Origin of the sequence: Rhodopseudomonas telluris (assembly GCF_042432815.1) — a bacterium.
Lineage (GTDB): Bacteria > Pseudomonadota > Alphaproteobacteria > Rhizobiales > Xanthobacteraceae > Rhodopseudomonas > Rhodopseudomonas telluris.
In genome coordinates this window covers 1-56,302 of the sequence record NZ_JBHLWM010000007.1, presented here as the reverse complement: position 1 = coordinate 56,302, position 56,302 = coordinate 1, and the positions used below count along the sequence as shown (strand labels likewise).

At 66.2% G+C, this 56,302-nt stretch carries 54 protein-coding genes (1 of these 54 cut by a window edge); 8 read left to right on the top strand and 46 right to left on the bottom strand.

Annotated features, from left to right (window positions below; translation table 11 throughout):
• A protein-coding gene (locus ACFFJ6_RS17540) for a hypothetical protein (RefSeq protein ID WP_378390131.1) crosses the window boundary here: on the bottom strand, positions 1–141 show its beginning. The gene continues 378 nt to the left of window position 1, outside the view; the window shows 141 of its 519 coding nt (coding positions 1–141); its start codon is at positions 139–141; the stop codon falls past the left edge of the window.
• A 308-nt stretch (positions 142–449) separates the two neighbouring features.
• On the opposite strand from ACFFJ6_RS17540, the gene groES reads away from it, so the two are divergent.
• The 4 genes from groES (at position 450) to ACFFJ6_RS17520 (ending at position 5,616) form a co-directional block, all read left to right on the top strand.
• A complete protein-coding gene (gene groES / locus ACFFJ6_RS17535) occupies positions 450–746 on the top strand; it encodes a co-chaperone GroES (protein ID WP_011440733.1) in 297 nt (98 codons plus the stop codon).
• A gap of 32 nt (positions 747–778) precedes the next feature.
• Positions 779–2,425, top strand: coding sequence for a chaperonin GroEL (gene groL, locus ACFFJ6_RS17530; protein ID WP_378390128.1), 1,647 nt, complete (start codon positions 779–781; stop codon positions 2,423–2,425).
• Between the two features lie 390 nt (positions 2,426–2,815).
• Positions 2,816–4,012 (top strand): hypothetical protein, encoded by a 1,197-nt coding sequence (locus ACFFJ6_RS17525; RefSeq protein ID WP_378390126.1) that lies wholly within the window; start codon positions 2,816–2,818, stop codon positions 4,010–4,012.
• A gap of 89 nt (positions 4,013–4,101) precedes the next feature.
• On the top strand, positions 4,102–5,616 hold the full coding sequence (locus ACFFJ6_RS17520) for a phytoene desaturase family protein (RefSeq protein ID WP_378390124.1): 1,515 nt from the start codon (positions 4,102–4,104) through the stop codon (positions 5,614–5,616).
• Between the two features lie 210 nt (positions 5,617–5,826).
• Here the strand turns inward: ACFFJ6_RS17520 and ACFFJ6_RS17515 are convergent, their stop codons facing one another.
• On the bottom strand, positions 5,827–6,240 hold the full coding sequence (locus ACFFJ6_RS17515) for an META domain-containing protein (protein WP_378390122.1): 414 nt from the start codon (positions 6,238–6,240) through the stop codon (positions 5,827–5,829).
• Between the two features lie 136 nt (positions 6,241–6,376).
• Positions 6,377–8,041: an L-lactate permease gene (locus ACFFJ6_RS17510; RefSeq protein ID WP_378390120.1), complete on the bottom strand. Its 1,665-nt coding sequence runs from the start codon at positions 8,039–8,041 to the stop codon at positions 6,377–6,379.
• A 259-nt stretch (positions 8,042–8,300) separates the two neighbouring features.
• Here ACFFJ6_RS17510 and ACFFJ6_RS17505 point away from each other — a divergent pair, with 259 nt between their 5' ends.
• The gene (locus tag ACFFJ6_RS17505) at positions 8,301–10,049 is read left to right on the top strand and encodes an ABC transporter ATP-binding protein/permease (RefSeq protein WP_378390118.1); all 1,749 of its coding nucleotides are present in this window, start codon (positions 8,301–8,303) and stop codon (positions 10,047–10,049) included.
• Positions 10,050–10,485: 436 nt separating this feature from the next.
• Here ACFFJ6_RS17505 and ACFFJ6_RS17500 read toward each other — a convergent pair whose 3' ends face one another.
• From ACFFJ6_RS17500 to ACFFJ6_RS17375, 26 genes are all read right to left on the bottom strand, one after another.
• Positions 10,486–11,511: a TorF family putative porin gene (locus ACFFJ6_RS17500; RefSeq protein ID WP_378390116.1), complete on the bottom strand. Its 1,026-nt coding sequence runs from the start codon at positions 11,509–11,511 to the stop codon at positions 10,486–10,488.
• A 429-nt stretch (positions 11,512–11,940) separates the two neighbouring features.
• Complete coding sequence (locus ACFFJ6_RS17495) at positions 11,941–12,939, bottom strand: hypothetical protein (RefSeq protein ID WP_378390114.1); 999 nt, start codon at positions 12,937–12,939, stop codon at positions 11,941–11,943.
• Between the two features lie 71 nt (positions 12,940–13,010).
• On the bottom strand, positions 13,011–14,324 hold the full coding sequence (gene glcF / locus ACFFJ6_RS17490) for a glycolate oxidase subunit GlcF (RefSeq protein WP_378390112.1): 1,314 nt from the start codon (positions 14,322–14,324) through the stop codon (positions 13,011–13,013).
• Positions 14,321–15,562: an FAD-binding protein gene (locus ACFFJ6_RS17485; protein WP_378390110.1), complete on the bottom strand. Its 1,242-nt coding sequence runs from the start codon at positions 15,560–15,562 to the stop codon at positions 14,321–14,323. Before ACFFJ6_RS17485 ends, glcF begins: the two co-directional genes overlap by 4 nt.
• A 166-nt stretch (positions 15,563–15,728) precedes the next feature.
• Positions 15,729–17,222 (bottom strand): FAD-linked oxidase C-terminal domain-containing protein, encoded by a 1,494-nt coding sequence (locus tag ACFFJ6_RS17480; protein WP_378390108.1) that lies wholly within the window; start codon positions 17,220–17,222, stop codon positions 15,729–15,731.
• A 142-nt stretch (positions 17,223–17,364) separates the two neighbouring features.
• The gene (locus ACFFJ6_RS17475; protein ID WP_378390106.1) at positions 17,365–18,039 is read right to left on the bottom strand and encodes a TetR/AcrR family transcriptional regulator; all 675 of its coding nucleotides are present in this window, start codon (positions 18,037–18,039) and stop codon (positions 17,365–17,367) included.
• A 193-nt stretch (positions 18,040–18,232) separates the two neighbouring features.
• A complete protein-coding gene (locus ACFFJ6_RS17470) occupies positions 18,233–18,550 on the bottom strand; it encodes a branched-chain amino acid transport AzlD family protein (protein ID WP_378390104.1) in 318 nt (105 codons plus the stop codon).
• Positions 18,547–19,284 carry an AzlC family ABC transporter permease gene (locus ACFFJ6_RS17465; protein WP_378390102.1) on the bottom strand — a complete coding sequence of 246 codons (738 nt, stop codon included), beginning with the start codon at positions 19,282–19,284 and terminating at the stop codon, positions 18,547–18,549. Before ACFFJ6_RS17465 ends, ACFFJ6_RS17470 begins: the two co-directional genes overlap by 4 nt.
• A 174-nt stretch (positions 19,285–19,458) precedes the next feature.
• Positions 19,459–20,910 (bottom strand): amidase, encoded by a 1,452-nt coding sequence (locus tag ACFFJ6_RS17460; protein WP_378390100.1) that lies wholly within the window; start codon positions 20,908–20,910, stop codon positions 19,459–19,461.
• 69 nt (positions 20,911–20,979) lie between these two features.
• On the bottom strand, positions 20,980–21,993 hold the full coding sequence (locus ACFFJ6_RS17455) for a helix-turn-helix transcriptional regulator (protein WP_378390098.1): 1,014 nt from the start codon (positions 21,991–21,993) through the stop codon (positions 20,980–20,982).
• A 153-nt stretch (positions 21,994–22,146) separates the two neighbouring features.
• The gene (ftsH, locus tag ACFFJ6_RS17450; RefSeq protein WP_378390096.1) at positions 22,147–24,063 is read right to left on the bottom strand and encodes an ATP-dependent zinc metalloprotease FtsH; all 1,917 of its coding nucleotides are present in this window, start codon (positions 24,061–24,063) and stop codon (positions 22,147–22,149) included.
• Between the two features lie 127 nt (positions 24,064–24,190).
• Positions 24,191–25,315, bottom strand: coding sequence for a tRNA lysidine(34) synthetase TilS (gene tilS / locus ACFFJ6_RS17445; RefSeq protein ID WP_378390094.1), 1,125 nt, complete (start codon positions 25,313–25,315; stop codon positions 24,191–24,193).
• 50 nt (positions 25,316–25,365) lie between these two features.
• The gene (ybgF, locus tag ACFFJ6_RS17440) at positions 25,366–26,397 is read right to left on the bottom strand and encodes a tol-pal system protein YbgF (RefSeq protein WP_378390092.1); all 1,032 of its coding nucleotides are present in this window, start codon (positions 26,395–26,397) and stop codon (positions 25,366–25,368) included.
• A gap of 181 nt (positions 26,398–26,578) precedes the next feature.
• Entirely contained in the window at positions 26,579–27,076 is a 498-nt protein-coding gene (gene pal / locus ACFFJ6_RS17435) for a peptidoglycan-associated lipoprotein Pal (RefSeq protein WP_378390090.1), read from the bottom strand.
• Positions 27,077–27,365: 289 nt separating this feature from the next.
• A complete protein-coding gene (locus ACFFJ6_RS17430) occupies positions 27,366–28,097 on the bottom strand; it encodes an N-acyl amino acid synthase FeeM domain-containing protein (RefSeq protein ID WP_378390088.1) in 732 nt (243 codons plus the stop codon).
• Between the two features lie 144 nt (positions 28,098–28,241).
• Entirely contained in the window at positions 28,242–30,575 is a 2,334-nt protein-coding gene (locus tag ACFFJ6_RS17425; protein ID WP_378390086.1) for a putative bifunctional diguanylate cyclase/phosphodiesterase, read from the bottom strand.
• Between the two features lie 163 nt (positions 30,576–30,738).
• Positions 30,739–32,094: a Tol-Pal system beta propeller repeat protein TolB gene (tolB, locus tag ACFFJ6_RS17420; RefSeq protein WP_378390084.1), complete on the bottom strand. Its 1,356-nt coding sequence runs from the start codon at positions 32,092–32,094 to the stop codon at positions 30,739–30,741.
• A gap of 23 nt (positions 32,095–32,117) precedes the next feature.
• The gene (gene tolA, locus ACFFJ6_RS17415) at positions 32,118–33,095 is read right to left on the bottom strand and encodes a cell envelope integrity protein TolA (protein WP_378390082.1); all 978 of its coding nucleotides are present in this window, start codon (positions 33,093–33,095) and stop codon (positions 32,118–32,120) included.
• Positions 33,096–33,143: 48 nt separating this feature from the next.
• The gene (locus tag ACFFJ6_RS17410) at positions 33,144–33,611 is read right to left on the bottom strand and encodes an ExbD/TolR family protein (RefSeq protein WP_054165418.1); all 468 of its coding nucleotides are present in this window, start codon (positions 33,609–33,611) and stop codon (positions 33,144–33,146) included.
• A gap of 34 nt (positions 33,612–33,645) precedes the next feature.
• Positions 33,646–34,359: a protein TolQ gene (tolQ, locus tag ACFFJ6_RS17405; RefSeq protein ID WP_378390079.1), complete on the bottom strand. Its 714-nt coding sequence runs from the start codon at positions 34,357–34,359 to the stop codon at positions 33,646–33,648.
• 289 nt (positions 34,360–34,648) lie between these two features.
• Complete coding sequence (locus ACFFJ6_RS17400; protein ID WP_378390077.1) at positions 34,649–35,548, bottom strand: sigma-70 family RNA polymerase sigma factor; 900 nt, start codon at positions 35,546–35,548, stop codon at positions 34,649–34,651.
• Positions 35,532–35,999, bottom strand: coding sequence for a carboxymuconolactone decarboxylase family protein (locus tag ACFFJ6_RS17395; protein WP_378390074.1), 468 nt, complete (start codon positions 35,997–35,999; stop codon positions 35,532–35,534). Before ACFFJ6_RS17395 ends, ACFFJ6_RS17400 begins: the two co-directional genes overlap by 17 nt.
• A gap of 145 nt (positions 36,000–36,144) precedes the next feature.
• The gene (locus ACFFJ6_RS17390; RefSeq protein ID WP_378390072.1) at positions 36,145–36,615 is read right to left on the bottom strand and encodes a DUF2852 domain-containing protein; all 471 of its coding nucleotides are present in this window, start codon (positions 36,613–36,615) and stop codon (positions 36,145–36,147) included.
• A gap of 144 nt (positions 36,616–36,759) precedes the next feature.
• Entirely contained in the window at positions 36,760–37,464 is a 705-nt protein-coding gene (locus tag ACFFJ6_RS17385; protein WP_378390070.1) for a TetR/AcrR family transcriptional regulator, read from the bottom strand.
• Between the two features lie 210 nt (positions 37,465–37,674).
• Positions 37,675–38,091: a YciI family protein gene (locus tag ACFFJ6_RS17380; RefSeq protein WP_378390068.1), complete on the bottom strand. Its 417-nt coding sequence runs from the start codon at positions 38,089–38,091 to the stop codon at positions 37,675–37,677.
• Between the two features lie 995 nt (positions 38,092–39,086).
• Entirely contained in the window at positions 39,087–39,263 is a 177-nt protein-coding gene (locus ACFFJ6_RS17375) for a DUF2934 domain-containing protein (RefSeq protein WP_378390066.1), read from the bottom strand.
• 265 nt (positions 39,264–39,528) lie between these two features.
• Here ACFFJ6_RS17375 and ACFFJ6_RS17370 point away from each other — a divergent pair, with 265 nt between their 5' ends.
• Positions 39,529–40,317: an SDR family NAD(P)-dependent oxidoreductase gene (locus tag ACFFJ6_RS17370; RefSeq protein WP_378390064.1), complete on the top strand. Its 789-nt coding sequence runs from the start codon at positions 39,529–39,531 to the stop codon at positions 40,315–40,317.
• Positions 40,318–40,568: 251 nt separating this feature from the next.
• On the opposite strand, the gene ACFFJ6_RS17365 is transcribed toward ACFFJ6_RS17370, so the two are convergent.
• The 5 genes from ACFFJ6_RS17365 to ACFFJ6_RS17345 all read right to left on the bottom strand — a co-directional run bounded on the left by ACFFJ6_RS17365 (position 40,569) and on the right by ACFFJ6_RS17345 (position 43,936).
• A complete protein-coding gene (locus ACFFJ6_RS17365; RefSeq protein ID WP_378390062.1) occupies positions 40,569–40,979 on the bottom strand; it encodes a VOC family protein in 411 nt (136 codons plus the stop codon).
• A 10-nt stretch (positions 40,980–40,989) separates the two neighbouring features.
• Positions 40,990–42,270, bottom strand: coding sequence for an RNA polymerase sigma factor (locus ACFFJ6_RS17360; protein WP_378390060.1), 1,281 nt, complete (start codon positions 42,268–42,270; stop codon positions 40,990–40,992).
• Positions 42,267–42,638: a YciI family protein gene (locus ACFFJ6_RS17355; protein ID WP_378390058.1), complete on the bottom strand. Its 372-nt coding sequence runs from the start codon at positions 42,636–42,638 to the stop codon at positions 42,267–42,269. Before ACFFJ6_RS17355 ends, ACFFJ6_RS17360 begins: the two co-directional genes overlap by 4 nt.
• Before the next feature lie 87 nt (positions 42,639–42,725).
• On the bottom strand, positions 42,726–43,151 hold the full coding sequence (locus ACFFJ6_RS17350) for a VOC family protein (RefSeq protein WP_378390056.1): 426 nt from the start codon (positions 43,149–43,151) through the stop codon (positions 42,726–42,728).
• Between the two features lie 83 nt (positions 43,152–43,234).
• The gene (locus ACFFJ6_RS17345) at positions 43,235–43,936 is read right to left on the bottom strand and encodes a TetR/AcrR family transcriptional regulator (protein WP_378390054.1); all 702 of its coding nucleotides are present in this window, start codon (positions 43,934–43,936) and stop codon (positions 43,235–43,237) included.
• 89 nt (positions 43,937–44,025) lie between these two features.
• Between ACFFJ6_RS17345 and ACFFJ6_RS17340 the strand changes: the two genes are divergently transcribed.
• On the top strand, positions 44,026–44,664 hold the full coding sequence (locus ACFFJ6_RS17340) for a glutathione S-transferase N-terminal domain-containing protein (RefSeq protein ID WP_378390052.1): 639 nt from the start codon (positions 44,026–44,028) through the stop codon (positions 44,662–44,664).
• Between the two features lie 250 nt (positions 44,665–44,914).
• On the opposite strand, the gene ACFFJ6_RS17335 is transcribed toward ACFFJ6_RS17340, so the two are convergent.
• The 12 genes from ACFFJ6_RS17335 to ACFFJ6_RS17280 all read right to left on the bottom strand — a co-directional run bounded on the left by ACFFJ6_RS17335 (position 44,915) and on the right by ACFFJ6_RS17280 (position 54,242).
• The gene (locus ACFFJ6_RS17335; protein WP_378390050.1) at positions 44,915–45,484 is read right to left on the bottom strand and encodes a TetR/AcrR family transcriptional regulator; all 570 of its coding nucleotides are present in this window, start codon (positions 45,482–45,484) and stop codon (positions 44,915–44,917) included.
• 194 nt (positions 45,485–45,678) lie between these two features.
• Positions 45,679–46,146, bottom strand: coding sequence for a nuclear transport factor 2 family protein (locus ACFFJ6_RS17330; RefSeq protein ID WP_378390048.1), 468 nt, complete (start codon positions 46,144–46,146; stop codon positions 45,679–45,681).
• A gap of 67 nt (positions 46,147–46,213) precedes the next feature.
• The gene (locus tag ACFFJ6_RS17325) at positions 46,214–47,461 is read right to left on the bottom strand and encodes an OpgC domain-containing protein (RefSeq protein ID WP_378390046.1); all 1,248 of its coding nucleotides are present in this window, start codon (positions 47,459–47,461) and stop codon (positions 46,214–46,216) included.
• A gap of 158 nt (positions 47,462–47,619) precedes the next feature.
• Entirely contained in the window at positions 47,620–48,930 is a 1,311-nt protein-coding gene (locus tag ACFFJ6_RS17320) for an NAD(P)/FAD-dependent oxidoreductase (RefSeq protein WP_378390044.1), read from the bottom strand.
• A 94-nt stretch (positions 48,931–49,024) separates the two neighbouring features.
• Positions 49,025–49,426, bottom strand: coding sequence for a tol-pal system-associated acyl-CoA thioesterase (gene ybgC / locus ACFFJ6_RS17315; RefSeq protein WP_378390206.1), 402 nt, complete (start codon positions 49,424–49,426; stop codon positions 49,025–49,027).
• 196 nt (positions 49,427–49,622) lie between these two features.
• Complete coding sequence (locus ACFFJ6_RS17310; protein ID WP_378390042.1) at positions 49,623–49,844, bottom strand: type II toxin-antitoxin system HicB family antitoxin; 222 nt, start codon at positions 49,842–49,844, stop codon at positions 49,623–49,625.
• Positions 49,841–50,083, bottom strand: a complete 243-nt coding sequence (locus tag ACFFJ6_RS17305) for a type II toxin-antitoxin system HicA family toxin (protein WP_378390040.1) — start codon at positions 50,081–50,083, stop codon at positions 49,841–49,843. The genes ACFFJ6_RS17310 and ACFFJ6_RS17305 overlap by 4 nt, the downstream gene beginning before the upstream one ends.
• On the bottom strand, positions 50,080–51,126 hold the full coding sequence (gene ruvB / locus ACFFJ6_RS17300) for a Holliday junction branch migration DNA helicase RuvB (RefSeq protein WP_378390038.1): 1,047 nt from the start codon (positions 51,124–51,126) through the stop codon (positions 50,080–50,082). The genes ACFFJ6_RS17305 and ruvB overlap by 4 nt, the downstream gene beginning before the upstream one ends.
• Before the next feature lie 348 nt (positions 51,127–51,474).
• The gene (locus tag ACFFJ6_RS17295; RefSeq protein WP_378390036.1) at positions 51,475–51,900 is read right to left on the bottom strand and encodes a cytidine deaminase; all 426 of its coding nucleotides are present in this window, start codon (positions 51,898–51,900) and stop codon (positions 51,475–51,477) included.
• The gene (gene ruvA / locus ACFFJ6_RS17290; protein WP_378390034.1) at positions 51,897–52,514 is read right to left on the bottom strand and encodes a Holliday junction branch migration protein RuvA; all 618 of its coding nucleotides are present in this window, start codon (positions 52,512–52,514) and stop codon (positions 51,897–51,899) included. The genes ACFFJ6_RS17295 and ruvA overlap by 4 nt, the downstream gene beginning before the upstream one ends.
• Positions 52,515–52,737: 223 nt before the next feature.
• Positions 52,738–53,259 (bottom strand): crossover junction endodeoxyribonuclease RuvC, encoded by a 522-nt coding sequence (ruvC, locus tag ACFFJ6_RS17285; RefSeq protein WP_378390032.1) that lies wholly within the window; start codon positions 53,257–53,259, stop codon positions 52,738–52,740.
• A 236-nt stretch (positions 53,260–53,495) separates the two neighbouring features.
• Complete coding sequence (locus ACFFJ6_RS17280) at positions 53,496–54,242, bottom strand: YebC/PmpR family DNA-binding transcriptional regulator (protein ID WP_254985118.1); 747 nt, start codon at positions 54,240–54,242, stop codon at positions 53,496–53,498.
• 191 nt (positions 54,243–54,433) lie between these two features.
• Between ACFFJ6_RS17280 and ACFFJ6_RS17275 the strand changes: the two genes are divergently transcribed.
• Entirely contained in the window at positions 54,434–56,188 is a 1,755-nt protein-coding gene (locus ACFFJ6_RS17275) for a methyl-accepting chemotaxis protein (RefSeq protein ID WP_378390029.1), read from the top strand.
• Positions 56,189–56,302 lie beyond the last annotated feature (114 nt).

The following is a 56,302-nucleotide window of genomic DNA, read 5'->3' as shown; positions in this document are numbered from 1 at the left end:
CGCCGGCTCCGCGATTTCGGCCGGCTGCGAGCCACCGAATCCACCGAACCCGCCGAAGCTGCCGCACGCGCCCAGGCCGAGAGCCATCAGGGACGCCATCGCCAGATTCAGAGGCGCGCGTGCGTTGCTGGAACTGATCATAACTTCTCCCCGAGAGAACATCCCCATGCGCCCCTTCGCCACACAACCGCAAAATGCCGCGTCAGGCAATGCGTTCGGCGAAGATCCCGCGCAACGATTCAGCCGCCAGAATCTACCATCCACCTCACCAAGCTCTTAAGCACTGAAGACAGAGCCCTTAGCTTGACAGGAACTGCAGCAAGCCATATTCGGGACGGACAATTAGCACTCTCGCAGCACGATTGCCAACAACGCGGACTACTCTTGCCCCGCGTACCCACCCGGCATTCGAAGCCGAGCACCTCCAGCCCGCAGTACAGGATCTCCCCATGGCTAAGCTCAATTTTCGTCCACTCCATGACCGCGTCGTGGTGAAGCGCATCGACGCCGAAACCAAGACCAAGGGCGGCATCATCATTCCGGACTCCGCCAAGGAGAAGCCGCAGGAAGGCGAAGTGGTCGCCGTCGGCCCGGGCGGCCGCGACGAGGCCGGCAAGCTGATCCCGATCGACGTCAAGGCCGGCGACCGCGTGCTGTTCGGCAAGTGGTCGGGCACCGAGATCAAGCTGGACGGCCAGGAACTCCTGATCATGAAGGAGTCGGACATCATGGGCGTGGTCGGCTGATCACCCTTCACCAGACATCAGGAGAGACTTGAATGGCAGCCAAGGACGTCAAATTCGGTGGAGACGCGCGCGATCGGATGCTGCGCGGCGTCGACATCCTCGCCAACGCCGTGAAGGTCACGCTCGGCCCCAAGGGCCGCAATGTGCTGATCGAGAAGAGCTTCGGCGCCCCGCGCATCACCAAGGACGGCGTTACCGTCGCCAAGGAGATCGAGCTCGACGACAAGTTCGAGAACATGGGCGCGCAGATGCTGCGCGAGGTCGCCTCGAAGACCAACGACCTCGCCGGTGACGGCACCACCACCGCGACCGTGCTGGCCCAGGCGATCGTGCGCGAAGGCGCCAAGGCCGTCGCCGCCGGCATGAACCCGATGGATCTGCGCCGCGGCATCGAGATCGCGGTTCAGGCCGTGATCAAGGACATCCAGAAGCGCGCCAAGCCGGTCGCCTCCTCGGCCGAAGTCGCCCAGGTCGGCACCATCTCGGCCAACGGCGACGCGCCGATCGGCAAGATGATCGCCCAGGCGATGCAGAAGGTCGGCAACGAGGGCGTCATCACCGTCGAAGAGAACAAGTCGCTCGATACCGAAGTCGACATCGTCGAGGGCATGAAGTTCGACCGCGGCTACCTGTCGCCCTACTTCGTGACCAACGCCGAGAAGATGACCGTCGAGCTCGACGACGTCTACATCCTGCTGCACGAGAAGAAGGTCTCGGGCCTGCAGTCGATGCTGCCGGTGCTCGAAGCCGTGGTGCAGTCGGGCAAGCCGCTGCTGATCATCGCCGAGGACGTCGAGGGCGAAGCGCTCGCGACCCTGGTGGTGAACCGCCTGCGCGGCGGCCTCAAGGTCTCGGCCGTCAAGGCGCCGGGCTTCGGCGATCGTCGCAAGGCGATGCTCGAAGACATCGCGATCCTGACCGCCGGCCAGCTGATCACCGAAGAGCTCGGCATCAAGCTCGAGAGCGTCACGCTCAAGATGCTCGGCCGCGCCAAGAAGGTGGTGATCGACAAGGAGAACACCACCATCGTCGGCGGCGCCGGCAAGAAGCCGGACATCGAGGCCCGCGTCTCGCAGATCAAGGCGCAGATCGAGGAAACCACCTCGGACTACGACCGTGAGAAGCTGCAGGAGCGTCTGGCCAAGCTCGCGGGCGGCGTCGCGGTGATCCGCGTCGGCGGCGCGACCGAGGTCGAGGTCAAGGAAAAGAAGGACCGCGTCGAGGACGCGCTCAACGCGACCCGCGCCGCGGTGCAGGAAGGCATCGTCCCGGGCGGCGGCGTCGCCCTGCTGCGCGCCAAGAAGGCCGTCGGCCGCATCAGCAACGACAATGCCGACGTTCAGGCCGGCATCAACATCGTGCTGAAGGCGCTCGAAGCCCCGATCCGCCAGATCGCCGAGAACGCCGGCGTCGAAGGCTCGATCGTGGTCGGCAAGATCCTCGAGAACAAGTCGGAGACGTTCGGCTTCGATGCGCAGACCGAGGACTATGTCGACATGCTCGCCAAGGGCATCGTCGATCCCGCCAAGGTCGTGCGCACCGCGCTGCAGGACGCCTCGTCGGTCGCCTCGCTGCTGGTGACCACCGAAGCAATGGTCGCCGAGCTGCCGAAGGCCGACGCCCCGGCGATGCCGGCCGGCGGCGGTGGCATGGGCGGTATGGGCGGCATGGGTTTCTAAGCCCGCGCTTCTCTGACCGATAACGATCACGCAAGGCCGCCTCCGGGCGGCCTTGTTGTTTTTGGGGCCGATTGATGCCGCCGGATCGACACCCGGGCCGCCCCGCAAATTCCCCGTCATCGCCCGCGAAGGCGGGCGACCCAGTATCCCAGAGCAGCGGAAGTGAACACGAGCGCTCTGGGATACTGGATCACCGCATGCGCGGGGATGACGACTTTGATGTCGAACGGCCGCTACGGAACACCTCCAATGAGCCGCGGCCACTTCGTCCCTCGCCACGCCGCCATGTTCTTTGGCGAATGCCCGGCGATTTGCTACGCAGGCCTTGGTTCGGTCCACTTCGAATCAAACAAGGCTTCCAGCCCGACGAATCCTGCGAGGAATCACCCGATGCGCGCGCTCCTGTTCAGCCTGCTGATGCTGCTGCCTGCGACCGATTTGGCCCGTGCCCAGAGCAAGGCAGCGCCAAAAGCGGGGGCGCCGACGACCGAGACGCGCTATTTCACCGCGCTCGACGGCTTCATGGACGGCGCCGACGTCATCCTGAAGGAAACCCGCCAGGGCAGGGTGGTGACCTCGGCGGTGCTCGACGTTTGCTACGCGCCCGCCAAGGGTTCCGACCACAAGGATCGCTTCGTCGCCAATTTGCAGGCCAACGGCCCTGCCCTCACCGGGACCACCCAGACCACCAGCGACAAGGCCCCGGTGACGGTGAAACTCGCCCGGAAGCAGAACGGCGAAACCGTCGACTTCAAGGGCCAGATCAGCATCGGCACCACGGTTCACGAGATCGCCTCGAACGACAATTCGGATCTCTCGGAGAAGGAATATCTGGAGAACCAGTCGAGCGACGAAAGCATCGCGTCGGCGCCGAAGGATTTCACCGAGGTGTCCCCGGAGGCCGTCGGCATCCGGGTCAGCCTGGAATCCGCGGCGGACTTCCTGAAGACGCTGAAGGGCCAGAATCTCGAAGTGACCTTGTCGAGCCTCAGCGTCGGCTGCGACGCATTGCGCGCGGGCACGCTGGTGATCAACCTGACCACCGACCCGGCGCACGCCCCGGCACTGATCGCCAAGGCCAAGACCTTCCCCGGCGTGACCGCCGCGGGCTGGACCAACGGCATCATCCAGATGGACCGCACCATCCTGTTCCCGGCCGCCGGCTGGCGCGACGGCGACAAGCTGAACCGCGACAAAATCGCCACCACGGTTGCCGGCGTGCTGTCGCAGACACTCGGCGCCACGCTCGCCACCTCGGCTTGGAACGACAATACCGGCAAGCTGAAGCTGACCTTCAAGAAGCCCAGCACGCTGGTCCCCTCGCTGCAGCTCACCGAGACCATCGAGGTCGAGGCCATGGTCAGCGCCGACAAGCCGGGCACGACCGACAAGCTGCTGCTGTGGGTCGGTAACCCGACCGACACCACGGCGGACGAAAGCACCGGCCCGAAGCTGAACATTAATGACGATTCAACCGGCGACGAGGAAGCTGAGCCCCGCAGCGATGGCGGCGCGGTCGCGGCGCTGGCCAAGGAGCTGAAGGGCCAGCGCTGGGATTCCGAAAGCTCGACCTGGCAGTCGCCATAGCGGGCTCGGCCGCCCGCCCGGGCGGCCATTTGACATGCCGCCGCGTTGCAGCAATGAAGCGCCCTTCTCGGCGGCAGGAACTCGACTGAATGACGCGCACGGACGTAGTGGTGATTGGCGCCGGCCTCGGCGGGCTGACGGCAGGCGCGATCCTTGCCCATGACGGGCGCCGCGTGGTGGTGATCGAGCGCAGCAATTCGGTGGGCGGCGCCGCCTCGAGCTACAAGGTCGGCGACCTGTTCGTCGAAGGCTCGCTGCATCTCACCGGCGACCCGCATCACCCGCAGGATCCCAAACACGCCGCACTGACGCGTGCCGGCGCGCTCGACGGCGTCCAGTGGATTCCGGCCGGCGCGCTGTACGAGATTCGCGGCGGTCCGCTCGGCACCCCGTTTGTGCTGCCCGACAGTTTGGATGGCGCGCGCGCCGCGCTGACCTCGCGTTTCCCGGATGCGGCCGCCGCGATCGACCGCTTCCTCAGCGAGATGCAGCGGCTGGCGAGCGCCGCTGGCGACGGTGGACTCGATGCGGTGTTCGCGCTGTCGCCGGAGTTTTCCGACTGGTCGGTATCGCTAGCCGACAAGCTGCAGGCGCTGTTCGGCGATAATGAAGCGCTGAAATGCGCGATCGCCGGCAATCTCTCTTACGTCCACGACGACACGTCCCAGCAATGGTGGGTCCCGTTCGCGATCATGCAGGGCGGCTTCCTGCTCGCCGGCGCGCGCTTCGTGCAGGGCGGATCGCAGCGGCTGTCGAGCGCGATCGCGCGCTCGATCCGCAAGGCCGGCGGCGATGTGCTGCTTCGCCGTTTCGTCAGCGGCATCGAGATCGGCGAGGACGGCGCGGCGAGCCGCATTACCCACACGGCGCGCGACGGCGGCGATCCGCAGACCATCGAGGCGACCACCGTCATCGGCAACGCCGCGCCGGCGACGCTGGCGGCGATGATGCCGGAGGCGCAGGCCGCGCGACTGACCGACAGCTACGCGGATCGTCCGCTCGGGCTCTCGCTGTTCGCGTTGACGCTCGGGCTCTCGGCCCCGCCGCGCGAATTTGGCGTCAGCAGCTTCGTTACGCAGTTGCTGCCGGACTGGATGCGCACACTCGCGTCCTACGCGGAGGGCAAAGCCCTGATGGCGAACGAGCCCGGCGACCGGATGCCGCCGCTGGCGCTCGCCGACTACGCGGCGATCGACTCCGGCGTGCCGGCGCCGCCCTACGTCCTATCGGTGGTCGGCCCCGACCGGCTCGCGAACTGGAGCGGCCTGTCGCAGGATGACTACCGCGCCAAGCGTGCACGCTGGCAGCAGGCGATCATCCACAATCTCGATCGTCTCTATCCGGGCCTCGCCGGCGCCGTCACGGCGAGTTCGTTCAACGTCGCGATGTCGGTGCAGCAATATCTCGGCGCGCCGGAAGGCTCGGTCTATGGCTTCGCGCCACTGCCACCGGACGGCAGCGGCAAGCCCTATCGCACGCCGCGCACCGTGCTGCCCGGCCTCTACCTCGCCTCATCCTACTCAGGCATCGGCGGCCATAGCGGCGCGATTCAGTCGGCTGCGCTGTGCGCCGATTTGATCTTAGGTGACCACGCGGCTGATTAGCAGCCGCGACTGGCACCAACCTCAAACCCGTCATCCCGGGGCGCGCGCAGCGCGAGCCCGGAATGACAACGATGACTAGTTGTTCTGGAAAAAGACTCTCCACTCTCGTCATTGCGAGGAGCGAAGCGACCAGCAATCCAGCCTGGTGCACGGCGCCGCTGGATTGCTTCGCTTCACTCGCAATGACGGGGAGAGGTTCTGCTGGTCTGACTAGTTGGTATTCAGCCGAAACCGCAGCGTCTCGCCGCCCGAGAGCGTGAGGTAATCGCCCTGCCGCGTCCATGTCGTCGCGGCCGACAGTGCCGCGACCAGTGCGTCATCGGCCTGGGCGCGGTCGGGCGGGCAGGCCCGGTTGTCGATCGAGCCCGGCACGAAGATCACGGTATTTCCGGCCACCGAGAACTGCCCGGTACCGCCCTTGCACCACAGTTCGACCCGCGCCTCACCCTTGTCGTCGATCTCGATGTTCGGAATGCGCTTCGAGCCCGGCTTCGGCGCTGCTTCGAGCGTCATCTCCAGACCGAACGGAAACTCGCCGGCGGGCTGCGCCCGCAGCATCCCGGTCGATCCGGCGACGAATGCCGCGGCTAGTGCAATGGATGTCAGCAGTGAAGTCGAACGCATTTTGCCTCGCGTGCTGTGGTGATGTCTCGTCTGTATCCCGCGCGCGGCCGGCTTGACCAGACCGACGACGACCGTCCTGAAACGCCAAACCCCGCGGCTCGCGCCGCGGGGTTTGCAATTTCACCGTCCCGGATGGCTATTTCAGGACCATCGCGGTGAACGGATAGACGTAGGCCTGCAGCATCACCAGCACGCCGACCAGGCAGGCCAGCGTGATCGAATGCAGGAACACGTAGCGCAGGATCGAGCCTTCGTGGCCGTACCAATTGGTCGCGGTCGAGGCCACCACGATCGATTGCGCATCGATCATCTTGCCCATCACGCCGCCCGACGAATTGGCGGCGCTCATCAGGATCGGCGACAGGCCGAGCTGTTCGGAGGTGATCTTCTGCAGATTGCCGAACAGCACGTTCGAGGCCGTGTCCGATCCGGTCAGCGCCACGCCGAGCCAGCCGAGCAGCGTGCCGAAGAACGGATACAGCACGCCGGTCGCCGCGAAGGCGAGACCGAGCGTCGCGTCGACGCCGGACAGCCGGGTCAGCGTGCCGATCGCCAGCATCGCCGAGATGGTGATCAGCGAGATCGCGCACAGCCGGATGGTGCGGCCGTATTCGACGACCATCTTGGCCGGCGAGATCCCCATCAGCACGCCCGAGATCAGCGCCGCCAGCAACATGCCGGTGCCGGTGAACGACAGATAGGTGAAGCTGAACACCGCGCCCTCCGGCGTCGGCTTGGCAGCGACCGGCGGAACTTTGTAGATCATCTTGTCGAGCTCAGGCACCGGGTAGTTCCAGATGAAGATCGAGTTCGCCCAGCTCTTGAACAGGCCGGTGCCCCAGATCAGCATCACCAGACAAACGATGATCCAAGGCAGCAGCGCGCCCCACAGTTGCGCCTGACTCAGCTTGGCGGTGTCCATCGGCTTCGGCGGCTTCATGGTCGCGGCCGACTCGTCGTTGCCGCGCAGCTTCGGCGACAACCACAGCTCCTTCGGCTGCCACACCTTCAGGAACAGGATCAGACAGCCCATCGAGATCAGCGAGGCGCCGATGTCGACGATCCACGGATTGATGTAGTTCGAGATCACGAATTGCGGGACCGCGAAGCCAACGCCGGTCACCAGAATGGCCGGCCAGATCTGGATCATGCCGCGGAAACCCGCGAACGCCCAGATCAGCCAGAACGGCACCAGCAGCGAGAAGAACGGCAATTGCCGGCCGACCATCGCACCGAGCGTGTAGGGATCGAGGCCGGTCACCGAGGCGAGGCCCTGGATCGGGGTGCCGAGCGCGCCGTAAGCCACCGGCGCGGTGTTGGCGATCAGCGACAGGCCTGAGGCGGCGAGCGGCGAGAAGCCAAGCCCGATCAGGATCGCGGCGGTGATCGCCACCGGCGTGCCGAAGCCCGAGGCGCCCTCGAAGAACGCGCCGAACGCGAAGGCGATCAGCAGCAGCTGCAGCCGGCGATCGGTGGTGACACCGCCGATCGCCCGTTGCAGTAATTCGAACCGGCCGGTCTCGACCGTGATGCGATAGAGGAAGATGACGTTGAGGACGATCCAGCCGATCGGGAAGAAGCCGGTGACCACGCCAAGCAGCGACGCGCGAACCGACATGTTGGCCGGCATGGTGAACACGAAGATCGCGATCAGATTGGCCAGGATCAGCGCGATGATGGCGGCGAGGTGTGCCTTCACTTTGCCACTGGCGATCAGCACCAGCAGCGTAACCACCGGGATCGCCGCCGCCAAGGTCGACAGCGTCGCGCTTCCCAGCGGATCATAGATTTGATTCCACATCCGAATTCCTCCCTTCGAGATTGAGCGGCCGGCTTTTGGCTGCCGGTATTCGAGAAGGGAGTGCGTCGCGCGCGGGACAGTGAGCGGCAGCTAACGGACGCTCACAACCTCGCGAAATCGGCCAGCCACCATCCCCCACCTTTGGCTTCATGCTAGGGTGCGACAAGAGGGCGCGACAAGCCGTTGTAGTTCGTTTTACCTACAACTTTCGTCTAGCGCGTCTCCGCTCGGAGGCGCCGCATCCGGAGAACCCCATCCTGTGACCAATATCCGATCCACCCTCGCCACCGTCTGGCGGATCGCTGCTCCCTACTTCAAATCCGAAGACAAACGCATGGGATGGACGCTGCTGACGGCGGTGGTGGTCATCGAACTCGCGGTCGTCGGTCTTTCGGTGCTGTTCAATCGCTGGAACAACGTCTTCTACAACGCGCTGCAGGAGCGGAACTTCGACGTCTTCGTCTATCAGCTCAGCTACTTCTGCGTGCTGGCGGCGATCTGGATCGCGCTGAAAGTGTATCAGCTGTATCTCAACCAGTGGCTGCAGATCCGCTGGCGGCGCTGGATGACCGAACGCTATCTCGGCGATTGGCTGCACGATGCCAACCACTACAAGATGCAACTGCTCGGCGACGCCGCCGACAACCCCGACCAGCGTATCGCCGAAGATACCCAGCTGTTTGTCGAGCGCACGCTGGCGCTGGGCGTGGGCCTGCTGAACGCCGTCGTCACCCTCGCCTCCTTCGTGGTGATCCTGTGGGGTCTGTCCGACGAAGCGCCGCTGCACGTGTTCGGCCGCGACATTCCGATCCCCGGCTATCTGGTGTGGGGCGCGCTGATCTATGCGATCCTCGGCACCGCCTTGACGCACTGGATCGGCTCGCCGCTGGCTGACCTGAACTTCCGCCAGCAGCGGTTCGAAGCGGATTTCCGGTTCAATCTGGTGCGTGCGCGCGAGAATGCCGAGCAGATCGCGCTGCTGCGCGGCGAGCCGGCCGAGCGTGGCAAGCTGGCGTCGCGCTTCGGGCTAGTTGCCGAGAACTTCATGCGGATCATGAGTCGGACCAAGAAGCTGACGGCGTTCACCGCCAGCTACTCGCAGGCCTCGATCATCTTCCCCTACATCCTGGTCGCGCCGGCCTATTTCGCCGGCAAGGTCCAACTCGGGGGCCTGATGCAGACCGCATCGGCCTTCAGCAGCGTGCAGGACTCGCTGTCGTTCTTCATCACTGCGTATCGCACGCTGGCCGAATGGCAGTCGGTGGTTGCCCGTCTCGATGGCTTTGAGGTCGCGATCCACAACGCCAACACGCTGCGCAGCAATCCCGGCGTGGCGCGCAAGACGACCACCGGCAACGCCATCGATCTCGACGACCTGAAGCTGAGCCTGCCGGCCGGGCAGCCCTTGATCGCCGCCGACGACTTCAGCATCAGCGGCAAGGAACGCACCCTGATCGCCGGCCCCTCAGGCTCCGGCAAATCGACGCTGTTCCGCGCTATCGCAGGGATCTGGCCGTTCGGCTCCGGCTCGATCGCGATCCCGGCCGATGCCACGCTGATGATGCTGCCGCAGCGGCCATACTTCCCGGTCGGCGAACTGCAGGCCGCGATCGTCTACCCCTCGGAGGCGGACGCGTTCAGTCCCGCGCAGGTCAGCGAAGTGCTGAAGGAAGTGGGCCTGCCGGCGCTCGCCGATCGACTCGCCGAACACGGCCATTGGAATAGAACGCTTTCGCTCGGCGAACAGCAGCGCCTCGGTATCGCGCGGGCGCTGCTACACGCGCCGCAATACCTGTTCCTCGACGAAGCGACCGCCTCGCTCGATGAGCCCTCCGAAGCCGCGCTGTATCGCCTGCTCGACCGCAAGCTGCCCGACACCACGATCGTGTCGATCGGCCATCGTTCGACGCTGGACGCCTTCCATCAACGTGATGCCGTGCTGACCCGCGCGGGCGAGATCTTTACGCTGCAGGACAAGGTGCAAAGCGCGGCGCCGGCAGGCGGCTGAGCGGGAAGGCAGGCGGACAGCGCGCAGCCACAGTATCCAAAGCTGGCCGTGCCAAATTGGCGCCCGGCCAGCGATTGCGATATTTGCGGCCAGCTAGCGCGCGGCCAGACCATCGAAAACGTGCCGAGCGATTCCACGATGGGGATCGCGCGGCCGCGCCGTTACGTTATTGGTCATCACCCGCGAAAGCGGGTGGCCCAGGAGCGCAGAGCGCGTGTTGCGGCGCCCGGGCCGGTCAACGGAGGCCCTGGACTGTAGCGCCGTTCGAGCCCGGCGATGACCCGTTGAGGCGCGCAGGCTCATCTCTCAACTCGACCACGACGTGATCGTCCGTGGTGCAGGCCTGTCCGGCAACCTTCGGCCACCGCAGGCGCGGCACAAACGAAAAGGGCGGCAGATCGCTCTGCCGCCCTTGCGCCCCAGATTTGGGAAAGGCTTACTTCAGATTGCTCTGCAGCGTCACGTCAGCCGAGAGCTTGGCGATGAAGGTCGCACCGCACCACTTGGAGCCGACGCCAGTCGGATTGATCGGCGAGAAGCTGTTGCTTGCAGTCGCGGTGAAGTCGCTGGTGAAAGCGTTGCAATCAGCCTTCGACAGATCTGTGTCGGAGTAGCGCAGGTCGAGAGTAAACACCTTGTAGGTGAAGCCGACGCCGATGTTCCAGGTGTTGTAGTCCTTGTACTTAATGCCGTTCGGGAACGGTCCGCCGCCGGTCGGGCTGGCGGCAGCGGTGCCGTAGAACGAGTCGGAGGTGCCGAGCCACTGACGGCCGAACTCACCCGACACATACATGCCGACGCCGCTCGGACCAAAGCCGGTGCTCGGCGCGGTGAACTTGCCGGTGACCGACGCGTAGTTGCCCCAGGCGCCGCTGTTCAGGTAGCTCGGGGTGTAATATTCATTAGCTCCGATCGTGAACATGTCGTTCACGGTGTAGGCCACCTTGGCGTAACCTTCGTAGAAGCTGACGTCCTTCTTGAGCACGTTACCGTTGAGCAGCCCGTTGGCCTGACACTCGGCGCTCAGCAAATTGCCGGCGGAATCGGTCACGGCGCCGTTGCCATACTGGCAGGTGCCGCCCGGATACAGGTAGCCCCAGACGCCGAAGTCGAACGCGAAGGCGCCGAAGGTCGGGCGGATACCGCCGTAGATGTCAACTTCGGCGGCGGCGCGGTTCGGGAAAGAGATGCTCTCGAAGGAGCTACCGACGTAGAGCTGCAGGTCCTTGGTGACGTTGTAGCGCGGCTCGAAATAAGCGGTCACCGACGGCTTGTGGTTCGACTGGGTGATGCCGCGGAACACATAGTCGCTCATGATGGCGGCGCCGAAGGCGACATCCCAGGGGTCGAACGCGACGACCGGCGGAGCCTTGGTGTAAACCTTCGCAGCCAGATCGGCGGCCGACGCCGACGAGACACCCACAGCAAGGATGGCCGCGGCCGACAGAATTGCTTTCTTCATGATGATCCCCATCGCTTTAAAGCCAGCCCGACCAGAGTCCAAGAAAAGACACGATATCGACCTGCTCAGTAACTCCCGCACAATCTGCGGCGGCCGCACGGAACCGTGAAGCAAAAAACACATGCAGCTGCCGATTTTTTGAGCAATTTCGTCCACCTCAGCGCGAGTAGTTGGACGGTGTGGCAATTTAACAACTAATTTGAGAGCCGTTCCGATCTGAAACTTAGACGTTTACTCGCCGGGGCAACACTTTCGACGAATAGTCTCTGCGTTGCTCGCTGGCACCTGCAGCTGCAGGCCGAATCGCCGGAGGGAAATGTTCTCCGATTGAGCGCCCCTTCCGTCGCGCCACGGGACTGGACAGCAAAAGACCGCGGGGATTGCCCGCGGTCTTTTTCGAATGCATTTGGCTATGAGGGCGCGCCGGACTCAGTCGGGGGTTCGCGGGTGCTCTTCGTGGGGGTGCTCGGCCTCGGTCTCGATATCCTCACCCTCCGCAGCGGCTGGGGAAGATTCGACCGGTACGTTGTCCTCGTGTTCGGCTTCCGCGGCCGACGAGAACGGTTCAGCAGGTTCGTCGTCAGCTCCCTCTTCGGCCTCGACGGTCGGCTCCTCGGCATCGGCTGGTTCGGCCGGCAAGGCCGCGTCCTCGACGGGCTTCGACTCAGCTTCAGCGGGCGCGGGCTCAGCGTCTTGAGACTCAGGCTCGGGGATCGAGGAAGCCGGCTTTTTCGCCCGCGGCTTGCGCGGTTTGGCAACCTTCGTCACCGCCGGCGCCTCGGCCGGGGCAGCGGCGTCGATCGCCTCGAGGAGTTCGCTCGGCGGTTCCTGCGGCGCCGCGGCGGGCGGTGTGGAGGGCTTCGCTTTTGGGGGAGCCTTTTTCCGGACAGGTGCCTTGGGTGCCACGGCCGGAGCCTTGGACGCAGCCGGCCCCTTGGGCGCGGACGCCTTGGGAGCTTTCTTGGCCGGAGCTTTGGCGATCGGCGAGGCAGCTTTCGCCGCCTTGGGCGGAGCCTTGCTCGGTGACGGCCTGACCGGCGCCTTGGCCTTCGGAGCCTTGCCGGCCGAGGCCTTCTTGGTCACGGCCTTCTTGGCGGGCGCCTTTGCGCCGACTGACTTCCTGGCGCCGGCCTTGGCGGCAGAGCCGGCCGACTTCTTGCCTGCGAGTTTTTTCGCGGGGAGCTGTTTCGAGGCGGCCTTCTTGGTGGCGCCCTTCTTGGCGGAGGATGTTGCGGACGACTTGCCAGCAGACTTCTTGGCCGGCTTGGCGGCTTTCTTGTCTGCTTTCTTGTCTGCTTTCTTGCCGGACTTCTTCGCGTCCTTCTTGGCCTTCTTGGCGCCTAGCAGGAGCTTGGCCTTGTCGGACTTTCGGGCTTTCTTGTCCTTCTTATCCGCCTTGTCCTTTTTGGACTTCTTGCCTTTCGCCATCGTCGTCCTCCTGTTGTGCGGATCGCCCCAGTTCGGCAATCACGCCATCCGCCAGCAGGCCTGCAGCACGGTCAGCTTTTCTCAGGTCGGGGACCGCCTGTCGCCCAATCGAGCAGTTCAATTGTGTGCATGACGGGAACATCCGTTCCGCTGGCGATCTGCACCATGCAGCCGATATTGCCCGCGGCGATCACATCCGGCTTGACGGAAGCGATGTTGGCGACCTTGCGGTCACGCAATCTGGTCGCGATGTCAGGCTGGAGAATGTTGTATGTGCCCGCCGAACCACAACACAAATGACTCTCGGGGATATCTTTCACCACGAATCCAGTCTTGGAAAGCAATTCTTTGGGCAGCCGCGTGATTTTCTGCCCGTGCTGCAACGAACATGCGGAGTGATACGCGACGACCAGATTGTCATGCGCCTGTTGCGGAATCAGTTCGAGCCCGCTGATGTATTCGCTGATGTCCTTGGCGAGGCCGGACACGCGTGCGGCGGATGCGGCGAACTCGGGATCTTCCCGTAGCATGAAGCCATAATCCTTGATGACGGTCCCGCAGCCGGACGTCGTCACCAGAATCGCATCGAGACCACCACGATCAATCTCGCGCAACCACGCCTTGATGTTGGTGCGTGCGTATTCGAGCGTTCGGGTGTCGCGGCCGAGATGATGGATCAGCGCCCCACAGCATGCTTCGTCCGCTGCAAGCACCACCTCGATGCCGTGTCGGGTCAACAGATTGATGGCGGCCCGATTGATCCGCGGCGCCAGCACCTGCTGCGCGCAGCCGTGCAGCAATGCCACCCTGCCGCGCTTCGGGCCGATCGCAGGGAACGTCGTGCCGGACTCGGGCCCCCGCTCCGGCAACTGCTTCGGGGCCAGCGCCAGCATAGCCTTGATCCGGCCGAGCAGCGTCGGCCGGGCGAGGTCATGCGAGCTCGGCAGCAGCGCGGCGAACGGCTGCACGAGTCGCGCCGCCCACATGCCGAGCCGGAACATCCCAGGGTGCGGCATCATCCAGGACAACGCCTCGCGGACAACCCGATCCCAGAACGGACGCTGGTAGTCACGCTCGATCCGCACCCGCGCCTGATCGACCAGATGCATGTAGTTCACGCCGGACGGACACGTCGTCATGCAGGACAGGCAGGACAGGCAGCGATCGATATGCTTGACGACGTCCGCGGTCGGCGGCTTGTCGCTCTCCAGCATCTCCTTGATCAGATAGATGCGACCGCGGGGACTATCGAGTTCGTCGCCGAGCAGCACATAGGTCGGGCAGGTCGCGGTACAAAACCCGCAATGCACGCAGGCACGCAGGATCTTGTCAGCCTCGGCGATATCCGGATCGGCGAGCTGGGTGAGAGAGAAATCGGTTTTCATGCTGCGGGTCCACGCGACAACCGGCCGCGATTGAGAACGTTCCTTGGATCGAAGCTGTGCTTGACCCGCTGCCCGAGCGCCGCGAGGCCGCCGGGCTGCGGCGGGAACACGTCGACGCTGGCGCGCACCTCCTCGCTGGCGCGGATCAGCGTGGCGTGACCGCCGATCTTGTCGACGCGCTGGCGCAGCGCCTTGGCGTGCGCATCCGTGGCCGGCGGCAGCGCCGCCCAGATCAGCCCGCCACCCCAATCGTAGATCACCTCGCCGCCACTCTCCCGCTGCAGCGCCTGGCCGAACGCACCGCCGGACGCCGGCGGGCAGACGATGCGCCACACCGGCCACAGCGCCCGCGGCCCGGCCGCCGCGAACGGCTCGACGTCCCGCACCGCGCACCACAACGCGGCCGAGGTCTCGTCGGTGATCAGTTCGGCGGGACCGTAACCCGCCAGCATCTGCCGCAGCGACTCCGCGCGGTGGCTGGCCGACGACGTGATGCCTTCGAGCCGCAGCAGCGTCAGCGCCTGGTCAGGTTGCGCGATGTCGCCGAGCGTGCCCCCGGTGGTGCGCAGCGCCGAGCCCGGCAGATGCGCTGCGCCGCTGACGTCGTAAGGCGACCCCATGGCTGCGGTCATCGCCTTGTTGGCCGCGATGTCGTCGAGGCCGCGCAGCAGCAGCGTGCGCTCGCATTCCGGCCGCGGCGTCACCTTCAGCGTCACCTCGGTGGTCACGGCCAGCGTGCCCCAGGAGCCGGCGAGCAGCTTGCAGAGGTCGTAGCCGGTGACGTTCTTCACCACCTTGCCGCCGGCCTTGAAACTCTCGCCGAAGCCCGACACCGCATTGGCGCCGAGCAGATGATCGCGCGCACCGCCGGATTTGATCCGGCGCGGCCCGGCGAGTCCGGCCGCGATCATGCCGCCGACGGTGCCCTCGGTCTCGACGGTGCCGAGCAGCAACGCGGTGTTCATCGGCTCGAAGGCGAATTGCTGGGCCTTGGAGTCGATCAGCGACAGCACGTCGGCCACCGGCGCGCCGGCCTGCACGGTGATGATCAGCTCGTTCGGCTCGTAGGCGACGACGGCGTTGAGCGCCGACAGATCCAGCACCGCATTGGTCGCCATCGGCTGACCGACGCGCCGCTTGGTGCCGTGGCCGACGATCTCGAGCGGCTGCTCATTGGCGATAGCGGCGCGCACCACGTCTTCGACGTCCTGCGCATCGCGTGCTTTCAGCGTGTCCACGGGCGGCTTTCGTCCTTCAAAATCGGAGGCAAATCCTCGACCGTCATTGCGAGGAGCGATAGCGACGAAGCAATCCACGCCGCGCGCGTGGCGCTGGATTGCTTCGCTTCGCTCGCAATGACGATGAGAGGCTGTACTTCGTACATCGCCGATCAAACTATCAATTTCAGAACCGCGGAAGGTCCGGGAACGGCAGCTTGCCGCCGTGCACGTGCATGCGGCCGAGTTCGGCGCAGCGGTGCAGCGTCGGGAACACCTTGCCGGGATTGAGCAGGCCGTCGGCGTCGAACGCGCATTTCAGGCGCTGCTGCTGATTGAGATCGATATCGGAAAACATCTCCGGCATCAGGTCGCGCTTCTCGATGCCGACGCCGTGCTCGCCGGTGAGCACGCCGCCGACTTCGACGCACAGCCGCAGGATATCCGCACCGAAGGCTTCGGCGCGATCCTGCTCGCCGGGCTGATTGGCATCGTACAAAATAAGAGGGTGGAGGTTGCCGTCGCCGGCATGGAAGACGTTGGCGACGCGCAGGCCATATTTCTCCGACATCTCGGTCATCCGCCGCAGCACCAAGGGCAGCTGTTTGCGCGGGATAGTGCCGTCCATGCACAGATAGTCCGGCGAAATCCGCCCCACCGCCGGGAACGCCGCCTTGCGGCCGCTCCAGAACAGCAGGCGCTCCTGCTCGCTGGTCGAGATCTGGCAGGTGGTCGAACCACACCCCAGCGCAATGGTCTCGACGCGCGTGATCAGTTCGTCGACCTCGACCTGCGGCCCGTCGAGCTCGATGATCAGCAGCGCTTCGACGTCGAGCGGATAGCCGGCGTGGACGAAGGCTTCGGCGGCGTGGATCGCGGGCCGATCCATCATCTCCATGCCACCCGGGATGATGCCGGCGCTGATCACGTCGGCGACACATTGACCGGCGGCCTCGACATTGGTGAAGCCTATCATCAGCGCCCGCGCGGTCTCCGGCTTGCGTAGGATCCGCACGGTGACTTCGGTGACGACGCCGAGCAGGCCTTCCGAACCGGTGATCACACCCATCAGATCGTAGCCGGCATTCTCGGCGCATTTGCCGCCGATCCGCAGGATCTCGCCGTTCATCAGCACGATCTCGCAGCCGAGCACATTGTTGGTGGTCATGCCGTATTTCAGGCAGTGCACGCCGCCCGAATTCTCCGCGATGTTGCCGCCGATCGAGCAGGCGATCTGCGACGACGGATCGGGCGCGTAGTAGAAGCCGGCATGGTCGACCGCCTGGCTGATCGCCAGATTGGTGACGCCCGGCTCGACCACCACGGCGCGGTTATCGAAATCGATCTCGCGGATACGCTTGAACTTGCCGAGCCCGAGCAGCACGCCATCGGCGAGCGGCAGCGCGCCACCGGACAAGGACGTGCCGGAGCCGCGCGGCACCACCTTGATGCCGTTCTTGTGACAATAACGCAGAACCTCGGACACCTGCTGCGTCGTGCTTGGAAGCACGACCACCATCGGCGGCTGGCGATATGCCATCAGCCCGTCGGACTCGTAGGGCCGCATCTCGGCGTCACTGGAAATCGTGCCCTCGCCCGGCACGATCTTGCGCAGCGCTGCGATGATTTCGTCGCGGCGCGCCAGCACCGCCTGGTCCGGCTCCGGCATCAGAATGGTCATGTGGAACTCCTGCGGCCTGCCGACATCGACCGGAGCGGACGTAGCACCGCGCCAGCTAACCGCCGGTGCGAGGATCGGCGGACCCACACATCCCTACTTAGAGCACTTCCATTCGGCAAACGGATTCGGTTTCCGGAACCGACTAAGCGCCGACCAGCGTCCGGGACGGCACGACGGCCTGCACCACCAGCCCGCGGGCGCGGGCGTCCATCACGCCGACGGCGCGCAGCGCCAGCAAGGTCACGGTTTGCACTGCATCACGTAGTTTGGCCGGATCGTCGAGATTGTCCGGTGCCAGCGGACCGACCAGCGACTCGTGCACGGCACCGAGCAGCGCGGTCGCGGCCAAGGCCGTATCCTGCGCCGGCAGATGCCCGGCACGAACGGCGGCGGCGATCCGCAGCTCGATTTCGCCGGCGATCTCGCGGCGGCTGGCAAGTCGCGACGCGGTGACGTCGACGTCGACCGGCTCGGCCAGAATGCCCCATGCGAGTTTGCGATGCGACAGCACATGGACCGCGACAGTCGTGACCGCGGCGGCGAGTGCCGATGACGGGCCGGGCGCCGCATCCGCGGCGCGTCGGATCGCAGCGAGTTCGTCGCGCGAAACCTCGGCGATCAGTTCGGATATCAGATCGGCCTTCGACGGGAAGTAGCGGTACACTGTTCCGGCCGCGACCTTGGCGCGGTTGGCCACCGGCGCGATCTGCACCGCCGCCATGCCGCCTTCTGCTGCGGTCTCCCTCGCTGCCGCGATGATCGCGCTACGTCGTGCAGCCAACCGCTTCACGACCTGGTGGGTTCGCCGGTAAACCATGCGCTCTCGTTCCGGAATCGAGCATTCCGATCCCGAGGGGTGGGACCAGAAAATCTCAGCTCATCAAGACTTTGGAGCATGGGCGAGCTCGCCGATCAGCGCGCTTCGTCCAAATCACTAGAAAAAAGTGAACACCTATTCAGAGACGATGGCAAGCCCTTACAGCAATGAAGTGAATAGCTCTCCAGCGGGGCTAGCCGGCGATGCCAAGCGCCCGCGCTAACGCAGCTACCAACATACCGGTCGCGACCGCGAGGAAGTCGTTTCGACGAATAATGCTGACGGTCATCGCCGCGACCAGCGCGAAGATCACGATCGGGCCGCCGTTGACGGCGACCGGGAGCGCGGCGGCGACGATGATCGATCCCGGCAAGGCGTCGAGCATCCGCCGCACCCGCGGCGTGACGTTGACGTAGCCCATCAACCAGAAGCCGCCGAGCCGAGACGCCACCGTGACCGCGGTCATCACCGCGAAAGCGATCATCACGTCGCTGCGCAGAAATTCGCTCATGCCGGCAGCGTCCGCGGCGGAGGCTCGTCCATCAATCCGGCACTGAGCGCACCCGCTAGCGCGCCGGCAATGATGAACCAGTAACCCGGCGTCAGCCAATGGACGGTCAGCGCCACGGCGCCCGAGACCGCCCAGGGAATCGCACGTCGCGCCCCTTTCCAGGCCGGCACCAGCATGGCCGCAAAGAAGGCCGGCATCGCGAGATCGACGCCGTATTTCTTCGGGTCGGACAGCTGTTCAGCCAGCAGGAAACCCGGAACGGAGGAGATCAGCCAGACGAAGTACAGCACCAGCCCGCCGGCGACGTAGAACGCCGCGTTGGCGCCGCCATGCTCGCGATAGCGCATCGCGGCGAGCCAGCCGCCATCGGTCACCAGCAGCATCGCCGGATAGGACTGCCACGCCGGCAACGTGCCGAACCACGGGCGCATCGAGGCCGTCATCAGAAAGAAGCGGATGTTCACCGTCGTGGTGAGCAGCGCCAATGCGGCGATCGTCGACGGCGTCAGCGTCTCCGGCCACGACTGCACGGCCACGAATTGCGACAGCCCGCCATAGACGGTCGCCATCATCACTTCGACTTCGGCCAGCGTGAAGTTTTTCTGCGCGCACATCGCGCCGAACGCCATGCCGAACGCAAGCGTCCCCGGCAGCATCGGCCCGATCGCGACGATCCCCGGCCAGATCGCTTCGCGCGACCAATAGGCCGGCGCTTTCGAGATGTGAGTGGTCATAGGAGGGTCCGCATGGCGCAATCTGCCTGCGCGTTGCGCACGGCAAGGTCAAGTCTCGGCGCCGGCATGCGGACTATGCGGCGGAGCACGAACGTTTCGCGGCGAAGCATGCACGTCGGGAGCTCCGCTCATTCGAGCCGGAGCTCCCGACGGGGCGGAACGCGACCGGCTTCGTTACAGCGATGCGACGTGCGTGGACGGCCGACGCCGCTGCCAGGGCAGCGACTGTTCGAGCTGCGCCGCGAGCCGGATCAGCAGATCCTCGGCGCCGAAGCGGCTGACGAACTGCATGCCGAGCGGCCGCCCTGCGCTGTCGCTGCATAGCGGCAGGCTGATCGCCGGCTGCCCGGTCATATTGTAGAGCGCGGTGAACGGCGCGTGGCGGAACAGATGGTCGTACCAGCCTTTCGCGCCGAGGCTGGCGTCGTTGCCGTTGCTGAAGCCGAGCGGGAGCGCCGCGGCGGCCGTGGTCGGCGTCAGCAGGACATCGTACTGCCGGAAGAACGGCGCGACGCTGCGGCAGACGATATTGGCGAACGCGTCGGCCATCTCGCCGTCGATCAGCGACAGGCCGAGCCCGTATTCGTAGCAAGCCAGCGTCGTCGCTTCGAGCAGCTCGTTTGATGGCGCTCGACCATTGAGCTGGCCGACGCCGAGGACGCCAGCGGCGAGGAAGCCGCACCAATAGGTGAGGTTGGCGGCGTGGAATTGAGCTTCATCGAAAACCGGCGAGGCTTCTTCGACATGATGGCCGAGGTGCTCGAGATGCTTGGCCACCTGTCGCAGCGCGTCGCGCATTTCCGGATCGATCTCGGCCTGCATCACGCCGTTGAGCGAGAACGCGATGCGCAGCCGGCCCGGATCGGCGCCGACCTCCTGCAGATAGGGGCGAGCCGGCGGCGCGACTTCGAACGGATCGCCGACACCGGGGCCCTGCACCGCGTCGAGCAGCGCGGCGCAATCCCGCACCGTGCGGGTGACGACATGCTCGATGCCCATGCCTTTCAGTGGCTGGCCGAATTCCGGCCCGGTCGGGGTGCGGCCGCGCGTCGGCTTGAGACCGACCAAGCCGCAACAGGCCGCCGGAATCCGGATCGAGCCGCCGCCGTCATTGGCGTGCGCGACCGGCACGAGCCCGGCCGCAACCGCCGCGGCTGAACCTCCGCTGGACCCCCCGGCCGAACGGGTCAGGTCCCAGGGATTGCGGGTCGGGCCGTACAGCACAGGCTCGGTGGTGATACTGAAGCCCATCTCGGGGGTGTTGGTGCGACCGAGCGTCGTCAGCCCAGCGGCCTTGAAGCGTCGCATCAATTCGGTGTCGTGCGGCGACGTGAAACTGCCATGGACGAAGCGGCTGCCCATGTCGCAGGCGACGCCCTCGGCGTGCATCACCAGGTCCTTGATCAGGAACGGAACGCCGTGAAAGGGAGCGCCAGCGCTGTCCGGCGCCGGCGCGTGCAGTGCCGCCGGGACGTCGCCGATCACCGCATTGATAGTTGGGTTGAGCGCCGCAATCGCGCGCTGCGCCGTCTCGGCCAGTTCCGCGGCGCTGACGTCACCGCTGCGGACCAGCGCGGCAAGCCCGAGGCCGTCCTGAGCCGCGTATTCTTCCAGTGTCAAAGCCATTCCCCGCCTCCGCAAATCGCTGCCGCCGTGGCAGCCTCTTGCGAATGCTAGGCAGTCGGATCTGCGGCACTATCGATCAGATGTTCCACCCGCTGGCGGCTGCGCGGCCCCGCCGGCTATACGGGCCAACGCCGCCTTGTTGGAGACGCCGAGCTTGTCGTAGATGCCGCGTAGATGATGGCGAACCGTGTAGGGTGAACACGCCAGACGCGCGGCGATGTCCTTGTAGGACTGTCCCAGCGCGTAGCACGCGGCGATCTCGGCCTCCCGCGGAGACAGTACGTCGAGCGGCGTTCGCGACCGGGCGCGGAGCACGATCAGGTCACCCTCGCGCGAACTGGCGACGCGAAGCCGACGTCCCTGAAACGCGCTCTCGCCGCCGGCGCTGGCGCGCAAGGCGGGCGGCAGAGCGGGCCCGTTCCAGCCCGACCATTCGCGGCGGATCAGCTCGGCGAAGCCGTCGTCGGCGATGTGCAGAAGGCCGTGCCGATCGGCCAGCGCCAGTCCGCCGCCACGATGGTCGCCGGCGCTGCGCAACCCGTCGAAATGCTGCAGCCAGTTCGCGTGCCACGCCGCCGTCAGGTGCGGCATCAGCAACTCCTTGAAGCCCCGCTCGGCCTCGCCGAAACTCGGCGCCGTCACCGGCCGATACAGCGACAGGAAGGTGGCGATGCCGAGCCGGCGATCGGCGATCACGGTCGAGAGCATGCTGCCGATATCGTACCGCTCCGACATCAGCGCCAAACCGCGGGTACGGCCGAGATCATCGCGGGAGAACCGGCCGGTGGCGCCCGGCCTGGCGGTGACCACGCGCGCGACGTCGTCGTCCAGCGCGACCGCTTCCCAGGTCGTGACGAAGTGCTCCGGCAGGGCGAAACGAAACGAGCTGTGCAGCGCGAAGCCACCGCCGGGCTGCGCCCGCACCATGCCCCACCACGCCGCGCGGAAAGGCAGATCGTCGGCCAGGCGCTGCAACGCGGCCTGCTGAAAGCGGCCGACGTCGGTGCTCCGCGACAGCGCGTAGATTTTCAGCAGCGCCGCGCTGAGGCGGCGGGCAGAGTCCAGATCAAATCGATTGCGCATCATGGCGGTCTCCCGAAACCGGAAGGAAGGCTGCAAACGGATCGTAGAGCAAAACTCGCGCCGGCTCGCGGGCGCTGATCAGCAGGTTTGGTCGAGCACAAAAAAACGCGGCGTTTCCGCCGCGTTTTTTGCAATCGGATGAAAGCGTCAGGCTCAGGCCTGGGGCTGCGGCTCCAGGCCCGGATCGGGCCGCGGGCGCGGCTTTCCGGCGGGCGGCACTGCCGAGGTGCGCGGACCCGACGGCTCGAGCACCGACTCACGGTTCGGCTTCTTGCCGTTGATCAGATCGGTGATCTCGTCGCCGGTCAGCGTCTCGAACTCGAGCAGGCCCTTGGCAAGCGCTTCGAGGTCGGCGCGCTTCTCGGTGAGGATGCGTTCGGCCTCCTTATAGCCCTCTTCGACCAGCCGCTTGATCTCGGCGTCGATCTTCTGGACCGTCGCCTCGGACGCGTTCTGGGTGCGCGACACCGACATGCCGAGGAACACTTCGTCCTGGTTCTCGCCATACGACACGGTGCCAAGCTCTTCCGAAAGGCCCCAGCGCGTCACCATCATCCGGGCGAGGCGCGTGGCCTGCTCGATGTCGGACGAGGCGCCGGACGTGACCTTCTGGCGGCCGAAGATCATCTCTTCGGCGACGCGGCCGCCCATCATGATGGCGAGGCGCGAGGTCATCTGCTCGAGCGACATCGACAGCTTGTCACGCTCGGGCAGCTGCATCACCATGCCGAGCGCACGGCCGCGCGGAATGATGGTCGCCTTGTGGATCGGGTCGGTGGCCGGGACGTTGAGGCCGACGATGGCGTGGCCGCCTTCGTGATAGGCGGTAAGGAGCTTCTCCTCCTCCGTCATCACCAGCGACTTGCGCTCGGCGCCCATCATCACCTTGTCCTTGGCGTCTTCGAATTCGGTCTGGGTGACCATGCGCTTGTTGCGCCGGGCCGCCATCAAGGCCGCTTCGTTGACGAGGTTCATCAGGTCGGCGCCGGAGAAGCCCGGGGTGCCGCGCGCGATGTTCTTCAGGTTGATATCCGGCGCCAGCGGCACCTTGCGGACATGCACCTTAAGGATCTGCTCGCGGCCGACGACGTCCGGATTCGGCACCACGACCTGGCGGTCGAAGCGGCCGGGACGCAGCAGCGCCGGATCGAGCACGTCGGGGCGGTTGGTGGCAGCGATCAGGATCACGCCCTCATTGGCTTCGAAGCCGTCCATCTCGACCAGCAGCTGGTTGAGAGTCTGCTCACGCTCGTCATTGCCGCCGCCGAGGCCGGCGCCGCGATGCCGGCCGACCGCGTCGATTTCATCGATGAAGATGATGCACGGCGCGTTCTTCTTGGCCTGCTCGAACATGTCGCGCACACGGGAGGCGCCGACGCCGACGAACATTTCGACGAAGTCCGAACCCGAGATGGTGAAGAACGGCACGTTGGCTTCGCCCGCGACCGCACGCGCGATCAAGGTCTTACCAGTGCCGGGAGGGCCGACCAGCAGCACGCCACGCGGAATGCGCCCGCCGAGACGCTGGAACTTGCCCGGGTCCCGGAGGAATTCGACGATCTCCTGCAGGTCCTGCTTGGCCTCGTCGACGCCGGCGACGTCCTCGAACGTCACGCGGCCGTGCGCCTCGGTCAGCATCTTGGCGCGCGACTTGCCGAAGCCCATCGCCTTGCCGGCGCCGCCCTGCATCTGCCGCGACAGGAAGATCCACACACCAATCAGTGCGATGAACGGCAACCAGGAAACGAGCAGCGACACGAACCACGGCACGTTGTCGCCCGGCGGCTTGGCGGTGATCGCCACCTTGCCGTTGTAGAGGCGGGTCACGAGCGTCGGATCGTTCGGCGCGTAGGTCTGGAAGGTCGAGCCGTTGGTGAAGGTGCCGTGAATTTCCTGGCCCTGGATCACCACGTCGCGGACGTGATTCTGATCGACCTCGCTGAGCAGCTGCGAGAACGAGATGTCCTGCGAGGCGGCGCGCTGGCCGGGGTTCTGGAAGAGCGTAAACAGCGCCAACAGCAGCAAAACGATAATGACCCAGAGGGCGAAATTCCGCAGATTGGCGTTCATCGGTCTTCCTTATTGGTCGCGCGGATCGCGACCTTTGGCCCAGGTTCGCCGTCAGGCTCTCCCGGACCGGCCATTGCACAATCTAGGTGTCACACGGCGCGCTGCCAAGAGAAGCATTCAGGACTATTTAGCGCATTCTGCCGCTTTTCCGGCTCAAATCCCGGCGAGCGCGGCCTTCGATCGAGCTTGTCTCAGGCGCTTTGGAAACACTCTCGCCACCTCGGCCACGGCGCGGCGGGGCTGGGGTTATCACGAGCCGATCGGCGGTCAGCGAAATCACGGCACCGGCAAGCGTCTGTTTCAGCTTGATTTGCCGCCGCGCGGGGAAGACCGCCGCCGCGGCAGTCTGGATCGCGCGGTCCAACGCTTCGGCCTTGCCGAGTTCCGGGATTCCCTCGCGGCCGACCCGGCCGAGCACGCGTAGCAGCAGGCGGATCCGGATTTCCGCGGCCAGGGCGCAGAACGCCGTGGCGTCATAGCCCAGTAGAGAATGGCCCCCGCTCTGCAACGCCAGGAATTGCTCGGCGCCGTCCACCAGCAGTTCCAGTGCCGCATCGGCCCGCGCGGCGCGGGCTGCGAACCGCGCGAGATTTCGCGAATCGCAGCCCTCGGCGGCGAGCAAGGGCATCAATTCGCGTAGCCGCGGACGCGTGAAGCGTGGGTCGCTGTTGCTTGGGTCGATAGCGAACTCAACGCCCGCCCGTGCCAGCGTCGCGACCAGGCGTTGTTTGGGCACGTCCAGCAACGGGCGGACCAGCATCAATCCCTGGCGTTCCGTCTCGCGCGCCATCGCGGCGAGGCCGGCGATGCCGCTGCCGCGAGACAGCCGCATCAGTACGGTCTCGGCCTGATCGTCCCGGGTATGCGCGGTCATGATGTAGCCGGCGCCTGCTGCGCTCGCCGCCCGTGCCAGCAAGCGATAGCGCGCCTCGCGCGCCGCGGCGGGCAGACCTGAGGCCGGCTTGTCGCCGGTCCAACGCAGCGTCCGGTGCGGCAGGTCGAGCGATCGCGCGAACTGCTTGACGGCGCGTGCCTCGCGGGCGGCCTCCGGTCGCAAGCCGTGATCAATAGTGACGACCGACAGTGCCGGTCCTCGTTTCAGGGCTTTGCGCCAGCGTGCGGCAAGCCACATCAGCGCCAACGAATCCGGCCCGCCGGAGACGGCCAGCACAAGCGCCGGCGCCGACTTCCAGTCGGCGAACAGATGGCTGGCTTCACGCGCCGTAAGCGGCGCTTCGTCGTTCCCGGACATCAGCGGCACAATCCCTGACGACCGGCCCCGGCATCGCCGGAGCTGTCAGTTCAGCACTTCAGCTTCTTCTGTTCGGCCTCGACGCCCCTTCGGACGCCGGCGGACGCCTTCGGGTATTTGCGCCCGATCTCGCCGAGCGCCGCACAGGCGGCTTCCTTCTCTTTCAGCGCCGACAAGGACTGACCGAGCCGCAGCAGCGCATCGGGCGCCTTGCCGGACTTGTCGTACTTGCTGGTGACAGCAAGGAACGACTCGGCGGCGTCGCGATACATCTGGCGCTGGAAAAAGCTCTCGCCCAGCCAGTACTGCGCATCCGGCGTGAGCGCATCGTTCGGATACTTGGTCGCGAAGTTGCGCATCGTCTCTTCGGCGAGCGCATAGTCGCGGCGCTGCATGTAGCCGATGCCGAGGTCGAATTCGTCGCGCGGAGAGGCCGACGGCGGCAGCGTCGTCAACCCGGCCCCGACTCCGGCGCGTGGCGCCTGCTGCTGCGGCGCGCCCGCATCCGGATAGCGACCGGCATTGTTGGAGAGATCGATCGGAGCGCCGGGATCGCGTCCGGGCAGATTGCCGCCCTGCTCCGCCGGGATCGGCAACTGACCGCCACCGAGCGCGCGCGGCACTCCGGGGGCCTGCGGGTTCTGGTTCGGATCGAATGCATCGCCGCGGCGGCGGCCGGTCGCCGGCGGCGCCGTCACCTGCTCCTGCACGATCGGCGCCTGCGGCTGCTGACCATAAACCTGACCTTGCGGCTGCTGCCCCTGGCCATAGCCGGGCGACTGCGGCTGCTGGCTGTACACCGGCGGCTGTTGGGGAGCCCCCGGGGGAGCGGCTGCGCCGGGGCCGCCCGGCTGAACGCCAGCGCCGCTCTGCAATTGCCGCACCTGATCTTCGAGCCTACGGTTGCGGTACTGCAGCTCCTCGTTCTGACCGGTGAGCGTGCGGAGCCGCTCTTCGAGCTGCTGAATCCGGATCTCCGGATCGACCTCGCCGCCATACTGCTGGGCCAGCGCGGGAGCGGCGAAAGCGAGCATCGCGAACACCGCGAGACTGCGCGCAGAGACGGCAAGATTGGATGACATGGGGGCCCGACGGTTGGGGATTGCGCGCCAGATTAGTAGCGCCGGATTGATCGCCGGACTACGCCAAAAATGTGACTGGAACGACGTGTTGAGGTCGCACCGGCCGCCACGAGTATAAAAGCACCCTCGCAAAAGAAAACGGCGCCCGAAGGCGCCGTCCGTCAATCGCTGCAAGGCGCGCTCAGGCGCCGGCGTTCAGCACGGTCACCGCGCGGCGATTCTGCGACCAGCACGAGATGTCGTTGCAGACCGCGACCGGGCGTTCCTTGCCGTAGGAGATGGTGCGCATCCGCGACGGATCGATGCCGCGGGACGCCAGATAGTTGCGGACCGACTGCGCACGCCGCGCGCCCAGCGCGATGTTGTATTCGCGGGTGCCGCGCTCGTCCGCGTGGCCTTCGATCGTGAACGAGTAACGATTGTAGGTCTGCAGCCACTGCGCCTGCTTGTCGAGCGTCGCGGTCGCCTGCGGCGAAAGATCGGTCTGGTCGCTCTCGAAGAACACGCGGTCGCCGACATTGACCACGAAATCCTGCTGGCTGCCCGGGGTAGCCGCATTGGCCATCGCACCGTCGGCGCCGAGCCCGGTCTTGTTATTGGCGCAAGCCCCCATCGACAGGGCCACCGCGAGCACCGCGGCCAGCTTCAATCCCTGGAGGATTCGCTTCTGATGTGTCATTCCGGAGCCTCCACGCTCGCGATATTCGGATGTCATCCGGTCTACAGGGCGATGGTTAAGCGAACGTTCCGTCAACCTTGATGAGACGTTGCCGACTCCGATCAAATGCCCCGATCGGCGAAAAGCAATCGCAATGGTTAATGAGCTGTAAATATGGCGCCAAGGTGAAGGCGGCCGCAGATCTGCGGCCGCTGAGTGGCGCGGGGATGACATTCGGAATCGGAAGGAGGCCGCGTCGGCAGAATGCAGTCCGCGCTGGAGCAACCGGACCCGCTTCCCCCGACGGTGCTCAGGCCGACGGAGCCGTCCGCGGCACCTCGACCAGGCGGCGCGGCGCCGACAGAGCGGGCGCACGTTCGAACAGCCTGTGCCGCTCGAACGGCGTCGAACGCAAGAACGGATAGCGCGCAAACACCTTGTGGTGCGTGTTAGGGAAATCGATCTCCATCAGGCTGATCGGCTTTTTCAGCCCCGGATAGTCGCGCGGCGGGCAGATCGACGTCATGAAGACCCGGCGATAGAACGCCTGATGCTCCGCCCGCACCGACGCCAACCCGAGATCGGCGCGGAAGTGCTCACACGCCACATAAGCCAGCCGCAGCGTCAAATAAGCGAGTTCCGGCACACGGTGGGTACGGTCCGGATCCGACACGAAGCGGGTCGGATCGACGATCACCTTTCCGTCCGCCAGCCATGGCTGCAGGAAATCGGGAAAGACATCCATGGATGGACACAGGTGGTTCTTTGGCGAAGCCACCGTGATCCGAAGCGAACTCGTCAGCTCGCCTTCGAAGAAAATACCGAAGATCCAGGAATTCGCCTGGTCGTCATATCGATCCGTCACAATGCCGACGCTGTTCGGATCGATCGCCCCCTCTTTGAGATAGGCGCGGTAGCGGAGCCGGTAGATCGCCTCGCGGTCGGCGGCGGTTTCGGCGAGCCGATACTCGATCTTGTCGAGCAGTTCGCGACGGCGGAGGGCGACCCGCCCTTCTTCGTATTCCTGCCGGGCGGCGCTCATCGACAATCCCCACTATTCAAATGCTGAACGTTCAATTCAACCAGCGAACGTTAACGAATTCCTAATCACCAAGCAAAGCATTTGAATCATTAAGGTTAATCTTCCGGCGCCGAAATCCTGAGTTGCAGCAGGCTGCGTCACGGCTCAGGCGATCGAGCGGAAGGGCAAAACCAGCTTCTCGCCGTCCTTTGGCCGTCGGCCATGCGACGCTGCCAGCAACTGGCGAATGCGGGAGGCCTGCACGGGGCGGCTGAACAGATAGCCCTGGCCTTCGGTCACGGTGCCGTCGGCGCTGATCCGTTCGAGCTGTTCGTTGGTCTCGATGCCTTCGATCACGACGGACATGCCGAGATCGGCGCTGAGGCGGGCGACGCCGCGAAGCAGAGTCAGCGGCCGATCGTTGTCGATGCCTTCGAGGAAGGAGCGATCGATCTTGACCTTCTGCAGCGGGAAACTGTGCAGATAGCTGAGGCTCGAATAGCCGGTGCCGAAATCGTCGAGCGAGATCCGGACGCCTTCGGCGTGGAGTTGCTCCAGCACATCATGCGTGAACTGGGTATTCCGCAGCAGCGACGACTCCGTGATCTCGATCTCCAGCCGGCTGGCCGGCAGGCCGGAGACTTCGAGGGCGTAGCGCACTTCGTTGAGAACGTCGCGCTGATGGAATTGCTGCGACGAGAAGTTGACCGCGACGCTGACTTGCTGCGGCCACATCATGCACTCCATGCAGGCCTTGCGTAGAATCCAGCGGCCGAGGTCGACGATCAGTCCCATCTCCTCGGCGACCGGAATGATGTCGACCGGCGAAACCGTTCCGCGCACCGGATGATTCCAGCGCAACAGGGCTTCGCAGGTCGTGATGCGCCCCGTCTTCAGGTTCACCAGCGGCTGGTAATAGAGTTCGAATTCCTCGTTGGCGAGGGCCTTGCGCAAATCGAGTTCCAGGATTCGGCGCGCCTCGACCGTATGGGCCATTTCCTCGCGGAAGAAGCAGTAAGTTCCGCGGCCGTCGGCCTTGGCGCGATACAGCGCCATGTCGGCATTCTTCAGCAGGATGTCGGCCCGCGTACCAGGCGCGGTCATCGCGATGCCGATCGACGCGCCGATCTCGACCACGTGATGGTCGATCAGGTAGCGGTCGCTGAGCCGATCGACGATGCGGCGCGCCAGCACCGCGGCGTCTTCGTTGGACCTGATGTTCTGCTGGAATACCACGAACTCGTCGCCGCCGAACCGTGCGACGAAATCCTCCGGACGCAGCATGCCGCGCAGCCGCTCCGCGACCGCGCACAGCAAGCGGTCGCCGCAGGGATGACCCAGCGTGTCGTTGATCTGCTTGAACTGATCGAGGTCGATGAACAGCAGCGCGGACAGCTGCGTCTTGCCCTGGCCGTGCTCGGTCGCGAGAATCCGCTCGATCTCGTCGCGGAAGTGAACCCGGTTCGGAAGGGCGGTGAGTTCGTCGTAGCGCGCGAGGTGGACGATGCGGGCTTCGGCGGTGCGGCGCTCGGTGATGTCCTCGACCAGCACCACGGTGCCGCCGCCGGCCATCGGCTGGAACGTCCATGACAGCGAACGCGGCGTCGCCTCGTCGCCGACCGTCACGATCTCGCCGGCGAGCGAGTTGTCGATTTCCGACAGGATCAGACGGCCGCTCGATGCCGAAATCGCTCCGATGGTGACGCACGCCGACACGATCTCGGTCGCCGTCGGCGCGCTGTTCATGAGGCTGTCCCGCAGCTTCATCATTTCGGCGAAGCGGCGGTTCATCACCGCGAGGCGACCGTCGGGGCGGAACATGCACAGGCCGTGCGGCATGTTGTTCAGCGCGGTGTCGAACTGATTGGCGAGCGCCGCCTCTCGTTCGCGTCCGATCCAGGCGTCGAGATAGAGCCTCTGCAGACTGGAGGTCACGCGGCGGATCGCAATGAAGAACACCATGCTGAGCACGGCGAGCGCCAGATAATAGATTCCCCCGATAGTCAGCATCGCCAGGATCAGCGGACCGCAGCTCAGCAACACCTGCAGGTGGAAAATCTTGGGCCGCCCGAAGGTGCGTCCGACACCCGCCGAGGTGTAGGCCACCACCGTGGTGATGCAGAGCATGTGGGCGCCGATGTCGTGGGTATCGAGCAGCACCACCAGCGACCAAAGGCCAAGGCAGATGCCGTGCGTGACCGCGCCCACGCGATAACGGCTTTCCCAGGAATCAGCGTCTTCCGGCGAAAGGGGTGCATTCCGCTGGCGGTAGCGCCGCATCTGCAGAGCGCGCGCGCAACCGATCAACACGAACAGAGGAACGAACAGCCATGTCCAGATATTGCCGGTGACAGCGCCGATCACCGAACCGGCAATCGCCGGCCCGAACGCGCCGACAATCATCGGCGCCGGGTTCATGAACAGCGAGTCGACCAAGCCGGCGTGGATCGCCGGCGACATGTCCTGTTCACCGTCTCGTTTGGGGCTGGGAAGCTGCATCAGCTGCAAGCGGTCCTTTCAGACTCCGCTGTACCTCAAGCAGATGAAGCCTTTCTGAGCGAACATGCTTAGCAACTCATTGCCACGATCGCAGCTTCGCTCGCGCACGCTTCGCCCGCGCGGGCCTTGCGTCATGCGCAAGCCGCCCACGACGTCTTTCGGCTTAGGACAGTAGCGGCGACCAGGCAGGGTCGGACGCATAGCCGGGAGTGGGAACCCGCAACTCATTGCGGCCCGACACATCGACCGTGAACAACGACGGCCCGGCATTGCCGCCGGGATCGCGGAAAAACATCAGAACACGGCCGTTCGGCGCGAAAGTGGGACCTTCGTTGTGGAACCCGGAGGTCAGGATCCGCTCGCCGGAACCGTCCGGCTTCATGATTCCGATCGCGAACTGGCCGCCACCCATCTTGGTGAAGGCGATGTAGTCGCCGCGCGGCGACCACACCGGAGTCGAATAGCTGCCGTCGCCGAACGAGATCCGCTGCGCCTGCCCGCCATTGGCCGGCATCACGTAGATCTGCGGCTTTCCGCCACGGTCGGACTCGAAGCACAGCCTGCTGCCGTCCGGCGCGTAGGACGGAGACGTATCGATCGCCGGCGTGTCGGTCAGCCGCGTGGTCGATTTGGAACGCAGATCCATCACGAACAGGTTGGAGTTGCCGCCCTGCTGCAGGCTCATGATGATGCGCTGGCCGTCCGGCGAGAACCGCGGCGCAAACGACATGCCGGGAAAATTGCCGACGATCTCGCGCTGTCCGGTCTCGATGTTGAACAGATAGACCCGCGGGTCGCCCTGCCCGAACTCCATGTAGGTGATTTCCTGCGTCGACGGCGAGAACCGCGGCGTCAGCACGAGATCGCTGCCGCGGGTGAGGTAGCGCACATTGGCGCCGTCCTGATCCATCAGCGCCAGCCGCTTGACGCGGCGATCCGACGGACCGCTTTCATCGATGAACACGATGCGGCTGTCGAAGTAGCCCTTCTCGCCGGTGAGACGCTCGTAAATCTGGTCCGAGATGATGTGGGCAATGCGGCGCCAGTACTCCGGCGAGGTGAAGTACTGCTGGCCGGCGAGCTGCTGACCGGTGGCCACGTCCCACAGCCGGAACTCGGCCTTGAGGCGGCCGTCCGACTGCCGGGTCATCCGGCCGGTGACCAGCGCCTGGGCGTTGATGCTGCTCCAGCTTTTGAACTGCGGCGGAACGTCGATGTTGGTGATCTTCTCGAGGAAGGCCGCCTGATCGATCGGCGCAAACAATCCGCTGCGCTTGAGATTGTTGGTGATCACCTGGCTGACGCCGTTGCCGACTTCGGTGTCGGACGGCGTGCCGGCGATGAAATTCGGGATCGCGATCGGCAGCGGCGCCACATCGCCGCCCGTCACCGTGACGCGCGCCTGGCCGAAGGCGCGGTGCGCTCCGCCGGCGATCAGGCCGGCAGCCGCCAGGCCTGACAGAACTTGCCGTCGTCCGATGACGAACGGCGCGGCGATCGGCTTTCGTGAATCTGACATCGTTGCTTGCTCTCAGCGCAGAGTTACAGGTCTCTGCTATCAAACACAGGGTTGAAATAACGCCATTCCCCGAAGAACCCGGGTGGCAGCCGATAGGGTGCGCATTCGATGATGGCGCGCAGCCCGCTTTCCTGGAACACGCGCTGGTAGGGGCTCGACGGCGACGACACCGCCACCGGCATCGTCTCGAGCGTACCGTCCTGCTTCAGCCGGATGCTGAACTCGGCTTCGACGCGTTGGGCGTCGAGGCCGCCATACGGCTTCTTCCAGCAACGCAGCACCTGCTCCTTGAACATCGCGCCCCAGGTCGCCGAGTTGTCCGCCGACTTGCCCTTGGCCAGACCGAGTGCCGCATTGGAATTCAACGCGTCGCCGGTCGCCGACTGACGCGTCGGGTCGCGCTTGTCGAGCAAGGCGGCAATCTTCGACTGATCGAACACCCGCTCGGCCTTCTTGGTCGGCTCGGGCGGCTTGGCAGCCGCTTCGGCTTGCGGCTTCGGCGGCGGCTTTTTCTTCTCTTCCTTCTTCAAGGCCTCGGCGATCGGATCGACCTTCGGCTCCGGCTTCTTCTCGGCCTCCTTGGCCTCTTCCTTCGCCGGCTCGGGCTTCTTCTCCGCCTTCTTGGGCTCTTCCTTCTTGGGTTCTTCCTTCGCCACCGGCTTCGGCGGATCGGGCTTCTTCTCGACCGGCTTGTCGGGTTTGGGCTGAGGCGTCGGCGCGGTGTCGGTGACCACCGGCGGCTTCTTGTCGTCGATCTTGCCGACCGCATCGTCCATCGGCTTGGCCTCGGCGACCTTCTCGACCAGTGGCTTGGGGTTTTCCTTCTTGCCGGTCTTCATACCGGCCATCACCTTGGCGAGCTGATCTTCGGAGATGGTATCGACCGCAACGGAATCCTGCGGTTCGAGTTCGAAGGCCTTCGACGAAAAAGACAGCATGGCCCAGCCGAGCACGAGGACGTGCAACGCGACCGAGGCCACCAATGTCTTGTCGATCTTCACCTTCAGAATTCCTGCTCCATCCTCAGTGTCAGTAGGCGCCTTCCCCGTTCAGGAGCCCTGCTCCGGCAGGATCACGATGTTCGGCTTGAATCCGGCGGCCTTGATCTGGCCGAGCAGCTTCATCATGTCCGTGTAGCAGACGTCCTTGTCACCCCTGAGATAGATGACGTTGTCGGTGTCGGACCGCGTCGCCCGGATCGCCTTGATCTTGGCGTCGAGTTCGGCCGCCGGCACCGCGCTGTCGCCGACATACATCTCGACCTGCGAATTGCAGGCGCCGCCGGTGCGCTTCACCGACAGCGTCAGCGGCGGCGAGTTCGACTGGATCTGCGCGCCGCCGCGGGCGGTCGGCAGATCGATATCGATCGAAGTGGTGAGCAGCGGCGCCGCGACCATGAAGATGATCAGCAGCACCAGCATCACGTCGACCATCGGGGTGACGTTGATCTCCGCCATCACCGGACGCTTGCGACTGCCGCGACGGCCGCCGCCGCCCGCAGCTACGTTCATCCCCATGGTCGGATGCTCACTTTGCGCCCACCTGCCCGGATCATGCGCGCTCGTCGATCTGCCGCGACAGGATGGCCGAGAACTCGTCCGCGAAACCCTCCAGCCGCTGGGTCTGGCGGTTCACCTCGGATGTGAACTTGTTATAGAAAATTGTCGCCGGAATGGCGGCGATCAGGCCCACCGCGGTGGCGAACAGCGCCTCGGCGATGCCCGGCGCGACCACGGCCAGCGAGGTGTTCTTCGACGCGGCGATCGACTGGAAGCTCGACATGATGCCCCAGACGGTGCCGAACAGGCCGACGAACGGGCCGGCCGAGCCGACCGTCGCCAGCACCAGCAGACGGCGCTCCAGCCGCTCGACCTCGCGGGCGATCGAGACGTTCATCACCTTCTCGATCCGCATCTGCAGGCCGGCGAAGGAGCGCGAATGGCTTTCGAACGAGCGCTTCCACTCGCGCATCGCGGCCACGAAGCACGCCGCCATCGAGTGCGTCGGCTTCGCCGACAGCGTCCGGTACAGATCGTCGATGGATTCACCCGACCAGAACGCCTGTTCGAAGCGGTCCATCGCGCGCTTGGTGCGGGAATAAAGCAGCAGCTTGTCGATCGCGATCGCCCAGACCCAGACCGAGCAGCCGATCAGGCCGAGCATCACCGACTTGACGATCCAGTGCGCCTGCCAGAACAGCGCGATCAGCGAGACGTCGGCGGAAACCATCGGCATCGCTGACTGGGTCACGTCGGCCGGGTTCATGATCGATTATCCTCTCACGCAAGGGTCCGGCGGCAGCCGGCACCGGCTCCGTCCGCGCGGCACACGCCGCAGTCCGGCAAGAGCGCCACCGCCAAATTTTGCGTTGTCAATTGGGAGGGCCCGTCCGAAGCCGGGCCCTGAATCCCCTGCCAACGTGTCAAAACGAGGGCTGAAAGCGCATCCTGACGCCCCTAACCAATCGCTAATCAGGGTTAAGAAGGCGTTACCAGTTCCGGGAAAATGCCCGTGATCGCACGGGCTGGCGCCGCCGCTGGGCGGCCGCAAAGGCTCAGTGCACCGGCGCCGCGGCGGCCGGCGGGGGCAGATGGCGCAGCTTGTCGGGATTGCGGACGACGTAGATCGCCACGATACGGCCGTCCTCGATCGCCAGGGCCGTGGTCTGCGGCCCATCACGTTCCTGCGAGACGAACCCCGGCAGGCCGTCGATCGACTGCATGGCGAGCAGCGCCGAGGCGGCCGGCTTCTTCCGGGCGATGCCGGCGAAGAACCGCGCCACCCGGACGGCGCCGTGAATCGGGTTGAGCGCGGCGAGGCGCTTGCCGCCGCCATCACCATAAAACACCACGTCATCGGCGAGCAGCGCGGTCAGTCCCGCGAGATCGCCGCTGCGCGAGGCTTCGAAGAAGGCGCCGGCGATGGCGAGGCCACGCTCCTCCGAGACCGGAAAGCGCGGCCGCGCGGTGCGGACGTGACCGCGCGCCCGCGTCGCGAGCTGGCGGCAGGCAGCGGCATCGCGATCCAGCGTGCGGGCGATGTCGTCGAAGGAAAGGCCGAACACGTCGTGCAGCAGGAAGGCCGCGCGCTCCAACGGCGACAGCCGCTCCAGCGCCAGCATCAAGGTCAGGGTGATATCATCGCCCTCCTCTTCGGCCGGCGGGCTGATCAGCGGCTCCGGCAACCATGGCCCGACATAGGTCTCGCGTGTCTTCCGCGCGGATTTCAGCACGTCGAGGCACAGCCTCGTCACCACCTGGGTGAGAAAACCCACGGCGTCGCGCACCGCCGCGCGGTCGGTGCGGTGCCAGCGCAAGTAAGCGTCCTGCACCACGTCCTCGGCCTCGGCGACAGAGCCGAGCATCCGATAGGCGAGGCGGACGAGCCGCGGCCGCAGCGGCGCAAAGCTCGCTGCGGCATCGTCGGCAGGCGTCTGCTCAGGAGGCCTTGGCATGGGCCACGGCAGCGACCGGATGGATCAGCCGGAAGCCGATCGCGATCCGGTTCCAGGTGTTGATCGCGCCGATCAGCAGCGTGAGATTGACCTGCTCGGCCGGGCTGAACTGCTGAGTCAGGACCTCGTAGTCCGCATCCGGCGCGTGTGTCTCGGCCACCAGCGTCAGCGCCTCGGTCCAGCCGAGCGCGGCGCGTTCGCGATCGGTATAGACCGGCGACTCGCGCCAGGCGTTCAGCAGATAGAGCCGCTGCTCGGTCTCGCCATGGGCGCGGGCATCCTTGCTGTGCATGTCGAGGCAGAACGCGCAGCCGTTGATCTGCGAGGCGCGCATCTTCACCAGCTCGATCAGGCTCGGTTCGAGGCCGCTATTCTTGATCGCGGTCTCGAGCGCGACCATCGCCCTGTAGGCTTCGGGCGCGGCGCTGGCGGGGTTGAGGCGGGCTTTCATCGTCGTCTCCTGCGGTTGGATGAGGATAGGACGAGACAGCGTCGCGTGGTGTGACATTGCCGCGAGCAAAAATTCTGCGCGGCCCAAACAAAACCGCCCGCCTGGGATCCAGGCGGGCGGTGATGTCACTGAGTGTGAAGGTCGATCAGCCCTGCTGCGGCGTGTCGGACGAGCCGGCCGGCTTGGTGCGGTGCTGCGCCATGAAGGCGTCGAACTCTTCCTTGTCTTTGGCGTGGCGCAGGCGCTCGAGGAAGTCCTTGAACTCGACCTGCTCTTCTTCGAGCCGGCGGAGCGTTTCCATCCGGTACTCGTCGAACGCGCGGTTGCCGCTGGAGGGCGGACCGAAGCCGAAGCCGTGGCGGTCCATGCGCTGGCGCATCCGCTCCATCTTGTACTGCATCCGCTCCATCTTGTTCGAGAAGCGATCACCGCGATCCCAGCAACCCATGTTTCTGCTCCAGAGTGTGTAGAAGAGAAGTGCCAATCCGATCGGCCACCAGACGATGAAGCCGGCCACGGTCAGCAGGATCCAGCCAGGACTCCAGGACGATCGTAGCGCGGGCTGGTAGCGCGCCCCGGGGGGACCCCATCGATCGTAGTCAGCGGCGTTGGCCATGTGCCTCTCCATTCCCGGCAGGCGCCGGTGTGAATGTAAATAACATTTACATAGCTAATCCATTCTCTGGTTTTGTCAAGCGAACGTGGAAAACGGTCGGGGCGACAATTTCGCACGGCGCTCACTTCACGGTGAGCGCGAGCCTTATGGGGCGGTGCCCCAGGGGCCGGAACGCTTTGGTTCCGCTGACTTTTCCGGCTGGGCGCGGAGGTCGGCCGGGAAGCCCAGGCCACGCAGATAAATCAGCACGCCGGCTTCGAGCAGTTCTTCGGCCGCCATCGGCAGCTTGCGCCGCGCGGCGTCGCCGCGGCCGAACAGCGAGGCGATGCCGTGCGACATCGACCAGATGTGCAGCGCCATCATCAGCGCCGGCGGCCGCGTGACATTGGGCGGCGTCAGCGCGGCGAGGCGTTCGGCGGCGGCGCGGATGACGTTGAAGGCGCGTTCCGACGCGGTCAGCAGCAGCGGATTGGCATCGACCGGCACGCCGGATTCGAACATCGCCGAGTAGTAGGCCGGCTCGCTGCGGGCGAACGCCAGATAGGCCGGCCCGACCCGCATGAAAGCCGTGATGGTGTCGGGACGGCCGTCGTCCCAGGCTTTCGCGAGCACCTGCTCGAACTGCTCGAAGCCGCGCTGGGCGATGTTCGACAGCAGTTCGTCGCGGTCGCGGAAGTGCCGATACGGCGCGGCCGGGCTGACGCCGGCCATCCGGGCGGCGTCCGCGAAGGTGAAACCGGCCGGGCCCTTCTCGGCGATCAACCCGAGCGCGGCCTGCAGCAGCGCTTCCTTCAGATTGCCGTGATGATAGCCGCGCTCGGCGCGGCGGTCTTCCTTGCGCCAGCTCATGTGAAGGGCTTTTACATGACGACCGGCGAAAGGTCACGGCCGATCGCGCCGTGTTGCGAACCGGTTCCACGCCCGATCGACCGTCCCCGGACGGCGTTTTCGGGCGCAAAAACCATGCGGCAAACCTGTGGCAGCCACGGCTCGGCCAACGATGTTGCGAACAGATCGCGGCAAGCGCCACCTGCCGCGCTCTTTCGGTGGCCGAGTACCCTACCGGCGCCCCGCCGCCTGCATCGCCTCGAAGCCGGCGAGCTCGGCCTTGAGCTCGTCCGGGAAGTCGGCCATCTCCTGGACCTGCCGGACCTCGATCACTTCGTTCGGACCGGCCGGGCAGCGCGTCGCCCAGGCGATCGCCTCTTCGCGCGAGGCGACGTCGATCATCCAGTAGCCGCCGAGCACTTCCTTCACCTCGGCGAACGGGCCGTCGATCACCAGCGGCCTGCCACCCTCGAAGCTGACGCGCGCGCCCATCGACGGCGGGTGCAGCCCGTCGCAAGTAATCAACACGCCGGCCTGCTGCAGCGCCTCGTTGTACTTCATCATCGCCGCGACGGCCTCCGCCTCCGGCATCTCGCCGGCCGCCGCGCGCTCGTAGCCCTTCGGAATCATCAGCATCATGAACCGCATCGTCATCTCCCCTTGCTGGACCAGATGTCCTTGGGACGAACAGAGGCGGTCCGCGCCGACATCAGGTCCCGAAATAATCGCTTCCTCCGATTGTCCGGGACGGTCTTCGTGATCCTTACTGATCATTCGTTGCCGCGTGCAGTGCAGCGGGAAAGTCCGCGTCAACGCGCGGCAGCGTACCAGCGCCGAACAAATTCCCGCCGCATTGATTGACGAACGTTCATCCGTCGATGTTCGCAGAGTGGGGACTCAACGAAGAGCGAATAGTCGTCGCGGGGCGTTTCAGCGTAGCAAATCCAACCGGCCGATCGCGCAGCTGCACGATCATCTCACACGTCGCCGCACCGCGGCACGTGGCCGGGTTTTGCTGTGTCGGGCGTCCACGCTGTCTTGGGAGGATGGAATGGACGAAGCTACAAAACTCGCCGCCTCGCGCGCGATGGCCCAGTTTCTCGCGATCGCCTCACTGCTGATGATCGCCGCAGTGGTGTTCTATGTGCGGTGAGGCGCAGCGTCGCCAAGCGGGCCGGTGATATACGCCGGACGGCCTGATGATTGCGCTCTCCAACGTCCGGCGTTGCAGACATGGTGCGGGACCCATCCTTCGAGGCTCGCTGCGCTCGCACCTCAGGATGACGGCGGCGAGTGGTGACAGGCTCAGGAACAAGTGGTCAGAGGCTCACGGGCGGAGTTTCGGCGACGAGCCCGGCCATGATATGCGGACGCGTGTAGTCAACTAAGCGCAGCACGATCCACGCCGGATGCACTGAAGAACCGGTCGTGCACCGCGCCCTCTACACTTCACCACTTCACATCGATTCCCACTCGTCACATCGATTCCCACTCAACCCTGCGCCGTCATCCTGAGGTGCTCGCCCGATCGGGCGAGCCTCGAAGGATGCGGACACAGGGGCATGACCCATCGCCCCCCCCGGCGTCGCGACGGCGGGGAGGTCTTGACCGCGGATAAATAAGCCGCCCCGAGATTTCGCCGCTCAGCTATTGGTCGTGATGCTCGGATCCGATTTGAGCTGCTGATAGGTTTCCTGTTCGCCGCGGACTTCCTTTTCGGCTTCCAGCCAGAATTCTTCGCTGCGGTCATCGGGATAGCCGGCCAATTCCCACTTCTCGCGGGCACGGTGGCGGATACGCTGCGTCAGTTCGTCGTCCATGTCTGACCTCCGGTCGGAACGCGGTACGTGTAGCGCGTCCGCAATTCTATCTTCGCTTCATGTAATCCTGATGTCGGCGACCCGTTCCGGCCGCGCGGGCGATGCGCCGCAGGCGCGCGGCGGCGCGGTTGCTCGCCATCGATCGGGCGCGACAGGAAATTCTCCGCTGCGCCGTAACAACGCAACCTCTGCTCGTTCCGCATGTGCTAACAGGTCAAGTCGCACCGCACCAACGATGCGCTGCCCAGCAATGACAGGACGATCCATGACTGCCTCTCCGCCCAAAGTCGCACTGATCACCGGCGCCGCGCGTGGCATCGGGCTGGCGACGACGCGCCGTTTTCTCGATGAAGGCTGGCGCGTGGCGCTGCTCGACAACGACGATGACGGGCTGCGCGAGGCGATCCGCACCCTGGCGGAGCCGGAGCGAACGCTGGCGCTGCATTGCGACGTCGCCGATGCCGCGTCGGACGCCAGCGACATCGCGGCGATCGCCGAACGGTTCGGCCGGCTCGACGCGGTCGTCAACAATGCCGGCGTCGCGGTGTTCAAGCCGCTGATGGACACCACCCACGCCGAATGGCAGCGGGTGATCGACGTCAACCTGACCGGGCCGTTCAAGCTGATCCAGGCGTCGGTGCCGCTGCTGCGCGACTCCGGCGGCGGCGCGATCGTCAACGTCACCTCGATCTCGGCGCTCCGCGCCTCGACGCTGCGCTCGGCCTATGGCTCGAGCAAAGCGGGGCTGGCGCATCTCACCAAACAATGCGCGGTCGAACTCGCCGGCCTCGGCATCCGCGTCAACGGCGTCGCCCCCGGCCCGGTCGAAACCGCGATGGCCAAGGCCGTGCATTCGCCGGAGATCCGCGCCGATTATCACGACGCCATCCCGCTCGGCCGCTATGGCCTCGAAACCGAGCTGGCCGAGACCATCTTCTTCCTGTGCAGCGATCGCGCCAGCTACATCACCGGCCAGATATTGGCCGTCGACGGCGGCTTCGACGCCGCCGGCATCGGCCTGCCGACGCTGCGGGGGGAACGGCGGAACGGGTAGGACGTCATTCACGAGCTCCGTGCCCGGCTCGCCCTCACCCCAACCCTCTCCCGCAAGCGGGAGAGGGGGCGCGTTGGGCCTGGGGAGAGTCATTGATTTCTTTTGAGCGCTTCTCGCGAGCATCGTTAGAGATAGTGCACGATCTCGCCCAGCAACGCGGCGCAATCCCTCTCCCGCTTGCGGGAGAGGGTCGGGGTGAGGGCGACGCGAGCAGTGCGGTCATGTTTGGACGCAGCCCAAGTCCTTAGTAATCACTCCTCCAGCGGGCAGTTCACCATCCAGGGCATGCCGAACTGGTCGGTGCACATGCCGAAGCCGCGGGAGAAGAAGGTGGCGGCGAAGGGCATGGTGACGGTGCCGCCTTCGGCCAGCGCCTTGAAGCGGCGTTCGGCGTCTTCGGGGGTTTCGACGATCAGCGACACCGCGAAGCCTTGCGGCGTGTGGAAGTAGCCAGGCGGCGCGTCGCCGGCCATCAGCACTTCGCCGTCGATCGTGAGCTTGCCGTGCATCACCTTGGCTTCCTGGCCGGGCGGCACCGGCGTGCCGGGCGGCGCTTCCTTCCAGGTCAGCAGCGCCTCGATCCGGGCGCCGAGCACCTTCTCGTAGTAACGAAACGCCGCTTCGCACTTGCCCTCGTAGAACAGATAGGGATTGACCTGCACGGCGTTCTCCTCAGGTGATGGAAAATGAGTTCGTCGAACTCACCGCGCGGTCGCGCGCGAGCCGATCGAGATGCATGCGGATGTGGTTGGCTTCGGCCGGCGTCCGCGCCAGCGCGATGGCGCGGTCGAAGGCGGTGCGGGCCTCCGGGGCGCGGCCGAGTTGCAACAGCAGCGCGCCCTTGGCGCCGAAGTAATGGAAGTAGTTGTCGAGCCGGTCTTCCAGCGGCGTGATCATCGCCAGCGCGGCGTCGGGACCGCGCACCTTGGACACAGCGACGGCGCGGTTCAGCGTCACCACCGGCGACGGCTGCAGGATCTCCAGCGAGCCGTACAGCAGATCGATCTGGGTCCAGTCGGTGTCCTCGAAGCGCGGCGCGCGGGCGTGCAGCGCGGCGATCGCGGCCTGGATCTGATAGGCGCCGGGGCGGCGATGGCGCATCGCCTTGTCGATCAGCGCCAGCCCTTCAGCGATCAGCTTCGGATCCCACAGGCCGCGATCCTGATCCTCCAGCAGCACGATGGCGCCGTCCGCACCGAACCGCGCCGCGGCGCGCGCATGCTGCAACAGCATCAGCGCGGCCAGCCCCATGATCTCCGCCTCGGCCGGAAACAGCCGCAGCAGCAGCCGCACCAGCCGGATCGCCTCCTCGCACAGCGGCGCGCGCAGGCCCGCGATATCGCCGGCGGCCGAATAGCCCTCGTTGAACACGAGGTAGATCATCGCCGCCACGGCGCCGAGCCGCTCGCTGCGCTCCACCGGGCCTGGGGTTTCGAACGGCACGCCGGCGCGTGCGACCTTCGCCTTCGCCCGGGTGATGCGCTGCTCCATCGCGGCGTCCGACACCAGGAAGGCCCGCGCGATCTGCGGCACGGTGAGACCGGACACGATCCGCAGCGCGAGCGCGATCTGCTGAGTCGGCGGCAGCTCGGGATGGCAGCAGATAAATAGCAGCCGCAGGATGTCGTCGCGATAATGCGAGCCGTCGAGCCGCTCGGCGAGTGCGGACTCGGCATCCTCCAGATCGGAGATCGCGTGGTCGTCGTCGGGCAGCGGCTGCTGCCGCTTGCCGCGGCGCAGATCGTCGATCGCGACGTTGCGGCCGACCATGATCAGCCACGCCGCCGCGTCGCGCGGTGGACCGTTCCGCGGCCAGGCTTTCAGCGCGCGCAGGCAGGCGTTCTGGAACGCCTCTTCGGCGGTGTCGAGGTCGCGGAAGTAGCGCAGCAGCGCGCCGATCGCCTGGGGCCGCGCCGCCGTCAGTGCGGTGTCGATCCAGGCGAGATCGGTCATGGCTGCGCCGTCCCCGGCATGAAGGTGGCAATCGGACGGATCTCGTAGGCGCCCCCCGGATTGGCGCGGCCGAGATCGCGCGCGACATCGAGCGCGGCGTCGAGATCGTCGCATTCGACGACGTAGAAGCCGAGCAGCTGCTCCTTGGTCTCGGCGAACGGGCCGTCGATCACCAGCGGCGGCTCGCTGTCCTTGCGCAGCGTGGTCGCCGCCGTGGTCGGCAGCAGCCGCGCGACGGGGCCGAGGCGGCCTTGCGCCGCGAGCTTGCCGTGCACGACCTTCAGCCGCTCCATCACGGCGGCGTCTTCCTCGCGCGTCCAGGAACCGACGAAATCCTCGTCGTGATAGCAAAGGATGGCATAGAGCATGTCGAGCGGATCTCCCTGGCTGCGCGAGCTTGACCTCACATTGTCACCAGCATGCCGGACAACGGCGCGGCGAGAAAGTGGCGCGGCTCAACCGGCCGCCGGCAGCGCGTGGGCGAAGCTCCAGGAGTGGCCGAACGGATCGATCACCCGGGCATAGCGGGCGCCCCAGAACGCATCCCACGGCGGCATCGTGACGGTGGCGCCGGCTTCCTGGGCGCGCGCCACCGCGGCGTCGCAATCGGGCACTTCGAGATGCATCGTCACCGCGGTTCCGTTGAGCTCGCTTGGCGGCAGCACCGCCTCGTCGCCGTGATGGCTGCGATATTCGGGGAAGCGGTCGACGATGAAGATCCGCGCGCCGAGCGCATGGATCTCGGCATGCATCAGGCGCTTGCCGTCCTCGGCCGGCATCCGCACCACCTCGGTGGCGCCGAGCGCCTGCTTGTAGAAATCGAGCGCCGCCGTGGCGTCGCGAACGACCAGATGCGGAGTAATGGGCTGAAGCGCCGTCATGGCGGTGTCCTCGGTGATGGCTGACCCCCAGAGGACGAACGACACGGGCGGCGCCCGACAGCGCCGCGGCAGATTTTCAGCCGTCAGGCCGGGCCGCAGATCAGCGCGATGGCCGCATCCGCGATCCTGTCGAGCGCCGGGCGCGGCGTGCCGGCGCGGGCGCGGATCGACAGCGTGTGCAAGGTGGCCGACGCGAGCTGGCCGAGCAGCACCGGATCGGCCGACGCCGGCAGCTCGCCCTGCTTCTGCGCGGTCCGCAGCAGGCCGGTGAACGCCCTGTCGAGTTCGCCGAGCGTGTCCTGGACCATGGCGCGGATCTCCGGATCGGCGATCGCCTCGGAGGTCGCGGTCATCACCGTGAAGCAGCCGCCCGGGCTGGCCTCGCCCGACAGATAGATGTCGAGCGCGGCGTCATACAGCCGCCTCAGCCGCTGCCGCACCGGCGCCTCGCCGGCGATCGACGCGGTGATCCGGGCGCGGGCGTCGTCGCGATAGCGCGTCAAGCTCTTGATAAAGAGATCGCGCTTGTCGCCGAACGCGCCATACAGGCTGGGCCGATTCATCCCGGTCGCGGCTGAGAGATCGTCGAGCGAGGTGGCGGCGAAGCCACGTTGCCGGAACAGAGCGAGCGCCTGGCCGAGCGCCTGCTCGGGCTCATAGGCCCGCGGCCGCCCGCGCCGCTTCGGCGCGGGGGTATCGCTCGGGTTCGCCGCCGGGGCTTTGGGAGCCTTGGGGACCTCGGGAGCCTTGGCCGGCCCGCGGCTCGCGCCTGATTTTTGTACCATGTCGCAAATAATTCCTTGACCCGCCCCATATTATGCGAGACGGTACATAAATCAACACGCGGCCCGCCGCGACACCGAGGGAGGTTCCGATGGATCTGTATTTCTCACCGCTGGCCTGTTCGATGGCGAGCCGCATCGCGCTGTATGAAGCCGGCGGCGCCGCGAATTTCGTCGAGGTCGATCCGCCGAGCAAGACGGTGCTCGCCGACGGCAGCGATTTCCGTGCCGTCAATCCGCTCGGCCTGGTGCCGGTGCTGCGCACCGAAAGCGGCGTGGTGCTGACCGAGAACGCCGCGATCCTGCAATACATTGCCGACCGCTATCCTTCGAGCGCGATCGGCGCCGGCAGCGGCATCGAGCGCTCGAAGCTGCAGCAATGGCTGTGCTTCATCGGCACCGAGCTACACCGGGGCCTGTTCGCGCTGCTGCTGAAGGCCCCGCCGGAGGTGAAGGCGTTCGCGGTCGAGACCGGGACCTCGCGGCTCGACTATCTGAATAACCACCTGCAAGGCCGCGACTACCTGCTCGACAGCTTCAGCGTCGCCGACGCCTATCTGGTCACGGTGCTGAACTGGACGCGCGCGACGCCGCAGATCGATCTGGCGAAATGGCCGGCGATCAAGGCCTATCTCGGACGCCTGCAGCAGCGCCCCAGCGTCGCCAAGGCCTTGGCCGAGGAACTGCCGCTGTACCAGGCCGAAACCGCGCGGCACAAAAAGGCGGCGTGAGCGCTTTCTTGTAACTCGATAGATCAGCCAAAGGCCGCAGCGCGCCCCCTCTCCCGCTTGCGGGAGAGGGCTGGGGTGAGGGCGAGCCGAGCAGTCACTCAGCATGTGCGGAGCGGAGTGCCCTCACCCGCCCCGGCTTCGCTACGCTCCGCCGGGTCGACCTCTCCCGCAAGCGGGAGAGGTTGCGCTGTGCGCGCCTTGACGCTTTGCCACAACAACAAAGGACGGACGCGGGCGCTCCGATTTACGACTACGCCAGCAGCCGCGCCTTCAACTCCGCCAGCGCGCGCGTGAACACCTTGGCGTCGTCGCGGGCGCGGGCCAGCACCAGCGCGCCCTGGATCGACAGCACCGCATCCTCGGCCCGGCGGCGAGCAACCGCGGCCGACAGGCCGCCACGGCGCAGCGCGGCGGCGAGCGCGTCCTGCCAGCGCGCGAAGTAATCATTCACCGGCGCGGCGAAGTCGTCGCGGGCGTGGCCGAGCGCGATCACTCCTACCAGACAGACACGGGCGCCGGAGCGGAAGTAAGCGTCGACGCCGGCCAGCATGGCCTCGATCGCGGCGCGCGGGTCGTCCGGCTCGCGCAGCGGCGCGAAGATGTTGGTTTCGAACCAGCCGTCGATCTCGGCCAGCACCTCTTGGGCCATCTGCTTCTTGCCGCCCGGAAAGAAGTGATACAGGCTGCCCTTGCCGAGCCCGGTCGCCTCCGTGATCAGCGCCAGCGACGCCCCCTCATAGCCATGCGCGCGAAACACCTCGCCCAGCAGCGGCAACAGCGCGGCGCGGTCGGTGGATGATTTGGATGGGCGCGTTTTCACAAGGCCTCTTCAAGTGGGTTTGGTGCGGAGCATCGCAACAAGCACGGCCTCATGGTGAGGAGGCGCGAAGCGCCGTCTCGAACCATGCGCCACAGGTTCTGCTTGGCTCACATCCTTCGAGACGCCCGGCTTCGCCGGGCTCCTCAGGATGAGGTCCGCGTTTCTGGGATCGCGTTATTCAATCAATGAGGCCCTCAAAACGGCTCTGCCGCAAGCCCCGGCACATCCGCCGGGCGGGGCCCCGGGGCGGGCCAGTGGAAGCGGCGGTCGGTTTCCTTGATGGCGACGTCGTTGATACTCGCCTCGCGGCGGCGCATCAGGCCGGCCTCGTCGAACTCCCATTGCTCGTTGCCATAGGAGCGATGCCACTGGCCGGCGTCGTCGTGCCATTCGTACTGGAAGCGCACCGCGATGAAATTGCGGTCGAACGCCCACAGGTCCTTGATCAGACGGTACTCGTGCTCCCTCTCCCACTTCCGGGTGAGAAACTCGACGATCGCGTCGCGGCCCTGGAGGAACTCGGAGCGATTACGCCAGCGGCTGTCCGGCGTGTAGGCGAGCGACACCTTCACAGGATCGCGCGAATTCCAGGCATCCTCGGCCATCCGCGCCTTCTGGGCGGCGGTCTCGCGGGTGAACGGCGGCAGCGGCGGGCGCGACATCTCGGCATCTCCTTCGGCTTCGATGCCGCGGAGATTGTACCGATCGGTACAACGAGTCAAGCGGGCGCTAGACCGTCGCCTTGATCTCCTCGGCCCGCGCGCCCTGCGGCTGGTCCGCGACCGCCTGCTTCGCCGGCGGCTCCTCGACCGGCATCGTCGCCGGCACGGTGAACAGCGTCGGCAGGCTGCGATACCAGGTGGCGACCCAGGCGATGCCGATCATCAGGCCGATGCCCGCGAGGCTGACGAAAATCTGCATCGCGATGCCGCCCGAAACCTGGCGCAGGATCCAGTGCGCGGTGAACGACAGCAGCACGCCGAAGCAGAACACCGGCAGCGAGCGCTGGCCGCACAGGATGACCGGATGCAGCGCCCGCGAGCGCAGCGCCGGCAGATCCGGCGGCAGCAGCTTCACCACGATAGTCAGGAGCGCCAGGAAGTGAATCAGCCGCAGCGGCGACAGGCTGGTCTTGTCGATCGGATAGATGATCTTGCCGACCGACTCCGGCACCAGCCCCCACAGCGCCTCGAAATTCCACGACATCGCGATCACGAAGGCGACGCCGACGATCAGCCACGACAGCGTCTGGTTCGGCCACGACTTCACCCACGGCCGGATCTGCGGCCCGTTGCCGAAGCCGCACCAGATGCCGAACACGAACAGGAACTGCCAGGCGAACGGGTTGAAGTACCAATGGCCGTCCGGAAACGACGGCAGATTCCAGCCCAGCGAACGCGACACGAGATAGAGCAGGCCGGACAGCACCAGCGTGGTGTGCGGCCGCCGCATCAGCCCCCACAGGATCAGCGGCGCCATCACCACGAACACGATGTAGAGCGGCAGCACGTCGAGATTGACCGGCTTGTATTTCAGCAGCAGCGCCTGCTGGATCATCACGTCGGGGTTCTCGAGAAACTGCGCGACGTTGAACTCGTCCTTGTACATCGGATTGTCGAAGCGCCGTGCGGCGCGCGACACCTGCGCGGTGAAGAACAGGAACAGAAAGACGTGCGCCACATAGAGCTGCGCGGCACGCGTCCACAGCCGCTTGGTGGCCGCCACCATCTCGCCCGAGCGCACCGCCGGCCCGTAGGCGAAGCCGATCGAATAGCCGGAGATGTAGACGAAGAACTCGGCGGCGTCGCAGAAGCCGTAGTTGCGCAGCGTCAGCCAGCTCATCACATTGTAAGGGATGTGATCGAGGAAGATCATCCACTGGCCGAGGCCACGCAGGAAATCCAGCCGCAGATCGCGCTCGCGCGGCCCGAGGATCTCGACGCGCGGCGTCTGGTTACTAGCGTCCACACCTGCCATGCCGGGTCCTTCGCTCGAATCATCAAGGAGCGGCGCACTCTATCCGACCGGCGACGGAACAGCTCCCTGCGACAATTCACGGGAAGCCCCGTGAGGCACGTGGGACACGCTGGTTCCACCGTGGACGAACCGCGCGACCGGTCTCCGCAGCCGGGGCGTCAGTGCAGCTTCACCGTCGGGGTCGGCCGGGTCGAGCCGGACAACAGGCTGAGCAGCGTCCGGCCGCGGCCGTACAACGCGGCCTCGTGCATCTTGTACAGCGACCGATACATGAAGCGGGCGAAATAGCCCTCGATCAGGAAGCTCTTGCCGACCAGCGAGCCCATCAGATTGCCGACCGCCGAGTATTTGCCGAGCGACACCAGCGAGCCGAGATCGCGATAGCGGAACTCGTCGAGCGGCTGGCCGGCCAGCCGCTTCTCGATCTGCGCCAGCAGGAACTCGGCCTCCTGATGCGCTGCCTGGGCGCGCGGCGGCACGTTGTTCTCGTAGCCGGGGATCGCGCAGGCGGCGCAATCGCCGAGCGCGAACACGTCGTCGTCGCGGCTGGTCTGCAGCGTCGGCCTGACGACGAGCTGATTGATACGGTTGGTTTCCAGCCCGTCGATCTCCTTGAGGAAATCCGGCGCGCGCACGCCCGCGGCCCAGACCACCAGCTCGGACGGAATGAGCTGGCCGTCGGCGAGCTTGATGCCGTCGGCCAGCACTTCGGCGACGCGGGCGCGGGTGCGGACCTCGACGCCGAGGTCGGTCAGCAGCTTGAGGGTCGCCTGCGAGATCCGCTCGGGCAGCGCCGGCAGGATGCGGTCCGCCGCCTCGATCAGCACGATCTTGAGGTCGTGCTCCGGATCGATCTTGTCGAGACCGTAGGCGATGATTTCGCGCGCGGTGTGGTGCAGCTCGGCGGCCAGCTCGGTGCCGGTGGCGCCGGCCCCGATGATCGCGACGTGGAGCTGCCCCGGCTCGATCGGCGTATGCTGATGCTGGGCGCGCAGGCAGGCATTGACCATGCGGCGGTTGAACCGCGTCGCCTGCTCCGGCGTCTCCAGCGGCACCGCGTGCTCCTTGGCGCCGGGCGTGCCGAAATCATTGGTGACGCTGCCGACCGCGACGATCAGCGTGTCGTAGCCGAGTTCGCTTTCCGGATTGACCTCGCGGCCTTCGTCGTCGATCACCGGCGCCAGCTTGATCACCTTGCGGACGCGGTCGAGGCCGGTCATCTCGCCGAGCCGGTAGTGGAAGTGATGCCAGTGCGCCTGCGCCAGGTAGTTCAGCTCGTGCTGGGAGCGTCGCAGCGAGCCGGCCGCGATCGCGTGCAGCAGCGGCTTCCAGATATGGGTGCGGCTGCGATCGACCAGCGTGACCCGGACGGCGCCTGCGTCGCCGTATTTGTCGCCGAGCGCGGTGGCGAGTTCCAAGCCGCCGGCGCCGCCGCCGACGATCACGATCCTGTGGGGCGTACCAGTCATGGGGAATCCGGGCGCAAGGGGACAACGAGCGACCCGAGTGGTTTACCATCAATCGGCCGGACGCCCTAGCACCGGCGCGCTGCCGCACACAGGATCAGTTAACGTCGGCCTTCATTGCCACGCGAAGCGGTAATGGGATCGGTCGCGCCCGGCCGCCGGACACGAACGCAACCTTGACCTTGGCCTCGATCAGCACGTCGTCCTTGCGCTTGACCTGCTGGTGCATGGTGATCGATGCGCCGCGCACCTCGATCGGCCGGGTGATCACTTCGAGCAGATCGTCCATCTTGGCCGGCTTGAGGAAGTCGAGCTGCATCGCCCGCACCACGAACGCAAACCCCGGCGTCTCGCTCTCCGCCTCGGCGAACAACGCGCTCTGCGCCGCCCCAAGCAGCCGCAGATAATTGGTCCGCCCGCGCTCCATGAAGCGCAGATAGTTGGCGTGATAGACGATGCCGGAGAAGTCGGTGTCCTCGTAGTAGACGCGGACCTGCATGTGATGGGCGCTGTCGAGGATGGCGCCGTCGAGGGAGTGGGACAAATCGTTTGACCTGTGATGCAAGGGCGGAAGACTATCGATGTCGTCATAGCGGGGCTCGTCCCGGCCATCCACGCCCTGTCCCTAACTTCTGCCGCAAGACGTGGATGCCCGGCACGAGGCCGGGCATGACGGGTGGGGAGTCCGAAGGTTGCTACCCGGCTCGTGCCAGCGGCGGCGCCGGCTCGGGCACGTGCTGCTTCCATTCCTTGGCGGACTCGATCCAGGACGCGATCGCCTCCTGGACGTTCTTCAGAGCCTCTTCAGGCGTCGCGCCGTCGGACATACAACCAGGAAGCTCAGGTACGGTGGCGAGATAGCCGCCGCCATCGGCTTCCGACAAGCGATCAATTCGCACGCCATATTCCAGCTTCATCGCGGACCTCCGTGCGTCTCAATATAGTGCACCAGCTTGCGGATGTAGACCGGCTTGATCGGACGGCGGGCCGGGATTGTCAGGATTTCCGTCGCTGCCGGGTGTTTCGCATGGCAGTGCGATCCTTTGCCGGCCCGGAACATCAGGCCGTGATCACGGCAGACCTTCTCGATATCCGCGATCGTCCAATCCGCCGCCGGATTGCGCCGCATGCGGTCGAGGAGATCCGAAGCCATCATCCCTCCTCCTCCCCGCCGAACAGCCCGAACTGCCCCGGCTCGCGCGACGGGGCGGCGAGGCCGAGGTGGCGGAAGGCGTGGTCGGTGAGCAGGCGGCCGCGCGGGGTCCGCTGCAGGTAGCCGCACTGGATCAGATAGGGCTCGATGATGTCCTCGATCGCGTCGCGCGGCTCGGACAACGCCGCCGCCATGGTCTCGACGCCGACCGGGCCGCCGCCGTAGTTCAGCGCGATGGTGGACAGATAGCGGCGGTCCATCGCGTCGAGCCCGGCGGAATCCACTTCGAGCGCGCCGAGCGCGTGGTCGGCGATCTTGCGGTCGATCGCTTCGGCATCGGCCGCCGAGGCGAAATCGCGGACCCGGCGCAGCAGCCGGCCGGCGATGCGCGGCGTGCCGCGGGCGCGGCGGGCGATCTCGTTGGCGCCGTCATTGGTGATCGGCGTGCCGAGCACGCGCGCGCCGCGGCGCACGATGCTCTCCAGCTCATCGATGGTGTAGAAATTCAGCCGCACCGGAATGCCGAAGCGGTCGCGCAGCGGATTGGTCAGCAGGCCCGCGCGCGTGGTGGCGCCGACCAGCGTGAACTTCGACAGGTCGATCTTCACCGAGCGCGCCGCCGGGCCCTCGCCGATGATCAGGTCGAGCTGAAAATCCTCCATCGCCGGATACAGCACCTCCTCGACCGACGGGCTGAGGCGATGGATCTCGTCGATGAACAGCACGTCGCGCTCTTCGAGATTGGTCAGCAGCGCGGCGAGGTCGCCGGCCTTGGCGATCACCGGGCCCGAGGTGGCGCGAAACCCGACGCCGAGCTCGCGGGCGACGATCTGCGCCAGCGTGGTCTTGCCGAGGCCCGGCGGGCCGACGAACAGCACGTGATCGAGCGCTTCCTTGCGCTTGCGCGCGGCGTCGATGAACACCTGCAGATTGGCGCGCGCCTGCTGCTGGCCGACGAACTCGGACAAATTCTGCGGCCGCAACGCCGCATCGCCGAGATCATCACCGCGGCGCTCGGGCGTGACGAGGCGGGAGGGGTCAGTCATGGCGCGAGGATAGCATGGTGAGTGAGTTGAGGATGGTCTCCCCTCCCCAGGCACGGCGCAACCTCTCCCGCTTGCGGGGGAGGTCGGATCGCGCAGCGATCCGGGTGGGGGAAGCGCTCTCCGCGAGTCGGAGAGTCAGTGCCCGCGTCGCCCTCACCCCAACCCTCTCCCGCAAGCGGGAGAGGGAGCGCGCGGCGCTCTTCCCCCCTCCCCCTTGCGGGGAGGGGTCGGGGGTGGGGGTCCCCAGGCACAGTGCCCGGGTCGCCCTCACCCCAACCCTCTCCCGCATGCGGGAGAGGGAGCTCGCCGAGCGCGGGGCAAGCGCAGCGGCCAACATCAGCGCTCCACTCACAACACCCGCTCCCGGCTGTATTTGTTCGGCAGCAATTCGCTGATCCCCACGGCCTCCACACCGTCCGGCCCGGGCACCAGCACGCGGGCGTTGCGGTCGTAGTCCCAGATCAGTTCGCGGCAGGCGCCGCAGGGGGAGACGACGCGGACTTCGCGGTCGGTGTCGTGCGGCTTGGGGTGGCGGACCGCCACGATGGTGTCGATGCCGGCTTCGCCGAGCTGCGTGATCACCTGGCCGAGCGCGACCGCTTCGGCGCACACCGCCATCCGGCCCAGATAAGCGTCGAGATTGACCGCGACGTAGCGCTGGCCGGTGCGGGTCAGCAGCGCGGCGCCGACTTCCTGCCAGTCATTGCGGTAGCGCTTGCTAATCGTCTCGATCGCGGCGTCGATCAGCGCCTGGTCGGTTTCGGTCAGACTCACTTCGACAGCTCCTTCAGGCCGAGCTTGATCAGTTGCGCGGTCGCCGCATCCTCACCGGCGCTGCGCGACGCAGCCGCAATGGCGGCCGCCGCCTGCGGCTGGCCATAGCCGAGATTGACCAGCGCCGAGATCGCGTCCGCCACTGCGCGCGGCGCGGTGTTGTCGTCGATCGCGCCGGACAGATGCACGACCGCCGGATCGACGTTCGACAGCGCCGGCACCTTGTCCTTGAGCTCGGTGACGATGCGCTCGGCGACCTTCGGGCCGACGCCGGGCGTGCGCGCCACCGCGGCCTTGTCGCGCAGCGCGATGGCATTGGCGAGGTCGTGCGGCGGCAATGTCGAGAGCACCGCCAGCGCCACCTTGGCGCCGACGCTCTGCACCGTCTGCAGCAGGCGGAACCATTCGCGCTCGGTGTCGGTGCGGAAGCCGAACAGCTTGATCTGGTCCTCGCGCACATAGGTCTCGATCGACAGCGTCGCCGCCTCGCCCGGCGACGGCAGCGCCTGCAGCGTGCGGCTGGCGCAATGCACCTGATAGCCGACGCCGTGCACGTCGAGGATCACGTAGTCCTCGCCGTAGCTATCGATCACGCCCTTGAGCTTGCCGATCATGCGCGGGCTCCAGAGGCCCGCACTCGCTCAAAGCGCAGCGCCCGTTCTCCCCTCCCCCCTGCGGGGAGGGGTCGGGGGTGGGGGGCCACGAGCACTGTGCCCGCGTCGCCCTCACCCCAGCCCTCTCCCGCAAGCGGGAGAGGGGGCGCGCTGTGGGCGGGGAGAGGCTGCGTCCCATGTTCGCAAGAAGCCCCATCGCAATGAGCCATTGCCATCTGCGCCCTCATGCCCCCACCGCCTTCAGCCTTTGCGCGCTGACCCGGTGGTGGGCGTGGGTGATGGCGATGGCGAGGGCGTCGGCGGCGTCGGCGGTTTTCGGATCGGCCTTGGGCAGCAGGATCTTCAGCATCATCTGGATCTGGGTCTTGTCGGCGTGGCCGGCTCCGACCACCGTCTTCTTGACGAGATTGGGCGCGTATTCGGCGACCAGCAGGCCGTGCATCGCCGGCACCAGCATCGCCACGCCGCGCGCCTGGCCGAGCTTCAGCGTCGCGGCGCCGTCCTTGTTGACGAAGGTCTGCTCGACCGCGGCCTCCGCCGGCAAGTATTCGGCCAGCACCTTCTCGAGCCCGGCGTGGATGCCCAGCAGCCGTTCCGCCAGCGGCAGCGTGTCCCGCGGCTCGACCGAGCCGCACGCCACATAGACGAGCCGATTGCCCTCGCTCTCGACCACCCCCCAGCCGGTGCGGCGGAGGCCGGGGTCGATCCCGAGAATGCGAACGCTGCGAATCGGCGGCTGGCTCATGGCGCAGTGATAACGCCAGATAGACGTGAACGAAACAGAAACGGACTGAAGGCAGAGCCGGCGCTTCTGGAAAACCCAGCCCACCTGCGTTCCCCGGATGCTGCGCAGCGCGCCGCCCTTGCGGCGTGGTGCGCTGCTGATCCGGGGCCCGGTTAGCGGCGACCAAAGAAGAGAACCGGGGTCCCGGATCTGCGGAGCAGCGCTGCGCGCTGCGCCGCGTCCGGGAAACGGGGGAGTTACCCCGCCATCTTCGCCATCAGGGCGTCGGACACCTCGAAGTTGGCGTAGACGTTCTGGACGTCGTCGTGGTCGTTGAGGTTGTCCATCAGCTTGAACAGCTTCTCGCCGGTCTCGTCATCGACCGCGACGGTGTTCTGCGGCTTCCAGATCAGCGCCGCCTTGCGCGGTTCGCCGTATTTGGCTTCGAGCGCCTTGGCGACGTCGCGGAAGGTGTCCTGCGAGGCGTAGATCTCGTGGCCGGACTCGGACGACGCGACGTCGTCGGCGCCGGCCTCGATCGCGGCTTCCAGCATGTCGTCGGCGGAGGCCTTGTCGGCGTCGTATTCGATCACGCCGGTGCGGTCGAACATGAAGGCGACCGAGCCGGTTTCGCCGAGGTTGCCGCCCGACTTGGTGAAGTAGGAGCGGATGTCCGAGGCGGCGCGGTTACGGTTGTCGGTCAGCGCCTCGACGATCACCGCAACGCCGCCCGGGCCGTAGCCCTCGTAGCGGATCTCGTCGTAGTTCTCGCTGTCGCCGCCGATCGCCTTCTTGATGGCGCGCTCGATATTGTCCTTCGGCATGTTTTCCTGGCGGGCGGCGATCACGGCGGCGCGCAGCCGCGGATTCATCGCCGGGTCGGGCGTGCCGAGCTTGGCCGCCACGGTGATTTCGCGCGCCAGCTTGCTGAACAGCTTCGACTTCTGTGCATCCTGCCGGCCCTTGCGGTGCATGATGTTCTTGAATTGGGAATGTCCGGCCATGCGTGCTCTCTCGCGGTCGATCAGGAAAATTTCGGGCTGCGGCGCGGGGTTATAAGCGGCGGAAGGGCCGAAATCAAAGACCTCGCCGGCCTCCCCCTCCGAATGGCCGGTTTTCCGTATCAGGAAATTTAACCTTAACTTCACCGCCTTGCGCGAATCTCCGCGATATTTCTCGGTTTGCGGGAGGATCCATGGCGTTCGGCCTTTTTCGAAAGCGGCAGGCGGACCCGCCGGCGCCGAACGCTCCCGCCGTGGCCCCGCCGCCGCCTGCGGTGCCCGCAGCCGCCGACGAGGCCGATTCGGCCTCGGACATCCTCGAACTCCTGGAGCTCGAACTCGGCTCGCTGATTCGCCAGCTTGAGCGCGCCGCGCAGTCCGTCACCACCGGGGTGCAGGCGACCACCACCACGCTGCACACCATCCGCGAGCGCACCGACGCGCTGACCGGCCATACCAGCGCCGCGCGGGCGACCGCGGTGTCGTTCTCCGAGGCTGCCGACAAGTTCACCCACTCGGCCGAGGGCATCGGCGCGCAGGTGCGGCAGGCGTCGCAGCTCGCCGACGACGCCAGCGCCGCCGCCCATGAGGCCACCGCCAATGTCGAGCGGCTGCGCGATTCCTCCGCGGCGATCGGCAATGTGGTCAACCTGATCGCCCAGATCGCCCGGCAGACCACGCTGCTGGCGCTGAACTCGACCATCGAGGCGGCCCGCGCCGGCGCCGCCGGCCGCGGCTTCGCGGTGGTGGCCACCGAGGTGAAGGCGCTGGCGGTGCAGACCCAGGAGGCGACCGAGGAGATCAAGCGCAAGATCGACGCGCTGCAGCACGACGCCTCGAGCTCGGCCGACGCGGTGCATCGCATCACCAGCGCGATCGCGGCGATCCGCCCGGTGTTCGACAACGTCAACGGCGCCGTCGCCGAGCAGAACGCCACCACCGGCGACGTCGCCGGCAATGCCGCGACCGCCGGCAATTTCATCGTCTCGGTCGGCGACAGCGCCGCCGAGATCGCCAGCGCCACGCAGGAGGCCGAGCAGCACGGCGCCGACGTCGCCCGCGCCGGCCAGACCGTGACGCTGTTCGCCGAGAAGCTGCGCGCCCGCACCGCGGTGCTGCTGAAGCAGGGCGAGCGCGAGGAGGCGCGCCGGCGCGAGAAGCTGCCGTGCCATCTGTCGATCGAGATCGCGGCGCCGCGCGGACGCATCAGCGCGCCGGTATATGAGATCTCGCATGGCGGCCTGCTGATCGCCGGCCCTGCCGCGGCGTCGCTGGCGGTGAATCAGACTTACGATGCCGATCTGCAGGAGGTCGGCGCCTGCCGGATTCGGATCACCGAGCACAGCGGCGCGGGCGCACAGGCGACGTTCATCGCGCCCGGCCCGGCGCTGCAGGACGCGATCGAGGACCGGCTGTGGGCGATCCGCGACGAGAACTCCGAATTCGTCGCCCGCGCGCTGGAAGCCGGCGCCGAACTGCACCGCATCTTCGAGCGCGGCATCGCCAGCGGCGCGATCACACTGGAGGCGATGTTCGACGACAAGTACGTGGAAATTCCCGGCACCAATCCGGTGCAATATCGGACGCAGATTCTCGACTGGGCCGACCGCGCGCTGCCGCCGTTTCAGGAGGCGTTCCTCGCCAAGGACTCGCGGATGGCGTTCTGCGTGATGATCGATCGCAACGGCTATCTGCCGGTGCACAACCGGATCTACTCGCAGCCGCAGCGCCCCGGCGACGTCGCGTTCAACACCGCGAATTCCCGCAACCGCCGCATCTTCAACGACCCCGCCGGCCTCGCCGCCGGCCGCAACACCCGTCCGTTCCTGATCCAGAGCTACGCCCGCGACATGGGCGGCGGCAACATGGTGATGATGCGTGAGATCGACGTCCCGGTGAAAGTCCGCGGCCGGCATTGGGGCGGGTTCAGGACGGCGTACAAGCTGTGAGCTGAGCGCAACTGACAGCGTCCTTGCGAAGAGGATGGATTGCCGGGTCGGGTGTTCAGCCCGGAGACATAGTCGACGCCTGTTCGGAGACATCACCGACACTTTTCCCGCCCG

Bases quoted from the DNA above. Each gene is read 5' to 3' on its own strand.
- ruvC (WP_378390032.1), bottom strand. From the start codon at position 53,259: ATGAGCCAGCCGCCGATTCGCAGCGTTCGCATTCTCGGGATCGACCCC.
- groL (WP_378390128.1), top strand. From the start codon at position 779: ATGGCAGCCAAGGACGTCAAATTCGGTGGAGACGCGCGCGATCGGATG.
- ACFFJ6_RS17385 (WP_378390070.1), bottom strand. From the start codon at position 37,464: ATGAGCTGGCGCAAGGAAGACCGCCGCGCCGAGCGCGGCTATCATCAC.
- ruvA (WP_378390034.1), bottom strand. From the start codon at position 52,514: ATGATCGGCAAGCTCAAGGGCGTGATCGATAGCTACGGCGAGGACTAC.
- ACFFJ6_RS17510 (WP_378390120.1), bottom strand. From the start codon at position 8,041: ATGTGGAATCAAATCTATGATCCGCTGGGAAGCGCGACGCTGTCGACC.
- ACFFJ6_RS17520 (WP_378390124.1), top strand. From the start codon at position 4,102: ATGACGCGCACGGACGTAGTGGTGATTGGCGCCGGCCTCGGCGGGCTG.
- tilS (WP_378390094.1), bottom strand. From the start codon at position 25,315: ATGTCCGGGAACGACGAAGCGCCGCTTACGGCGCGTGAAGCCAGCCAT.
- tolQ (WP_378390079.1), bottom strand. From the start codon at position 34,359: ATGAACCCGGCCGACGTGACCCAGTCAGCGATGCCGATGGTTTCCGCC.
- ACFFJ6_RS17430 (WP_378390088.1), bottom strand. From the start codon at position 28,097: ATGAGCGCCGCCCGGCAGGAATACGAAGAAGGGCGGGTCGCCCTCCGC.
- ACFFJ6_RS17305 (WP_378390040.1), bottom strand. From the start codon at position 50,083: ATGATGGCTTCGGATCTCCTCGACCGCATGCGGCGCAATCCGGCGGCG.
- ACFFJ6_RS17455 (WP_378390098.1), bottom strand. From the start codon at position 21,993: ATGCGCAATCGATTTGATCTGGACTCTGCCCGCCGCCTCAGCGCGGCG.
- ybgF (WP_378390092.1), bottom strand. From the start codon at position 26,397: ATGTCATCCAATCTTGCCGTCTCTGCGCGCAGTCTCGCGGTGTTCGCG.
- ACFFJ6_RS17395 (WP_378390074.1), bottom strand. From the start codon at position 35,999: ATGAAAGCCCGCCTCAACCCCGCCAGCGCCGCGCCCGAAGCCTACAGG.
- ACFFJ6_RS17470 (WP_378390104.1), bottom strand. From the start codon at position 18,550: ATGAGCGAATTTCTGCGCAGCGACGTGATGATCGCTTTCGCGGTGATG.
- ACFFJ6_RS17275 (WP_378390029.1), top strand. From the start codon at position 54,434: ATGGCGTTCGGCCTTTTTCGAAAGCGGCAGGCGGACCCGCCGGCGCCG.
- ACFFJ6_RS17370 (WP_378390064.1), top strand. From the start codon at position 39,529: ATGACTGCCTCTCCGCCCAAAGTCGCACTGATCACCGGCGCCGCGCGT.
- ACFFJ6_RS17460 (WP_378390100.1), bottom strand. From the start codon at position 20,910: ATGGCTTTGACACTGGAAGAATACGCGGCTCAGGACGGCCTCGGGCTT.
- ACFFJ6_RS17500 (WP_378390116.1), bottom strand. From the start codon at position 11,511: ATGAAGAAAGCAATTCTGTCGGCCGCGGCCATCCTTGCTGTGGGTGTC.
- groES (WP_011440733.1), top strand. From the start codon at position 450: ATGGCTAAGCTCAATTTTCGTCCACTCCATGACCGCGTCGTGGTGAAG.
- ACFFJ6_RS17375 (WP_378390066.1), bottom strand. From the start codon at position 39,263: ATGGACGACGAACTGACGCAGCGTATCCGCCACCGTGCCCGCGAGAAG.
- ftsH (WP_378390096.1), bottom strand. From the start codon at position 24,063: ATGAACGCCAATCTGCGGAATTTCGCCCTCTGGGTCATTATCGTTTTG.
- ACFFJ6_RS17330 (WP_378390048.1), bottom strand. From the start codon at position 46,146: ATGTCGCGCCCGCCGCTGCCGCCGTTCACCCGCGAGACCGCCGCCCAG.
- ACFFJ6_RS17480 (WP_378390108.1), bottom strand. From the start codon at position 17,222: ATGACCATTCTGATGCCGGAGCCGGACCAGGCGGTGCTGGCGCGCCGC.
- ACFFJ6_RS17345 (WP_378390054.1), bottom strand. From the start codon at position 43,936: ATGGTACAAAAATCAGGCGCGAGCCGCGGGCCGGCCAAGGCTCCCGAG.
- ACFFJ6_RS17465 (WP_378390102.1), bottom strand. From the start codon at position 19,284: ATGACCACTCACATCTCGAAAGCGCCGGCCTATTGGTCGCGCGAAGCG.
- ACFFJ6_RS17475 (WP_378390106.1), bottom strand. From the start codon at position 18,039: ATGGTTTACCGGCGAACCCACCAGGTCGTGAAGCGGTTGGCTGCACGA.
- ACFFJ6_RS17350 (WP_378390056.1), bottom strand. From the start codon at position 43,151: ATGACGGCGCTTCAGCCCATTACTCCGCATCTGGTCGTTCGCGACGCC.
- ACFFJ6_RS17390 (WP_378390072.1), bottom strand. From the start codon at position 36,615: ATGGCCAACGCCGCTGACTACGATCGATGGGGTCCCCCCGGGGCGCGC.
- ruvB (WP_378390038.1), bottom strand. From the start codon at position 51,126: ATGACTGACCCCTCCCGCCTCGTCACGCCCGAGCGCCGCGGTGATGAT.
- ACFFJ6_RS17325 (WP_378390046.1), bottom strand. From the start codon at position 47,461: ATGGCAGGTGTGGACGCTAGTAACCAGACGCCGCGCGTCGAGATCCTC.
- ACFFJ6_RS17280 (WP_254985118.1), bottom strand. From the start codon at position 54,242: ATGGCCGGACATTCCCAATTCAAGAACATCATGCACCGCAAGGGCCGG.
- ACFFJ6_RS17410 (WP_054165418.1), bottom strand. From the start codon at position 33,611: ATGGGGATGAACGTAGCTGCGGGCGGCGGCGGCCGTCGCGGCAGTCGC.
- ACFFJ6_RS17320 (WP_378390044.1), bottom strand. From the start codon at position 48,930: ATGACTGGTACGCCCCACAGGATCGTGATCGTCGGCGGCGGCGCCGGC.
- ACFFJ6_RS17340 (WP_378390052.1), top strand. From the start codon at position 44,026: ATGGATCTGTATTTCTCACCGCTGGCCTGTTCGATGGCGAGCCGCATC.
- ACFFJ6_RS17425 (WP_378390086.1), bottom strand. From the start codon at position 30,575: ATGCAGCTTCCCAGCCCCAAACGAGACGGTGAACAGGACATGTCGCCG.
- ACFFJ6_RS17310 (WP_378390042.1), bottom strand. From the start codon at position 49,844: ATGAAGCTGGAATATGGCGTGCGAATTGATCGCTTGTCGGAAGCCGAT.
- pal (WP_378390090.1), bottom strand. From the start codon at position 27,076: ATGACACATCAGAAGCGAATCCTCCAGGGATTGAAGCTGGCCGCGGTG.
- glcF (WP_378390112.1), bottom strand. From the start codon at position 14,324: ATGAAAACCGATTTCTCTCTCACCCAGCTCGCCGATCCGGATATCGCC.
- tolB (WP_378390084.1), bottom strand. From the start codon at position 32,094: ATGTCAGATTCACGAAAGCCGATCGCCGCGCCGTTCGTCATCGGACGA.
- ACFFJ6_RS17380 (WP_378390068.1), bottom strand. From the start codon at position 38,091: ATGCGGTTCATGATGCTGATGATTCCGAAGGGCTACGAGCGCGCGGCG.
- ybgC (WP_378390206.1), bottom strand. From the start codon at position 49,426: ATGCAGGTCCGCGTCTACTACGAGGACACCGACTTCTCCGGCATCGTC.
- ACFFJ6_RS17515 (WP_378390122.1), bottom strand. From the start codon at position 6,240: ATGCGTTCGACTTCACTGCTGACATCCATTGCACTAGCCGCGGCATTC.
- ACFFJ6_RS17495 (WP_378390114.1), bottom strand. From the start codon at position 12,939: ATGGCGAAAGGCAAGAAGTCCAAAAAGGACAAGGCGGATAAGAAGGAC.
- ACFFJ6_RS17400 (WP_378390077.1), bottom strand. From the start codon at position 35,548: ATGCCAAGGCCTCCTGAGCAGACGCCTGCCGACGATGCCGCAGCGAGC.
- ACFFJ6_RS17525 (WP_378390126.1), top strand. From the start codon at position 2,816: ATGCGCGCGCTCCTGTTCAGCCTGCTGATGCTGCTGCCTGCGACCGAT.
- ACFFJ6_RS17360 (WP_378390060.1), bottom strand. From the start codon at position 42,270: ATGACCGATCTCGCCTGGATCGACACCGCACTGACGGCGGCGCGGCCC.
- ACFFJ6_RS17355 (WP_378390058.1), bottom strand. From the start codon at position 42,638: ATGCTCTATGCCATCCTTTGCTATCACGACGAGGATTTCGTCGGTTCC.